At 72.6% G+C, this 57,671-nt stretch carries 43 protein-coding genes and 3 pseudogenes (1 of these 46 running past the window's edge); 21 read left to right on the plus strand and 25 right to left on the minus strand.

Translation table 11 applies throughout. The features are described from left to right. Positions 1–410 precede the first annotated feature (410 nt). Positions 411–860 (plus strand): PTS glucose transporter subunit IIA, encoded by a 450-nt coding sequence (locus ACFC09_RS37045; RefSeq protein WP_376535860.1) that lies wholly within the window; start codon positions 411–413, stop codon positions 858–860. A gap of 77 nt (positions 861–937) precedes the next feature. Next, on the plus strand, positions 938–2,611 hold the full coding sequence (gene ptsP, locus ACFC09_RS37050; protein WP_376535862.1) for a phosphoenolpyruvate--protein phosphotransferase: 1,674 nt from the start codon (positions 938–940) through the stop codon (positions 2,609–2,611). A 73-nt stretch (positions 2,612–2,684) separates the two neighbouring features. On the opposite strand, the gene ACFC09_RS37055 is transcribed toward ptsP, so the two are convergent. Then, entirely contained in the window at positions 2,685–3,578 is an 894-nt protein-coding gene (locus ACFC09_RS37055; RefSeq protein ID WP_376535864.1) for a hypothetical protein, read from the minus strand. 218 nt (positions 3,579–3,796) lie between these two features. Then, complete coding sequence (locus ACFC09_RS37060) at positions 3,797–5,764, minus strand: acetoacetate--CoA ligase (protein WP_376535866.1); 1,968 nt, start codon at positions 5,762–5,764, stop codon at positions 3,797–3,799. 214 nt (positions 5,765–5,978) lie between these two features. Between ACFC09_RS37060 and ACFC09_RS37065 the strand changes: the two genes are divergently transcribed. Further along, entirely contained in the window at positions 5,979–8,339 is a 2,361-nt protein-coding gene (locus ACFC09_RS37065) for a glycoside hydrolase family 31 protein (RefSeq protein WP_376535868.1), read from the plus strand. A 9-nt stretch (positions 8,340–8,348) separates the two neighbouring features. On the opposite strand, the gene ACFC09_RS37070 is transcribed toward ACFC09_RS37065, so the two are convergent. Then, complete coding sequence (locus tag ACFC09_RS37070) at positions 8,349–8,885, minus strand: NUDIX domain-containing protein (protein ID WP_376535870.1); 537 nt, start codon at positions 8,883–8,885, stop codon at positions 8,349–8,351. Between the two features lie 145 nt (positions 8,886–9,030). On the opposite strand from ACFC09_RS37070, the gene ACFC09_RS37075 reads away from it, so the two are divergent. The 4 genes and pseudogenes from ACFC09_RS37075 to ACFC09_RS37090 all read left to right on the plus strand — a co-directional run. Beyond that, positions 9,031–9,477 (plus strand): Zn-ribbon domain-containing OB-fold protein, encoded by a 447-nt coding sequence (locus tag ACFC09_RS37075; protein ID WP_376535872.1) that lies wholly within the window; start codon positions 9,031–9,033, stop codon positions 9,475–9,477. Beyond that, positions 9,474–10,664 (plus strand): lipid-transfer protein, encoded by a 1,191-nt coding sequence (locus ACFC09_RS37080; RefSeq protein WP_376535874.1) that lies wholly within the window; start codon positions 9,474–9,476, stop codon positions 10,662–10,664. Before ACFC09_RS37075 ends, ACFC09_RS37080 begins: the two co-directional genes overlap by 4 nt. A gap of 133 nt (positions 10,665–10,797) precedes the next feature. Then, positions 10,798–12,432, plus strand: a complete 1,635-nt coding sequence (locus tag ACFC09_RS37085; protein ID WP_376535876.1) for a GGDEF domain-containing protein — start codon at positions 10,798–10,800, stop codon at positions 12,430–12,432. A gap of 705 nt (positions 12,433–13,137) precedes the next feature. Then, positions 13,138–13,347: pseudogene (locus ACFC09_RS37090) on the plus strand (glycerol kinase); the annotation flags it as partial. A gap of 345 nt (positions 13,348–13,692) precedes the next feature. Here the strand turns inward: ACFC09_RS37090 and ACFC09_RS37095 are convergent. From ACFC09_RS37095 to ACFC09_RS37115, 5 genes are read right to left on the minus strand one after another with little or no spacing between them, the layout of a single operon-like run. After that, positions 13,693–14,298 (minus strand): ATP/GTP-binding protein, encoded by a 606-nt coding sequence (locus tag ACFC09_RS37095; protein WP_376535878.1) that lies wholly within the window; start codon positions 14,296–14,298, stop codon positions 13,693–13,695. Continuing rightward, the gene (locus ACFC09_RS37100; protein ID WP_376535881.1) at positions 14,279–17,896 is read right to left on the minus strand and encodes a hydantoinase B/oxoprolinase family protein; all 3,618 of its coding nucleotides are present in this window, start codon (positions 17,894–17,896) and stop codon (positions 14,279–14,281) included. The genes ACFC09_RS37095 and ACFC09_RS37100 overlap by 20 nt, the downstream gene beginning before the upstream one ends. A 24-nt stretch (positions 17,897–17,920) precedes the next feature. Next, entirely contained in the window at positions 17,921–18,316 is a 396-nt protein-coding gene (locus ACFC09_RS37105) for a DUF742 domain-containing protein (protein ID WP_376535884.1), read from the minus strand. Positions 18,317–18,325: 9 nt separating this feature from the next. Continuing rightward, positions 18,326–18,760 (minus strand): roadblock/LC7 domain-containing protein, encoded by a 435-nt coding sequence (locus tag ACFC09_RS37110; RefSeq protein ID WP_376535886.1) that lies wholly within the window; start codon positions 18,758–18,760, stop codon positions 18,326–18,328. Next, the gene (locus ACFC09_RS37115) at positions 18,757–21,594 is read right to left on the minus strand and encodes a nitrate- and nitrite sensing domain-containing protein (protein ID WP_376535888.1); all 2,838 of its coding nucleotides are present in this window, start codon (positions 21,592–21,594) and stop codon (positions 18,757–18,759) included. The genes ACFC09_RS37110 and ACFC09_RS37115 overlap by 4 nt, the downstream gene beginning before the upstream one ends. Positions 21,595–22,018: 424 nt before the next feature. On the opposite strand from ACFC09_RS37115, the gene ACFC09_RS37120 reads away from it, so the two are divergent. Then, on the plus strand, positions 22,019–22,543 hold the full coding sequence (locus ACFC09_RS37120; protein WP_376535890.1) for a hypothetical protein: 525 nt from the start codon (positions 22,019–22,021) through the stop codon (positions 22,541–22,543). Between the two features lie 50 nt (positions 22,544–22,593). Here ACFC09_RS37120 and ACFC09_RS37125 read toward each other — a convergent pair whose 3' ends face one another. The 4 genes from ACFC09_RS37125 to ACFC09_RS37140 all read right to left on the minus strand — a co-directional run bounded on the left by ACFC09_RS37125 (position 22,594) and on the right by ACFC09_RS37140 (position 30,851). After that, on the minus strand, positions 22,594–27,279 hold the full coding sequence (locus ACFC09_RS37125; protein WP_376535892.1) for a hypothetical protein: 4,686 nt from the start codon (positions 27,277–27,279) through the stop codon (positions 22,594–22,596). 151 nt (positions 27,280–27,430) lie between these two features. Further along, positions 27,431–28,309 (minus strand): hypothetical protein, encoded by an 879-nt coding sequence (locus ACFC09_RS37130; protein ID WP_376535894.1) that lies wholly within the window; start codon positions 28,307–28,309, stop codon positions 27,431–27,433. A gap of 52 nt (positions 28,310–28,361) precedes the next feature. Then, complete coding sequence (locus ACFC09_RS37135) at positions 28,362–29,888, minus strand: hypothetical protein (RefSeq protein ID WP_376535895.1); 1,527 nt, start codon at positions 29,886–29,888, stop codon at positions 28,362–28,364. A 255-nt stretch (positions 29,889–30,143) separates the two neighbouring features. Then, the gene (locus ACFC09_RS37140; protein ID WP_376535897.1) at positions 30,144–30,851 is read right to left on the minus strand and encodes a GntR family transcriptional regulator; all 708 of its coding nucleotides are present in this window, start codon (positions 30,849–30,851) and stop codon (positions 30,144–30,146) included. 359 nt (positions 30,852–31,210) lie between these two features. On the opposite strand from ACFC09_RS37140, the gene ACFC09_RS37145 reads away from it, so the two are divergent. The 5 genes from ACFC09_RS37145 (at position 31,211) to ACFC09_RS37165 (ending at position 35,816) form a co-directional block, all read left to right on the plus strand. Continuing rightward, entirely contained in the window at positions 31,211–32,530 is a 1,320-nt protein-coding gene (locus tag ACFC09_RS37145; protein WP_376535900.1) for an MFS transporter, read from the plus strand. After that, complete coding sequence (locus tag ACFC09_RS37150; protein ID WP_376535902.1) at positions 32,527–33,357, plus strand: putative hydro-lyase; 831 nt, start codon at positions 32,527–32,529, stop codon at positions 33,355–33,357. Before ACFC09_RS37145 ends, ACFC09_RS37150 begins: the two co-directional genes overlap by 4 nt. Before the next feature lie 193 nt (positions 33,358–33,550). Beyond that, a complete protein-coding gene (locus ACFC09_RS37155) occupies positions 33,551–34,333 on the plus strand; it encodes a LamB/YcsF family protein (RefSeq protein WP_376535904.1) in 783 nt (260 codons plus the stop codon). Then, positions 34,330–34,947, plus strand: a complete 618-nt coding sequence (locus ACFC09_RS37160) for an allophanate hydrolase subunit 1 (RefSeq protein ID WP_376535906.1) — start codon at positions 34,330–34,332, stop codon at positions 34,945–34,947. The genes ACFC09_RS37155 and ACFC09_RS37160 overlap by 4 nt, the downstream gene beginning before the upstream one ends. Next, entirely contained in the window at positions 34,944–35,816 is an 873-nt protein-coding gene (locus tag ACFC09_RS37165) for a biotin-dependent carboxyltransferase family protein (RefSeq protein ID WP_376535908.1), read from the plus strand. The genes ACFC09_RS37160 and ACFC09_RS37165 overlap by 4 nt, the downstream gene beginning before the upstream one ends. 4 nt (positions 35,817–35,820) lie before the next feature. On the opposite strand, the gene ACFC09_RS37170 is transcribed toward ACFC09_RS37165, so the two are convergent. The 5 genes from ACFC09_RS37170 to ACFC09_RS37190 form a co-directional block, all read right to left on the minus strand. After that, the gene (locus tag ACFC09_RS37170; protein ID WP_376535910.1) at positions 35,821–36,669 is read right to left on the minus strand and encodes an SGNH/GDSL hydrolase family protein; all 849 of its coding nucleotides are present in this window, start codon (positions 36,667–36,669) and stop codon (positions 35,821–35,823) included. Next, positions 36,666–38,012 carry a glycosyltransferase gene (locus tag ACFC09_RS37175; RefSeq protein ID WP_376535912.1) on the minus strand — a complete coding sequence of 449 codons (1,347 nt, stop codon included), beginning with the start codon at positions 38,010–38,012 and terminating at the stop codon, positions 36,666–36,668. Before ACFC09_RS37175 ends, ACFC09_RS37170 begins: the two co-directional genes overlap by 4 nt. Continuing rightward, positions 38,009–39,136, minus strand: a complete 1,128-nt coding sequence (locus tag ACFC09_RS37180) for a glycosyltransferase family 4 protein (RefSeq protein ID WP_376535914.1) — start codon at positions 39,134–39,136, stop codon at positions 38,009–38,011. Before ACFC09_RS37180 ends, ACFC09_RS37175 begins: the two co-directional genes overlap by 4 nt. A gap of 139 nt (positions 39,137–39,275) precedes the next feature. Then, positions 39,276–40,694: a HEAT repeat domain-containing protein gene (locus tag ACFC09_RS37185; protein ID WP_376535916.1), complete on the minus strand. Its 1,419-nt coding sequence runs from the start codon at positions 40,692–40,694 to the stop codon at positions 39,276–39,278. 302 nt (positions 40,695–40,996) lie between these two features. Continuing rightward, the gene (locus ACFC09_RS37190; protein WP_376535918.1) at positions 40,997–41,389 is read right to left on the minus strand and encodes an ankyrin repeat domain-containing protein; all 393 of its coding nucleotides are present in this window, start codon (positions 41,387–41,389) and stop codon (positions 40,997–40,999) included. Between the two features lie 334 nt (positions 41,390–41,723). Between ACFC09_RS37190 and ACFC09_RS37195 the strand changes: the two genes are divergently transcribed. Continuing rightward, on the plus strand, positions 41,724–41,918 hold the full coding sequence (locus ACFC09_RS37195) for a hypothetical protein (RefSeq protein ID WP_307619522.1): 195 nt from the start codon (positions 41,724–41,726) through the stop codon (positions 41,916–41,918). Positions 41,919–41,958: 40 nt separating this feature from the next. After that, on the plus strand, positions 41,959–43,713 hold the full coding sequence (locus ACFC09_RS37200; RefSeq protein WP_376535920.1) for a hypothetical protein: 1,755 nt from the start codon (positions 41,959–41,961) through the stop codon (positions 43,711–43,713). A gap of 355 nt (positions 43,714–44,068) precedes the next feature. Here the strand turns inward: ACFC09_RS37200 and ACFC09_RS37205 are convergent, their stop codons facing one another. Then, a complete protein-coding gene (locus tag ACFC09_RS37205; protein ID WP_376535944.1) occupies positions 44,069–45,577 on the minus strand; it encodes a PLP-dependent aminotransferase family protein in 1,509 nt (502 codons plus the stop codon). A 102-nt stretch (positions 45,578–45,679) separates the two neighbouring features. Between ACFC09_RS37205 and ACFC09_RS37210 the strand changes: the two genes are divergently transcribed. The 4 genes from ACFC09_RS37210 (at position 45,680) to ACFC09_RS37225 (ending at position 49,185) form a co-directional block, all read left to right on the plus strand. Then, the gene (locus ACFC09_RS37210) at positions 45,680–46,339 is read left to right on the plus strand and encodes a YitT family protein (RefSeq protein WP_376535922.1); all 660 of its coding nucleotides are present in this window, start codon (positions 45,680–45,682) and stop codon (positions 46,337–46,339) included. Continuing rightward, the gene (locus ACFC09_RS37215; protein WP_376535924.1) at positions 46,336–47,103 is read left to right on the plus strand and encodes a glycerophosphodiester phosphodiesterase; all 768 of its coding nucleotides are present in this window, start codon (positions 46,336–46,338) and stop codon (positions 47,101–47,103) included. The genes ACFC09_RS37210 and ACFC09_RS37215 overlap by 4 nt, the downstream gene beginning before the upstream one ends. 74 nt (positions 47,104–47,177) lie before the next feature. Beyond that, complete coding sequence (locus ACFC09_RS37220; protein WP_376535926.1) at positions 47,178–48,521, plus strand: MFS transporter; 1,344 nt, start codon at positions 47,178–47,180, stop codon at positions 48,519–48,521. A 289-nt stretch (positions 48,522–48,810) separates the two neighbouring features. Further along, a complete protein-coding gene (locus ACFC09_RS37225; RefSeq protein ID WP_010046329.1) occupies positions 48,811–49,185 on the plus strand; it encodes an RNA polymerase-binding protein RbpA in 375 nt (124 codons plus the stop codon). A 186-nt stretch (positions 49,186–49,371) separates the two neighbouring features. On the opposite strand, the gene fxsA is transcribed toward ACFC09_RS37225, so the two are convergent. The 4 genes from fxsA to ACFC09_RS37245 all read right to left on the minus strand — a co-directional run bounded on the left by fxsA (position 49,372) and on the right by ACFC09_RS37245 (position 53,750). Continuing rightward, a complete protein-coding gene (fxsA, locus tag ACFC09_RS37230) occupies positions 49,372–49,935 on the minus strand; it encodes an FxsA family membrane protein (RefSeq protein WP_376535928.1) in 564 nt (187 codons plus the stop codon). A gap of 102 nt (positions 49,936–50,037) precedes the next feature. Beyond that, positions 50,038–50,829 carry a polyprenol monophosphomannose synthase gene (locus ACFC09_RS37235; RefSeq protein WP_376535930.1) on the minus strand — a complete coding sequence of 264 codons (792 nt, stop codon included), beginning with the start codon at positions 50,827–50,829 and terminating at the stop codon, positions 50,038–50,040. Positions 50,830–51,361: 532 nt separating this feature from the next. Further along, positions 51,362–52,975, minus strand: coding sequence for an amidohydrolase (locus tag ACFC09_RS37240; protein WP_376535932.1), 1,614 nt, complete (start codon positions 52,973–52,975; stop codon positions 51,362–51,364). Between the two features lie 334 nt (positions 52,976–53,309). After that, on the minus strand, positions 53,310–53,750 hold the full coding sequence (locus ACFC09_RS37245) for an Lrp/AsnC family transcriptional regulator (protein WP_376535934.1): 441 nt from the start codon (positions 53,748–53,750) through the stop codon (positions 53,310–53,312). 268 nt (positions 53,751–54,018) lie between these two features. On the opposite strand from ACFC09_RS37245, the gene ACFC09_RS37250 reads away from it, so the two are divergent. Beyond that, positions 54,019–54,456, plus strand: a complete 438-nt coding sequence (locus ACFC09_RS37250; RefSeq protein WP_376535936.1) for a hypothetical protein — start codon at positions 54,019–54,021, stop codon at positions 54,454–54,456. A 10-nt stretch (positions 54,457–54,466) separates the two neighbouring features. Here ACFC09_RS37250 and ACFC09_RS37255 read toward each other — a convergent pair. The 3 genes and pseudogenes from ACFC09_RS37255 to ACFC09_RS37265 all read right to left on the minus strand — a co-directional run. Then, positions 54,467–55,205 (minus strand): annotated as a pseudogene (locus ACFC09_RS37255) (phosphotransferase family protein); the annotation flags it as partial. Between the two features lie 20 nt (positions 55,206–55,225). Beyond that, positions 55,226–55,845: pseudogene (locus ACFC09_RS37260) on the minus strand (hypothetical protein); the annotation flags it as partial. 257 nt (positions 55,846–56,102) lie between these two features. Continuing rightward, positions 56,103–57,329, minus strand: coding sequence for an acyl-CoA dehydrogenase family protein (locus ACFC09_RS37265; protein WP_376535938.1), 1,227 nt, complete (start codon positions 57,327–57,329; stop codon positions 56,103–56,105). 334 nt (positions 57,330–57,663) lie between these two features. Here ACFC09_RS37265 and ACFC09_RS37270 point away from each other — a divergent pair, with 334 nt between their 5' ends. Continuing rightward, positions 57,664–57,671, plus strand: the 5' end (the start) of a protein-coding gene (locus ACFC09_RS37270; protein ID WP_376535940.1) for a glycoside hydrolase family 18 protein. Its footprint extends 1,252 nt past the window's final position; only the first 8 of its 1,260 coding nucleotides appear in the window; it begins with the start codon at positions 57,664–57,666; the stop codon falls past the right edge of the window.

Below are 57,671 nucleotides of genomic sequence, written 5' to 3' on the forward strand. Positions count from 1 at the left end.
GTTGACTTTTGGCACGCTGTTGAGTTCTCAAGGAACGGACGCTTCCTTCGTACTCACCCTCTCGGGCTTTCCTCCGGGCGCTTCCCTTCGGTGTTCCAAACTCTATCAGTAGTTTTTCCTCCCCCTGACCACCCTCTTGCAGGCATGCAGAAGAGGCCCCGGGATAGGAACTGACAAGTATGGATCCTGCCGAGCCGTGGCGCTGGATCACACCACTCGGTCTCAAGCAGGGGTACGACTCTACATGGGGCTGCGAAGCGCGCGCAAATCGATTAGGCTGGTGGTCTAGACCACTAAGTGGTAGCTTCAAAGCGGAACCTGTACTTCAGATGTCATACGCTGCTGGTCAGTGAGCCGTCCGGGACAGCTATGACGGCCCATCAGCAATCCCCACCCCTGGGAGGCTTCCCATGACCACCGTGATGTCCCCTCTTGCGGGGCGCGCCATCGGTCTGGTGTCCGTGCCCGATCCGGTCTTCTCCGGGGCCATGGTCGGCCCGGGCACAGCTATCGACCCCGTGCGCGAGCCCTCCGAAGCCGTCGCACCTGTGGACGGTGTCATCGTCTCGCTGCATCCGCACGCCTTCGTGGTGGTCGACGAGCACGGGCGTGGCGTGCTCACGCACCTCGGTATCGACACCGTGCAGCTCAACGGTGAGGGGTTCGAACTGCTCGTCGACAAGGGCGACACCGTGAGTCGCGGCCAGGGGATCGTGCGCTGGAACCCCGCAGCCGTCGAAGCGGCCGGCAAGTCCCCGATCTGCCCGGTCGTTGCGCTGGACGCCGCTGCCGACTCTCTCTCCGAGCTCCGTGATGAGGGCGACGTGAAGGCCGGCGACCGCCTCTTCGTCTGGGCGTGACGTCGATGCCGTCGCATGGCGGCGAGTTGGACAACCACCGCGGCGGCGGGGTCCGCCGCACTATCGGAGACGGTGAGATGGAGACAACGCTGCGAGGCGTCGGCGTGAGCCACGGTGTGGCGATCGGCGAGGTCAGGCGCATGGGAACGGCGGTGCTGGAGCCGCCCGCCAAGCAGATTCCGGCAGCGGAGGCGGAGCGCGAGCAGGGGCGCGCTCGTCAGGCCGTGGAAGCAGTGGCGGCCGACCTGGTGGCGCGCGGCAACCTGGTGGGGGGCGAAGCCCAGGCGGTGCTTGAGGCGCAGTCCATGATGGCCCAGGACCCGGAGCTGATAGCGGACGTGGATCGCCGTATCGCCGACGGCAGTACGGCCGAGCGCGCCGTCCACGATGCGTTCGCCGCGTACCGGGAGCTGCTGGCCGGCGCCGGTGAATACCTCGCGGGTCGCGTGGCAGACCTCGACGACGTCCGGAATCGCATCGTCGCGCGGCTGCTCGGGGTGCCCATGCCGGGCGTCCCGGACAGCGACGAGCCGTACGTACTGGTTGCCCGTGATCTCGCGCCGGCCGACACGGCGCTGCTCGACCCGACGCTCGTTCTCGGTTTCGTCACCGAGGAGGGCGGGCCGACCAGTCACAGCGCGATTCTCGCGCGGGCGCTCGGGGTTCCGGCCGTGGTCGCTCTGCCGGGCGCGGGTGAGCTGGCCGAGGGAACGGTCATCGCGGTCGACGGCAGCACCGGTGACATCTTCGTGAGCCCGAGCGAGGAGAAGAAGGCACAGCTGGAGGCCGCGGCCGCGGAGCGCAGGGCTGCTCTGGCTGCGTCGTCCGGCCCGGGTGCCACGGCGGACGGCCACAAGGTGCCGCTGCTGGCCAATGTCGGCGGCCCGGCGGACGTGCCGGCGGCCGTGGAGGCAGGAGCGGAGGGCGTCGGTCTGTTCCGCACCGAGTTCCTCTTCCTCGACGACAGCAAGAGCGCGCCTTCCGAGGAGAAGCAGGTCGATGCCTACCGGCAGGTGCTGGAGGCATTTCCGGAGGGCCGGGTGGTCGTCCGGGTGCTCGATGCGGGTGCGGACAAACCACTGGACTTCCTCACCCCGTCCGACGAGCCGAACCCCGCGCTGGGTGTGCGGGGGCTGCGGTCGCTGCTTGAACACCCCGAGATCCTGCGGGCCCAGCTGAACGCGCTGGCGCGCGCCGCCGAGGGGCTGCCGTCGGTCCACCTGGAAGTGATGGCCCCGATGGTGGCCGACCGTGCCGACGCCAAGGCGTTCGCGGAGGCGTGCCGGGATGCCGGGCTGGAGGCGAAGTTCGGCGCCATGGTGGAGATCCCCTCGGCCGCGTTGCGCGCGCGTTCGATCCTGCAGGAGGTCGAGTTCCTGTCGCTGGGGACCAACGACCTCGCGCAGTACACCTTCGCCGCGGACCGTCAGGTGGGGGCGGTCTCCCGATTGCAGGATCCCTGGCAGCCGGCGCTGCTCGACCTGGTGGCGCTGTCGGCGGAGGCGGCCGGGGCCGAGGGCAAGGGCTGCGGTGTGTGCGGTGAGGCCGCGTCGGATCCGCTGCTTGCCTGTGTCCTGACGGGTCTGGGCGTCACCTCCCTTTCCATGGGTGCGGCATCGATTCCTTACGTCCGCGCGACGCTGGCGAAGTACACGCTGGCCCAGTGCGAACGGGCCGCCTCCGCTGCTCGGGCGACGGACAGTGCCGAGGAGGCCCGGGCAGCGGCTCAGGCGGTTTTGTCCGGCGAGTAGTCCGTCGCGCCGGGCCCGGCATCGGCGGTTTCCAGGGGCGCTCCGCTCACGGGCGGGGCGCCCCTGGGGGTGTTCAGTGATGGTGGCCAGGCGTCCTCTCGTCGTCTCCGAGGTCGGGGGGCACGGAGTAGTCGACTCCTGATTCGGGAGAGATCAGGTCGCCCGATTCCACGTCGGTGCAGTAGGCGTCGAAGACTTCCCCGGCGGTCAGCGGTTCCAGGCCGTTGTGCCGGACCCGCCAGCCGTAGACGCGGTCCGCGGTGCCGGGAGCGCTGGTGCGCATGACGAGTCCGCCGGGACTGGACGTGGCGATGCCCAGTGCCAGGACCGTGGTGAATTCGAGGGCCTCAGTCTCGTCCAGTTGTGTGGTCCCCTCCGTGTCCCTGTCGGCGTGGAGGACCGACACGAGGGGTTCCTCCGTGCCCGAGACGCTGCAGACGAGGTGGCGGTCGCCGGTCGGGGCCGTGTCGAGGATGCGGACGAGGAGGTCCGAGGCCCGGGTGAAGGCCGCGCGTCCGATGTCTTCTCCGCAGGTGGCGCAGGGGCCGAGGCGGGCGAGGAGATGGGTGGCGTATTCCCACGTGGCCTGCCGGACGGCCGCGTCGACGAGGGAGGGGACGAGGTCGGCGAGGTTCTGGCCCTCGTAGGGGACGGTGGCGCCCGTGGCGGCGATCTCCGCGGTGAAGCGCGCCCGGCTCGCCGGGGCGTCCGGTTCGAGGCCGGTGCCCGCGCAGAATTCGGCGTACTCGGCCGGGTCGAAGAGGGCGAGTGTGGTGTGGTTGCCATGGGCGGCGCGGATCCTGAGGAGCGCCTCCACCTGTTGGAGATAGGCGGTGTGGTCGTGGAAGGTGAAGGTGCGGTAGCGCCGCATGGCTCGGAAGTCCTGCTCGTCGGTCAGCAGCCCGAGTGTGCCGACGATCTCGCGGCGCAGAAGGCGGCGCATGATCTGGTGGTCGGTGTGCGACATGGTTCCCCCTGTGTGCAGTCGATCAATGCTCACTCACGGTAACCGGCTGCACTGACAATCGGTCTGCCGAAGATCACCAGGCCCGGTCTGCGGGCGCTCCTGTGACCGCATTGCGGGTCGCCGGGGGTTCGGGTCCGGCGCGGATAGGGGGCGAAAGGCGCCGGAAAAGGTGGCACGAGGTCCGAGTTTATCCGTTTATCCGGGTTTCTCCCCGCCGATCAGCCTCGGTCGCGTGCCAGTGCCTGGTAGAAGGTCAGCAGATCGAGGTTGTCGATGGAGCCGGGGTTGACGGCCTTGTCCAGGGGGGTGCCCTGCAAGAGACGCTTGACCGGGACCTCGATGCGTTTTCCGGTGAGCGTGTGCGGGATGCCGGGAACCTCGATGATCTCGTCGGGAACGTGCCGCGGCGAGAGTTGTTCGCGGATGGCCTGCTTGACCCGGCCACGGAGGGCGTCGTCCAGGACGGCGCCGGGCGCCAGGTGCACGAACAGGGGCATCCAGTATCCGCCGTCGGGCTGCTCGACGCCGATGACCAGGGATTCCTTGACCTCGGGTAGGCGTTCGACGACCTCGTAGATATCGGCGGAGCCCATGCGGACCCCCTGGCGGTTGAGCGTGGAGTCGGACCTGCCGTGGATGACCACCGTGCCGCGGGAGGTCACGGTGATCCAGTCGCCGTGGCGCCAGACTCCGGGGTAGGTGTCGAAGTAGCTGTCGTGGTAGCGGCTGCCGTCGGGGTCGTTCCAGAAGTGGACCGGCATCGACGGCATGGGGTTGGTGACCACCAGTTCGCCCACCTCGTCGATGAGGGGCTTGCCGCTCGGATCCCAGGACTGCAGGTCGGTGCCCAGGCCGGGGGCCTGAAGTTCGCCGGTGTAGACCGGCAGCGTCGGTACGGCTCCGGCGAAGCAGGAGCACACGTCCGTGCCACCGCTGACGGAGGCGATCCACAGGTCGTCGCGGACCTGGTCGTGCAGCCAGCGGAATCCGTCGGGCGGCAGGGGTGATCCGGTGGTGGCGACGCACCGCACCGTGGAGAGGTCGAAATCCCGGGAGGGGTGCACGCCGGCTTTGCGGCAGGCCATGACGTAGGCCGCCGACGTGCCGTAGAGGGTCGCCCCGGTGCGTTCGGCGACGCGCCACTGGGCACCGGTGTCGGGATAGCCGGGGCTGCCGTCGTACAGGACGATCGTGGTGCCGGTGAGCAGGCCGGAGACGAGGAAGTTCCACATCATCCAGCCGGTCGAGGTGTACCAGAAGAAACGGTCCTCGGGACCCAGGTCGCAGTGCAGACCGAGTTGTTTGAGGTGCTCGACGAGGATGCCGCCCTGGGACTGCACGATGGCTTTGGGCATGCCGGTGGTGCCGGAGGAGTACAGCACCCACAGCGGATGGCCGAAGGGGACCTGCTCGTAGACGGGTTCCACGTCGGCCGAGGTCAGCGCCGACCACTCCAGGGCGCCTTCCGGTGCCTCGGTGCCGAGAAGGGGGATGTGGACGACGGCGCGCAGGGTGGGCAGTTCGCGGCGCAGTTCGGCCACGGTGTCACGGCGGTCGTGCTCCTTGCCGCCGTAGCGGTAGCCGTCGACGGTGAACAGGACGACCGGTTCGACCTGCTGGAAGCGGTCGAGGACGCTGCGGGCGCCGAAGTCGGGGGCGCAGGAGGTCCAGACGGCGCCCACGGCGGCCGTGGCGAGGAGCGCGACGACGGCCTGCGGGATGTTCGGCAGGTAGCCGCTGACGCGGTCGCCGGGGCGGACACCGAGGGAGCGCAGTTCGGTGGCCAGGGAGCCGACCTGGTGGCGCAGGTCGGCCCAGGTGACCGGGCGTGGTCCGTGGGTCTCGTCCACGTACAGGAGCGCGGGTTCGTCCGCGCGGGCCGTTGCGGCGCGCAGGGCGTGCTCGGCGTAGTTCAGGGTCGCGCCGGGGAACCACTGGGCACCGGGCATCGCGCGGTCGCCCAGTACGCGCGCGTAGGGCGTCGAGAACCGTACGCCGAACCACTCGGTGACGGCTTTCCAGAAAGTGTCCAGCTGGTCCACGGACCAGCGGTGCAGTGCGGGATAGCCGCCCTCGGACGGGGCGCCGTGCCGTCGGGCGGCCCAAGCCTGGAACTCGGTGATGCGTGCCTGGGCGATCCGTTCCGGCTGTGGCTGCCAGAGCGGCAGCGGGTTCGCGGTCGACATGGGGCGGCTCCCGGACTGGACGTGTCGTGCGCGTCGCTCGCGCACGGGACGGTTTGTGCGCGTGACACGGGCTGACACGGACGATGCCATGTGATCGACTTCTACACCAGGGTGCGCCCCACATAGTCCACGTCGTGAAGATGTGGTCTCAGCACGGGTGAACGGCGATTGAACGGCACCCAAGTATGAGGCGGTCGGTGGCAGGGTGAGCAGCATGGACGGTCGTGACCTGGTGCGTTCGATGAGAGTGGGCGGTCCGGTGCGAGCAGCACGGGGGTTGCGCAGCGTGCGGGCCGCATGGCGCCGGAGGCGCGCCGACGCGGTCGGGTTGCCGCCGCGGGGCGTGGAGCGCGCGCGGGTGCCCGGTCCGGTGCAGAGCGTGGAGCCGGGGCCGGGGGGCGGTGTCATCCGGTTCGCGAGGTCGGAACTGCGGATCACCGTTGCCGGCAACGGGGCCGTCTTCTGGGGATGGGACGGGGCCGGTCCTGAGCCGTCGTACGCGCTCGCGGGGCGCTGTCCGGAGCCGGACCCGCGGGCGGTGCTGGAGCCGGACACGAACGGCGGCTGGCGGGTCGTCGCGGAGCGGGTGACGGTGTCCGTCTCCCGGCACGGGGCGATCGAGGTGTGCACCCCGGGGGGAGTCATGCTGCGGCGGGATCTGCCGCCCCGCTGGTGGGAGCCGGTCGGCGGGGGCCCGGCCCGCTGGATGCAGCGTTCGGAGGTGGCCGCCGACGCGCGCTTCTACGGCCTGGGCGGGCGCGCGTCGGGACCGCGGCTGCGCGATGGTACGTACCGGCTGTGGAACACCGATCCCGGTCGTGCCTTCGCCCCTGGCGACGACCCGTTGTACGTCACCATGCCGGTGCAGTTGGTGGTCGCCGACGCGGCGGCGCACCTGGTGTTCTACGACAGTTCGTGGGACGGGACGATGCTGCTGCGGGAGGGCGAGGAGGGCGCCGGCTCCGGCCACGACCGGAGTGGGAGGTGCGAACTCCGGATGGACGGCGGCCCGTTGCGCTGCTGGGTGATGGTGGGCACCCCCGCGCGCGTGCTGCACGTCTGGGCCTCGCTGACCGGGGCGCCCGCGCTGCCGCCGGCGTGGGCGCTCGGGCACCATCACGCCCGCTGGGGGTTCGGCAGCGAGCAGGAGGTGCGGCGGGTCGTCGCGGGATACCGGGAGCATGGGCTGCCGTTGGACGCGGTTCACCTGGACATCGATCACTACGACGAGCATCAGGTGTTCACTGTCGACCACGAGCGCTTTCCGAAACTTCCGGGACTTGCCGAGGACTTGCGGCGTACGGGAATCCGCCTGGTGTCCGTCGTGGATCCCGGGGTGAAGTCCGCCGCGGGCAACGCGGTGTACGACGGCGGGACCGCTGTGGACGCCTTCGTGCGGGCCTCTTCGGGGCAGGTGGTGCGGGGTGAGTCGTGGCCCGGTGAGTCGGTGTATCCGGATTTCACGCACGCGCGCGTGCGTAAGTGGTGGGGCGCGCTCTACGAGGAGCGGCTGGCACAGGGCTTCGCCGGCTTCTGGCACGACATGAACGAGCCCACGTCCTTCAACGCCTTCGGGGAGACGACGCTGCCCCGTTCGGCCCGGCACTGCCTGGACGGCCGCGGTGGTGACCACAGAGAGGCGCACAACGTGTATGCGCTGTGCATGGCCGACGCGGCGTACGAGGGGCTGCGCGAGCTGAGCCCGCGGGAGCGGCCGTTCCTCCTCTCCCGCTCCGGGTGGGCCGGAATGCAGCGCTACGGGGGCGCGTGGTCCGGGGACGTGGCCACTGGCTGGCCGGGGCTGCGGGCCTCCCTGTCCTTGGTGCTGGGCCTCGGGTTGTGCGGGGTGCCGTACTCGGGGCCGGACGTGGGCGGTTTCGACGGGAGTTCGTCGCCCGAGCTGTTCCTGCGCTGGTTCCAGCTCGGCGCGTACCTGCCGCTGTTCCGCACCCGTGCGAGCCTGCGGGCGGGGCGCACGGAGCCGTGGGAGTTCGGTGAGGAAGTGCTGGAGCACGCGCGCGTGGCACTCCTGGAACGTCGGCGTCTGCTGCCGTACTTCGTGACGCTGGCACACCTGGCGCGGCGTACTGGTGCGCCTTATGTGCGTCCCCTGTGGTGGAGCGCGCCGGAGGACCGGGCGCTGCGTGACTGTGAGGACGCCTTTTTGCTGGGCGACTGTCTCCTGGTGGCGCCTGTGCTGGATCCGGGCGCCGACCGGCGCGCCGTGCAGCTGCCGCGTGGCCGTTGGTACGACACGGCCACCGAGCAGGTGTACGAGGGGCCGGCGCAGGTGCTCCTGGACGCTCCGCTGTCCCGGATTCCGGTGCTCGCGCGCGCGGGTGGCGTCGTGCCGGTACGGGGTGCGGACGGCGGTCTGGAGCTGGAGGTGTGGGCGCCGGTCCGCGGCCGGACCGGCGGCGGGCTGGTCGTGCCGGATGCGGGCGACGGCTGGGACGAACCGGAGATCGAACGCTACGTCGCCCGCTGGGAGGGGCGGGGGGTGGTGGTCACACGGGACGGGGAGGCCGGCAGGGATGTGCCGTCCCGCCCGGTGCGTATACGGGGGCTCGGGTGAACCCGGAACTCAGATGTACCGGCCCTCGAACCATGCCCGTACCGCGGCGCTGTGCAGCGGGAAGCCGAGTTCCTCCGGCCTGCGCAGCAGGTGCCAGCCTTCGGTCTCGTCCGTCGCGTGGGACGCCGGGAGTGCGTCGGCCGGGCGTTCGGGGAGAAGGCCGAACAGCAGCAGGTGCCCGTCGGGCGAGCTCATCGCGTCGATGAGCCGTACGTCACGGGCGGTCGCGTCGATGCCCGTCTCCTCCTTGAGTTCTCGGACGACGGCCTGACGCCAGTCCTCCCGGTCGTCGATGTAGCCGCCCGGCAGCGCGACGGTCCCGCGGGCGGGCGCGACGGTGCGGGTGATGACGACGAGGGCGGTGCCCTTCGTGTCGTACACGGGTTGAAGGGCGATCGCCACCGGCAGCGGGTTGCGGTAGGCGATGGACCCGCAGGCCGGACAGGTGCGGGGCCAGCCGGAGACTCCCTCTCCGTAGGGCGCTCCGCAGCTCGAACAATGCGAGTCCGGCTCGGAGTTGGCGGTTGAGTGCTGAAATTCGGACACGCGCGGACTGTATCCGATCGCGGGAAGCTCGTCTTCCGGAAGCTGTCCGTAAACAGGCCGTCCATTCACCGGCGCGGCCTGCCCATTTGCGGACGCCCGTGCCACACTCCTGACTGTCCGTCAGATCCTATGCCCTGGAGGGACCATGTCGCGCACACGCACACCGGCGGTCTCGGGGTGGTTCACCGGTGAGGGAGACACGTTCGGGCTCCTGGGCACACGCTGTTCGTCCTGCGCCGCAGTCTTCTTCCCCCGTGAGGACACCCACTGCCGCAACCCCGGGTGTCCGGGGGGCGACCTCCTGGAGGCGCCCCTGTCACGACATGGTCGCATCTGGTCGTACACGAACAGCCGGTATCGGCCTCCGTCACCCTATGTGAGCGATCCGGAACTTCCGTGGGAGCCGTACACGTTGATGGCAGTGGAGCTGGAGTCCGAGCGGATCGTGGTGCTGGGACAGGCGGCTCCCGGTGTCACCGTCGCCGACCTGGCGGTGGGCATGGAGGTGGAGGTCGTCCCCGGGGTGCTCCACGAGGACGCGGAGACCACCTGGACGACCTGGAACTGGCGGCCGACGGGGGTGCAGGTATGACAGCGGATGTGGCGGTGCTCGGCGTGGGCCTGCGCCCTTGGGGGAAATGGGGACGCGGCTTCGTCGAGTACGGCGCTGTGGCGGCCCGCGCCGCGCTCGCGGACGCCGGACTGGAATGGCGCGACATCGGGTCGATCGTCGGGGCGAACACGGTGCGCGGCGGCTATCCCGGGCAGGTCGCCGGTGCGACGTTCGCGAAGGCCCTGGGCTGGCAGGGAGCCCGGGTCACCAGCGTGTACGCGGCGTGCGCGTCCGGCGCGCAGGCGATCGCCACGGCGCGGGCGCAGATCCTCGCCGGGCTCACGGACGCGGTGCTGGTGGTGGGCGCCGACGCGGCACCCAAGGGCTTCTTCCGGCCCGCGGGCGGTGAGCGCCCCGACGATCCCGACTGGTTGCGCTTCCGCCTGCTGGGTGCGACGAATCCGACGTACTTCGGCCTGTACGCACGGCGGCGAATGGCGCTGCACGGCGACACCCCGGACGACTTCGCCCTGGTGAAGGTGAAGAATGCCGCGTCAGGGGCGCTGAACCCGTACGCGCGCTACCGAAAGCGCGTCACGGCCGAGGAGGTCGCCGCCTCCGCGGTGGTCGCCGACCCGCTCCGGCTTCTCGACATCTGCGCCACCTCGGACGGCGGTGCGGCGCTGGTGCTGTCGAGTCTGGAGTTCGCGCACCGGCAGGGCGCGTCACGGCCGGTGCGGATCAGGGCGGTCTCCACCGTGACGCCGCGCTATCCCAGTACCGTGCTGGACCTGCCCGACATCGCCACGGATTCGTCGACGGCGGTCGCGCCGGCGGAGCAGACCTTCCGGGCGTCGATCGCCCGAGCCGCCTACGAGGAGGCAGGCATCGGCCCCGAGGAGTTGTCCCTGGCGGAGGTGTACGACCTCTCCACCGCCCTGGAGTTGCAGTGGTACGAGGACCTGGGGCTGTGCGGCGAGGGTGAGGGCGCCAAGTTGCTCCGGGAAGGCGCAACAGCCCCCGGAGGGCAGATACCCGTGAACGCGAGCGGCGGACTCGCCTCCTTCGGAGAGGCGGTGCCCGCCCAGGCGATCGCCCAGGTCTGCGAGCTGACCTGGCAGTTGCGGGGCACCGCGGGCGACCGGCAGATCGCCGGCGCGCGCGTGGGGATCACGGCCAACCAGGGGCTGTTCGGGCACGGCTCGTCGGTGCTCGCGCTGCGCTGACGCGCGACGGAAGGGGACCGCGTGACAGGAGGGGCACACGAGGTTGTTCTACGCTGTGTGATCACCTCCGAATGCTGCGTGAACGTCTCATGAACTACGCCTGGGCGTGCGCCGACGGCGCCATCATGCTCCCGTGCACTCCTGGACGGATACTCTCCGCTTCGCCTTCCAGCCGGTGGTCAACCTGGCCACCGGCGGCGTCACCGCACTGGAGGTACTCGCCCGCCCGGAGACCGGGGACATCCTGACCGAAGCCCGTCGAGACCCCGAACTCGACGGCAGACTTGCCGTGCTGGCCTTCCGCGCGGCGGCTCGCAGGGAGCGGCTGCTGCCCCTGCACATCAACGTGTTCGCGGCCACGCTCGCCGACCTCGGCGGCCTCACCCCCCTGCACGACGCGGTACGCGCGGCGGAACGCCTGCCGTGGGAGGTGACGCTCGACGTCGTCCCGCCCTACACGCACGTGCCGCAGCGGGCACTCCTCGACGCGCTGGCCGCGCTGCGCGACCAGGGGTTCCGGATCAGCGCCGACGGCGTCGGAGAAGGCGACGTACCCCTCAGGCTGCTCACCGACATCGCACCCGACCTGGTCAAGCTGGATGCCTCGCTGCTCACCCGGCCGGCCGCGGTACGGGCGATGCGGACGCTGTGCGAGCAGTTGGGCGCCCTACTGGCGATCGAGGGCGTGGAGACCGAACTGGAGCACGCGGACGCGCTGTCGGCCGGTGCCCAACTGGCACAGGGCGAGCTCTTCGCGCCGCCGTCCCGGATTCCCGTCGTCGATGTCTACGTACCGCCCCGCTTCCCGGACGCCCCGGCCGTGCCGCGGTCGGGGCCGACGGTGCGCGAGTTCGTGCGGCCCGCCGCGCTGCTGCCGGTGACCGCCTCGGCGGGCCAGGTCCGGGCACTGCTGACCGGGTCGCCGGACGTGTCCGGGGTGCTGCTGGTGGACCGGGCCGGAGCCCCGGTGCGCTCGGTGCACCGCTCACGCTTCCTGCTGTCGATGTCGGGCCGTTACGGGCATGCCCTGTATGCCGACCGGCCCGCGCTCAAGCTGAGCGACCCGCCGCGCACGGTGGGCGTCGACGCCACGGCCTGGGAGGTCCTGGACGTCGTGGCGGTCGGCGGCCGGGACCGCACCTCGGACGACGTGGCGGTCGTGGACCAGCACGGCCGCTGCGTGGGCGTCGTGCGCCTCGCCGACCTGGTACGGGCGCTGGCCGAGACGCGGGTCGAGGAGGCGGCTGGGCTCAATCCCCTGACCCGGCTGCCCGGTTCGGACGTGATCACCGGCGAGGTGGACCGGCGGATCGCGGGCGGGCGGGGCTTCACCCTGAGCTGGCTGGACATCGATCACTTCAAACAGGTCAACGACGGGGCCGGCTTCGCGGCGGGCGACGAACTGATCCGATCGGTGGGACGGACCCTGCAACAGGCCGTGGCGGGGCACACGCGCGTGGGTCACATCGGCGGTGACGACTTCCTGGTGCTCGCCGACGAGGAGATCCTCGGCCCGCTGGCCGCGGCCGTGCTCGGCGCCTCCTGGTCGGCGGGCGGGCGTCCCGTCACGCTGTCCCTGGCCACCGTCGTCTGCGCGCCGGGCAGCGTGGTCGACCACCGGCAGGCCGCGGCCGGTCTGGCCCCGCTGAAGAAGGCCGCGAAGGCGCTGAGCGGGGCGAGCTGGGTACTGGCGCGCGCGGGGTCACCCGGATACGAGATCCGGCACGGTTCGGGCGTGACACCCGGATCCGGCACGGTTCGGGCGTAACACCCGTGCAGGCAGGCTGAGCGACGTCCAGGAGAGGCCCGACGGCCGTTGTTCGCCCGCGGCGGCGCCGTAGCGACAAGCGGCTTCCGTGGCCTCACAGAGCGCCGCCCGAACCGAGGGGTCTCCGTTCGACATGCTTGGGCGGCGGGCGAGCCCTGCGCCCGAAGTACTGCCCGTGCGGGGCCGGTTGACCGCGCGTACGGCCGTGCGCGCCGCTGTCACCATTGCCGTCGACGGCCTTGACGCTCCCCTGACGCCGGTGGACACTTCCGCTTATCGGTCGGCATCGCCGTATATTCTCGGCGCAATCAGGCATTGTGCCGCTCGGGACCTTCCTGAGCCGGGACCCGCTCCCCCACGGGCGATTCGATCGCGTCGGCACGCTCGTCATCGACGCCGGGCGGGGCGCGGGGCTCTCCCTGCCTTCGGTCGAAGTCGCCAAGGGAACCGTCCTGCAGGGAGATCCGGGGCCGATCCCCGGAGAGTCGGCGCCTGGGAGCCGTCATGAGCAACGAAGACATCTTCGTCGACGAGGTCGGCGGCACAATCGCGATCCTGGTCCTCCTCGGTACCGGTGTCCGCGCGGTGCTCATCCGCGGGCTCCGCAGGACACGAACGCCTGGGAGGCCCGTGATCACCCTCGGTCCAGGGTTCGATGTGCCGGTCGGCGCGATGCTCGGCGCTGTCCGCGGCCCGCTGCCCGGCGGGGTGCGCGCGGATCCCGCCCATGAGGCGACGCCCGCCGTGTGGGACCGCGCGACGGGCAAGCCCGTGCACGACGGCGCCGTCCGGCAGGACACGCGGACGGCGGCCCTGTGCGGCGAGTTGGGCGGCCGGCACGGGCAGGATCGTTTCCGTGGACAGACCGAGCTGCCGCCGACGAGTTGCTTCTCCGGCCTCAGGACCGCGCGGCTGAGCCACGCGCTCACGGAGGCACCGGCGTGCCGCCCGGAGTTCGTCACCGGCCTGAGCCGTTACGCCGCCGGGGCCCCCGCGGGTGCGGTGTGGGAGGCGACCTGTCGCCAGACCCGTGAGGGTTCGCCGTTCCGGGAGTTCGCCGTGCGGATCACCCGCCTGACGGCGGACGGATGTGTGTCCGGCACGGACCTGCTCGATCAGCATCGGGTCAAGGTGCTGGGCCGTACCGGCGCCGGCGTGCTGCACGCGCGCCTGCCCGACGGTGCGCACGCGCGCGTGGAGGCGCGCACATGGACCACGGCCCGTACCCCGGTCGGCGGGGGTACGGGCCGTGCGCGAAACTCAGGTGGTGACCGTCCGCCGGTGCCCGGCGCCGTACGCCATGGCGTGTTGGACGACTCCGATGAGCACCTCCTTGACCGACCGGCGGTCGCGGGCGTCACACAGCACGAGCGGTACGTCGTCGTCCAGGTCGAGGGCCTGGCGGATGTCCTGCGCAGGATAGCGGCCGGCTCCCTCGAAGCAGTTGACTCCGACGAGGAAGGGTATGGAACGCCGCTCGAAGTAGTCGATCGCGGCGAAGCAGTCCTCCAGACGGCGGGTGTCGGCGAGGACGACGGCCCCGAGCGCGCCCTCGGACAGTTCGTCCCACATGAACCAGAACCGCTCCTGACCGGGTGTGCCGAAGAGGTACAGGACCAGGTCCTCGCGAAGGGTGATCCGGCCGAAGTCCATGGCCACAGTGGTGGTGTGCTTGCCTTCCACACCGCTGGTGTCGTCCACCGGCCGTCCCGCTTCGGTGAGCAGTTCCTCCGTGCGCAGCGGCCTGATCTCGCTGACCGCTCCGACGAGGGTCGTCTTGCCCACGCCGAATCCACCGGCCACCAGGATCTTGAGCGTGACGGGCTCGACCGGAGGCTTGTCGTGCTCAGAACGCCCGAAGCTCATCGCTCTCTACTCCTGCTTGATCGGGGTGTGGTAACGGCCGGCCGTAGCCACCGCCACCGGGGGTTTCGATGACGAGCACGTCGCCGGAGCCGACGTCCGCCGAGTCGCTTCCGCCGAGTTCGGTGACCGAGCCGTCGGCCCGCTCCACCCGATTGGCGCCGAGCGCGCCCGGCTCGCCGCCCGCCATGCCGTACGGCGGGACCCGGCGGTGCTGGGACAGTGTGGAGACGGTCATGGGCTCGTTGAACCGGATCCGGCGCACCGCGCCGTCCCCGCCTGACCACCGTCCGGACCCGCCGCTTCCCCGCCGGACCGCGAACTCGTCGAGCAGGACGGGCAGTCGCCATTCGAGGACTTCCGGATCGGTGAGCCGCGAGTTGGTCATGTGGGTCTGTACGACGCTCGCGCCGGGGAAGCCGTCACCGGCGCCGGATCCGGAGGCGACGGTCTCGTAGTACTGGTGCCGTTCGTTGCCGAAGGTGACGTTGTTCATGGTGCCGGACCCCTCGGCCTGGACGCCGAGGGCCGCGTACAGGGCGCCGGTGATGGCCTGGGAGGTCTCGACGTTGCCCGCGACCACCGCGGCCGGCGGCTCCGGTGCGAGCATCGATCCGGCAGGCACGATGATCTCCAGTGGGCGCAGACAGCCGTCGTTGAGCGGGATGTCGTCGGCGACAAGGGTGCGGAAGACGTACAGCACAGCCGCGTTGACCACCGAGAACGGTGCGTTGAAGTTGGTGGCGAGCTGCGCGGACGTCCCTGTGAAGTCGATCGTCGCGGCGCGGCCGGCGCGGTCCACCCGCACGCGTACCCGGATGACGGCACCCGAGTCGGTCTCGTAGGCGTACTCTCCGTCGTCCAGCGCGTCGATGACCCGGCGTACGGCCTCCTCGGCGTTGTCCTGGACGTGCCGCATGTATGCCTGGACGACATCGAGTCCGAAGTTCTCGATCATGCGGCCGACCTCGTCGACGCCCTTCTGGTTGGCGGCGATCTGGGCGCGCAGGTCGGCGAGATTGGTCGTCGGGTTGCGCGTGGGGTAGGGCCCGTCGGTGAGCAGGCGCAGCGTCTCCTCCTCACGGAAACGGCCGCCCTCGGCGAGCAGCCAGTTGTCGAAGAGGACGCCTTCCTCGTCGATCGTGCGGCTGTTCGCGGGCATCGAGCCGGGTGCGATGCCGCCGATCTCGGCGTGGTGGCCGCGGGAGGCCACGTAGAAGAGGATCCGATCACCCTCTGTGTCGAACACCGGGGTGATGACGGTGACGTCCGGCAGGTGGGTTCCGCCGTGGTACGGATCGTTGACGGCGTAGGTGTCACCGGGCCGCATCGAGGTACCGCGGCGACGGATGACCTCCTTGACGCTGGTCCCCATCGAGCCCAGGTGGACGGGAATGTGCGGGGCGTTGGCCACCAGGTTTCCGTCCGGGTCGAACAGGGCGCAGGAGAAGTCCAGGCGTTCTTTGATGTTGACGGACTGGGCCGTGGACTCCAGCCGGGCGCCCATCTGCTCGGCGATGGACATGAAGAGGTTGTTGAAGACCTCCAGCAGAACCGGGTCGACTTTTGTGTCGAGGTCGGAACTCTGTGTAATCGCCGTGCGTTCCAAGACCAGATGGCCGTCGTCGGTCGTCGCGGCGTTCCAGCCGTCGTCGACGACGGTCGTGGCGCCGTCCTCGGTGATGATCGCGGGGCCGGCGACGATCCGTCCGGGAGGCAGCGCCTCACGGCGGTGGAGGGGTACGTCGCGCCAGGCGCCGCCGGAGTGGAGGCGGACCGCCCCGGGCGCGGCTTCGCGGCCCTCGTAGGTGGCGAGGGCGGAGAGATCGGGGGGTCGAGTGATGCCGGTGGCTTCGACGGAGAGGGCTTCGACGACGACGGGGCGGTCGAGCGCGAAGGAGTACGTGGCGCGATGACGTTCTTCGAAGGCGTGCCGCATCGCGTCGGGCTCGCTCAGCTCGACGGTGAGGGTGGTGTCCGTGCCGTCGTAGCGGAGTTGGGCGCGACGGGTGACCGTGATGCGGTCCTCAGGGACGTCCTCGGCCAGGAGTTCGGCGCGGGCGGCGTTCTCCAGATCGTCGGCGGTCCTGCGGACGCCCGGCATGGCCCTGGCCGTCAGAGGTGCTTCGACGGACTGCTCACGCATCGCCGTGGTGTCGGCGAGGCCGATGCCGAGTGCGGAGAGCACACCGGCCATGGGGGGCACCAGAACAGTGCGGATGCCGAGCGAGTCGGCGACCATGCAGGCGTGCTGTCCGCCCGCCCCGCCGAAGGTGGTGAGGGCGTAGCGGGTGACGTCGTGGCCCTTCTGGACGGAGATCCGCTTCACGGCGTTGGCGATGTTGGCGACGGCGATCTGCAGGAAGCCCTCGGCGACCTGTTCCGGGGTTCGGTCGTCGCCGGTGCGCTCGTGGATGTCCCGCGCGAGGGTGGCGAAGCGGTCGCGGACGAGCGCGGCGTCCAGCGGCTGGTTCCCCTCGGGTCCGAACACCCTGGGAAAGTGGGCGGGCTGGATGCGGCCGAGCATGACGTTGGCGTCGGTGACGGCGAGCGGGCCGCCACCGCGGTAGCAGGCGGGTCCCGGGTCCGCGCCCGCGGAGTCCGGGCCCACACGGTATCGGGAGCCGTCGAAGTGCAGGACCGAGCCGCCGCCGGCGGCGACGGTGTGGATGTCGAGCATGGGCGCGCGCAACCGGACACCGGCGAGCTGCGTGGTGAAGACCCGTTCGTACTCGCCCGCGAAGTGCGAGACGTCGGTGGAGGTTCCGCCCATGTCGAAGCCGATGACGCGGTCGAAGCCGGCGAGCTTCGACATGCGGGCCATGCCGACGATTCCGCCGGCGGGTCCGGACAGGATGGCGTCCTTGCCGCGGAACTGCCCGGCTTCGGCGAGCCCTCCGTTGGACTGCATGAACATGAGCCGTACGCCTTGGAGCTGGTCGGCGACCTGCCGGACGTAGCGGCGCAGCACAGGCGACAGGTAGGCGTCGACGACCGCGGTGTCGCCACGCGGGACGAGCTTCATCAGGGGGCTGACCTCGCTGGACAGCGAGATCTGCGGAAAGCCGGTGCGCGCGGCCAACTCCCCGATCGCCTCTTCGTGCGCGGGGTGCAGATGACTGTGCATACAGACGACGGCGACGGCACGGATCCCGTCGTCGTATGCCTCCTGGAGCGGACCGCGCAGCGCGTCCAGGTCGGGGGGGCGCAGGACGGTGCCGTCGGCCGAGATCCGCTCGTCGACCTCGACGACGCGTTCGTAGAGCAGCTGGGGGAGGTCGATACGGCGGGCGAAGATACGGGGGCGGTTCTGGTAGGCGATGCGCAGGGCGTCGTGGAATCCGCGGGTGATGACCAGAAGGGTGCGCTCACCCTTGCGTTCCAGGAGCGCGTTGGTGGCGACCGTCGTGCCCATGCGGACGGCGTCGATGGGTTCCGGAGAGCCGTCGAGGAGTTCGCGCACACCCGCGACGGCCGCGTCGGCGTACCGCGTGGGGTTGTCGGACAGCAGTTTGTGGGTGAGCAGGCGGCCGTCCGGGTGCCGCGCGACGATGTCGGTGAAGGTACCGCCCCGGTCGACCCAGAACTGCCAGCCTGTCACGTCACTACTCCGCTTCCACGCCGGTCACAGCGCCCGGAGGCCGTTGATCACGTCGCGCAGAATACTCTCGTCCGGCAGTTCCGCCGGGGGTACGGGACGTGTCACGTGGACGAGTTCCTTCGCCACGAGGTCGCCGACGAGGACCCGCACCACCCCGATGGGCAGGTCGAGCTCCGCGGCCAGCTCGGCGACCGACTGCGGCGCGGCGCGACAGAGTCCGACGATGTCCACGTGTTCCGGGGAGAGCATCTGGTCCGCCTCCGGGTCACCCGCGTGGGATTCCGTGACGACCACCGCGATCAGGTCGAGGCGGTGCTGGGCCGCACTGGTGGTGCGGCCACGCGTCATGGCGTACGGACGGACGACCGGTCCGGCCTCGTCGTCGAACCAGTGGTTTCTTCCCTGACCGTCTCCGCTCATGTCATCCCACTACCCGCCGGCGGGCAGATCGGTACGTGGGGCGGCCCCCAGATGCGCACCGACCCGCTTGACGAGGAGTGTCATCTCGTAGGCGACCTGTCCGACGTCGGAGTCCGCGTCCGCGAGGACGGCGAGGCAGCTGCCGTCACCGGCCGCGGTGACGAAGAGGAATGCCTCGTCGAGTTCGACGACCGTCTGGCGGACGCTGCCTGCCTCGAAGTGGCGGCCCACGCCCTTGGCGAGGCTGTGGAACCCGGACGCGACGGCGGCGAGGTGCTCGCTGTCCTCCCTGGTCAGGTCATTGGACGTACCCGTGGCCAGTCCGTCACCGGAAAGCACGATGGCCTTGCGGATGCTGGCGACCCGGTCGACGAGGTCGTCGAGGAGCCAGTTGAGCGTGCCCTTGTCCGGTGCGGTGTGGCCGGTCGCCTCTGGTGCGGTCATCGACCGTCCCCCTTAGTCGTTCCTTGTGCTGTGCCGTTCCGGGCGTCGTCGCCCGCGGCGTTCTCCTCCCGGCCGCGCTGCCAACCGCGCTGGAGCGAGGCCATGCGGCTGCGCACCTCCTCGGCGTCGCGGTCCTCGGGTTCCGTCTCCCGCCCGGGGCCTCGCGCGGCCTCGTGCTTGAGCTGCCGGGCGAGGCTGGCCTGCCGCACGCGTCGGGGCAGCGCGCCCGTTCCGGATCCGGTCTGTTCCGGTGCTTCCGCGGCCTGCTGGGCAGTGCCGTCGCGGCCGTCGTCGCCGGAGCTGGTCTCCGGGCGGCGGGGCCGCCGGGGAAGTCCGGGAGCCTCGGACGGCTCTCCTGGGCCGTCGGCCTGGGACTCCGCGCGGGCGTCGGCACCGCCGTTGTCCGCGCTGTCGGAGCGCGGGGGCGCCTCACCCCGGCGGCGGGAGGGCAGCGAGGCCAGGTCGGGTTCGGCACCGGACGGGCCGTCCGGGGACGCTTCCTTGTCCGCAGCCCGGCGGGAGCGCTGTTCCCTGATCGGCCGGCCGTGCGAGCTGACCAGCTTGGGTGTCCTGCGGCGGGGCAGCGGTACGGGGGCGTCCGGGCGGTCGTCCGCCCCGGCTCGGGCCGTCGCGTCGGACGGCTGCCGATGATCCCCGCCCGCGCGGCCCAGGGCCTCGTCGTCGGCACGGGCGAGGGACCGACGGCCGCGGAAGAGCCCGCCGCGTTCGCTGTACTCGTCGCTGAGGACGCCCGGGAGGTCGTCGAGCGTGTCCAGGTCGACAGGGCCCTCCAGTTCGACCGGGCCGTCCAGGAGCGAGGCGGGCAGGCTCGGCAGGTGCACGGGCACCTGGGCCAGGGCGGTGGCGCGCCGTTCATCCCCGTCAGCGGTCTCCGTGGTCCGGTCCCGGTCGAGGCGGAACCCGATGCCGTTGGTGTCGGGCACGTCGTCGGTCAGCAGCACGTCGGGGATGAAGACCACCGCGGTGGTGCCGCCGTACGGAGACGGCTGCAGGGAGACGCGGATGTTCTGGCGCTGGGCGAGCCGGCTGACCACGAACAGGCCGAGCCGGTCGGTGTCGGAGAGTTCGAACTCCGGGGTCTCGGCGAGCCGGAGGTTGGCCTCCAGCAGCACCTCGGCCGCCATGCCGAGGCCACGATCGTGGATCTCCAGGGTGAAGCCGTTGGCGACCCGCTCGCCGATGACCTGGACCGCCGTGTGCGGTGGGGAGAACACCGTGGCGTTCTCCAGGATCTCGGCCACCAGGTGGGTGATGTCGGCGACGGCCGGGCCGGTGACGGCGACCCGCGGCAGCCGGCGGACCTCGACGCGCTCGTAGTCCTCCACCTCGGCGACGGCGGCACGGACGACGTCCATCAGCTGGACGGGTTTGCGCCACTGGCGCGAGGGAGCGGCTCCGGAGAGGATCACCAGGCCCTCGGCGTGCCGGCGCATGCGGGTGGTGAGGTGGTCGAGGCGGAACAGGTCGGCGAGTTCGTCGGTGTCCTCGGTCCTGCGTTCCATGCTGTCGAGCAGGGTGAGCTGCTTGTGCAGCAACACCTGGCTGCGCCGCGCGAGGTTGACGAAGACCTCGGAGACCCCGGCGCGCAGTTCGGCCTGCTTGACGGCCGCCTCCACGGCGGCGTGCTGGAGGGTGTTGAGTGCCTGGCCGACCTCGCCGATCTCGTTCTTGTCGTACTCCAGGCGCGGCGCCTCGCTCTCCACGTCGACTCTTTCCCCCGCGGACAGCCGGCGCATCACGCTGGGCAGCCGGACGCTGGACGCCTCGTGCGCTTCCAGCCGCAGTTGGCGCAGATCGCGGATGAGTCCGCGGCCCACGCGTACGGACAGGACGAGGGAGACGATCAGAGCGGCCAGTCCGAGCAGGCCGGCGACGGCCGCCTGGACGATCACGCTCACCGCGACGGGGCGGGTACGGTCCTGATAGCGGTCGGAGGCGTCGTCGTCGAGGGTGCGCAGGTCTTCGAGCACGGTGCCCGCGGCGGCGTCCCAGCTCTTGGCGCCGATCTCGTTCGGCGTGCCCGCCCCGGAGGCGGTGACCGCTTCCTCGGCCGCGCGCACCGGCGCGGTGGTGGCGTTCTTCCAGAACCGGTCGTAGCGGTCGCGTTCGGACGCCGGGAGTTGCGGCAGGCTGATGTCGTACAGGAGGGTGCGCTGGGCGACGAGGTCGGAGATCTCGCGGGTCTCGTCCTGGGTGAGTCGGCCGACCACCAGGGCGGAACCGAGCAGGGCGTCCTCGCGGGAGAGGAGTTCGCGGGCCCGGTCGATGTTGACGAGGGCGCGGGCCTGGGTGTCCATCTCCACGTCGTCGACGCCTTCGAGGCTCGCCAGCAGGGAGTAGCAGGGGTCGACGACCCGGTTGTACAGATCGAGTGCCTGGTGGCGGGTGACCGTGCCGTCCTCGACGCTGCGGCGCAGGGAGTCGACGCCGTCGAACGCGTCCAGGACAGCGGTGAGGCGTTCGCCGTCGCCCGGGCTCATGCTGTCGCGGACACCGGAGTCCCTGGCGTTCTTCTGGATCTTGACGATCGCCGCGTCGGCGACGGTCCGGGTGCGCCGCAGGGCACCGAGCGCGTCGGAGGCTCGTGGGTCGGCGAGGTAGACGAGGGTCTGGCGGCGTTCCTGCTGCAGTGCGCGGACGGTGTCCTCGACGGGGTATCCGACGTCCTCCACGAGATGCGACACGTCGAAGACCCGGGCGAGTTCCCGTCCCGTGAGGACGCTCGCGAAGCCCCAGATGGCGGCCAGGGACACCAGCGGCACGAGAAGCAGCGCCACGATCTTCCGGCGGATCGACTTCCCGCGAAAGCGCATGGCCTCCCCCAGCTCGGTCCCCCTCCGGACGGGGGTGCATATGTGTGGCAACAAACGGCGCGAGCCTACTACCGTCACGCGGCCAACTCGAAGGCGCGTCCGGAGGCTGAACTTCATCTTCACCGCACGGACATGGCGAGTTGTCCCGGCATTGGGGGAGATTGCGCCCCCGGTTCCAGGGGTGCAGGGGGCATCCGTCGGTTCGACGCTCCGGGCGGTCGGCCGAAATTCTCCGGTGGTCCGGGAATCTTCGTGACGCGCCGTTCGTCCTTCTCTATGGGGAATGGGGGGCCGAATCGGTCACGGGAACCGCATCCACCATCCCGGCGGCGTAAAGCAGCGCAAGCCGGGCAATCACTGGGGAGCCGGTGTCTCTGGGGCACCGTGAGCGAGGGGGCTGTCGGCGGTGGGGAGTGACACGTTGATGGGCACGGCGGAGCGACGCGAGGGGCCCGAGGACGGCGTGACGGGGGGCTCGACGACCCGGCGGGGCCTTCAGGTCCCGGAGGGCGTTGGTCCGTACCCGCGGGGTACCGGGGCCGCAGCAGGACAACAGCAGCCGGGTTATCGGCCGTTGTGGATCGAGGAGCCCGCGCGGAGACGCCGGATGCCCGATCCGGTGCGTACGGCCGCGGTCCGTGCGGTGATCATCATCGCCGTGACGCTGATGCAGGCCATGGTGGCCTTTCTGTGCACCTTGGCGGAGTCCTGGCTGGCCCTCCCGATGGTGATCAGCAGTGTGGCCAGCACGGTGGTCGCCACCTGGGGCGCGCTCGACGTCTGGGTGACGCGCCAGGTGTGGAACCAGCGCCACGGCGTGGTGTCGGTGCCGAGCAGTACGGCGCGGTCGTTGCGCCGGGAGCGGCGTGCCGCCCGGCGGCAGGCGAAGGCCGCCAAACGGGAGCGGATACGCAGGCAGGGCAGCGCCGGGCAGTTGTCGCACCCCTGAGACCGGTCCTGGTCCGCGTACGGTTGCGCTCGGCCGGCGAGCGCGACCGGTCAGGGAGCGCTGGGCGCCGGGCGCTTGAACATGCGTGTCGCCGTGATCTCGCTGTGTGCGGCTTCCTCGGCCCGGGTCGGCCGAGGCAGTCCGGGCCGGAGATGCTCCTCCACGCTGATGTACTTCAGCCCAGCCCTCAGGTCGGCATCGTTGCGCAACCGGATCACCAGGGGGAACTCCGCCAGCGCCGTCGTGTCGAACAAGCCGGTGGTGTAGAGCAACTGCACGCCGAGCGCGTCGGAGACGGCACGCTGCAGCTCCAGCAGATAGGTGGCGTTGGCACGACCGATGGGGTTGTCGAGGAACAGGGTGCCGGCGTGCCGGTGCTTGTCACGGCCCCGGTCGTTGGAGCGAAGGGCGGCCATCGTGCAGTACAGGGCGATCGCGGCGGTGAGCAGTTGGCCGCCGGAGAACACGTCGCCCATCTGCCCGACGGGGACCCGTTCGGCACGCAGGACGGCGTCCGGCTTGAGGATCTCCACGGCGACGCCCTTGGGCCGCAGGGCGGCGGCCACTCCGCGGAGCAGCAGGGACATGCCGTCGCGGCGCAGGTCGGAGTTCTTCTTCACGGCGGCACGAGTGGCCTCGTCGACCACCTCGCCGAGCCGCTCGGTCAGCATGGCCTGGTCGGGTTCCTCGAAGCGGATGCGCAGGAACTCCTGCCCGGACCACTCACCGAGTCCTTCGGGCAGCCGGGACAGCCGCTGGGCGGACCGCAGGGTGGCCAGTGCGGACTCGACCAGTCCGCGCAGCCGGTCGACGATCGAGTCGCGGTTGCGTTCCAGTTGGGCCAGCTCGTCGGTGAGGACGCGCAGGCGGGGAGCGAAGGCGTCCGCCCACTTCTGGGCGTGCTCGGGCAGCGTGGCGGCGGGCAGCTCACGGATCTGCTGCCGGGCGGGGGTGCGCACCTGTTCGTAGCGGGTGGAGTTGGCGTGCCGGACCAGTACGTCGCCGGCCTCGCGCACGGACGCCTCGGCGGCAGAGAGGTCGGCGGCGCAGCCGCGCAGCGAGCGACGGGCCTCCGCGGCGGAACGTCTGGCTTCCTCCAGGGAGCCGGGGTACGGCTCCGGTTCCTCCTGCTCCTCGTCGCCCGCATGCTCGCGCAGCAGGTCGCGGAGCATGGCCGCGACCTCGTCGAAGCCGCCGGCCGCGTCCTCGGCCGCTCGGTGGGCCGCGAGGAGTTCGCCGTGGGCCTCGCGGGCCTGGGCCAACGCCTGGGTGTGGGAGGCGAGTTCGGCCGCGGCGGTGCGCAGCAGTGCCTGAGCGTGCTCGGCGTCGCGCGGGAGCAGTCCCTCGGGCAGTTCGGTGTGTGCCTCGCCGTCCTCGGGGGCGTGCCGTTCGGCCTCGCCGCGCAGTCGTCCGAGTTGCTCGCTCGCGGTGGACATGCGGGTCTCCAGGAGCTGCACCAGCTCCTCCGCACGGGCGGCGGCGGCCTGTCGGGAGGGGCCGTCGGAGCCGTCGGGTGACCGCAGCAGTTGTTCGGCCCGGGTGCGGACCCTGTTGCTGAGCCGGTCGAGTTCGGCGCGGGCCGCGCTCTCGTCGCTCTCCGCTCGGGCCTGCTCGGCGCGCAGATCGGCGCCGACGCCCACCTTCTCGTACACCTGGGAGGCGGCTCGGTATGCCTCGCGGAGCGCGGGCAGGGATGCCTTCGGGGCATCGTCGGCGGCCTCGGGCAGGTCGTCGGGCGCACCCGCGATCTCGGCGCGTTCGCCGCGCAGCGCGCGGGCGGTGCGCCGGGCGTCGTCGGCGGCGCGCTGGGCGGCGCGGCGGTCCTCGTCGGCGGCGCGGGCGCGTTCCAGACAGACCTGGGCGCGGGCCTCCGACTCGGTGGCCTCGTCGGCGAGTTCGCGCAGCTTGGCCTGCCAGCCGGAGCGTTCGCGCAGCCGGAAGGCGAGCCCGGCGAGCGCGTCGGCGGCGCGCCGGGCCTTCTGCGCGACCTCCTGGCGTTCGTCCCTGGCCTGGGCGGCCTCGGCGGCGGCTTCCTCGGCCTCGGCGCGCGCGGTCCGGGCCTCGGCGAGTTCCGCCTCGGACTCCTCGGCGAACTCGCGCGCGTCCCGGGCGGTCCGCGCCAGCTCGACGAGCCGTCCCGCCGGGCAGCCGGTGCGCCAGGAAGCGAGCCGGGCGGCCAGTTCCCGGTCCTTGGCGAGCCGGGCGGCGAGCGCGCGGATCTCCTCGTCACGCTCAGTGGCTCGCGCGCGCAGTGCCTGTCGTTCCTCGTCGGCGGCGTGCTCGTCGTGCATGGCCGGGTTCGGCGGTACGAGGAACACGTCCGCGCCGCTCGCGTCGGCGGCCGAGGGCGGGGCGAGCAGGGCGGCCGCGGTGCCGACGGCCACGGCGGACCGTGGCAGCAGCGCCGCCTCGCCCAGGGCCTCGCGGGCACGCGCGTGGGTGTCCGGGTCGGTGATGATCACGCCGTCGACGAGTTCCGGGCGGGTGGCGAGCACCCGGGTGTGGTCGGCGGGGTCGACGGCCTGGGCGAGGTAGCGCCAGCCGGGGAGCGCGGGAATGCCGTGTTCGCCGAGGAACTCGACCGTGGCCAGCACGTCGGGGCCGGGCGGCAGCAGTCCGCCGTCGCCGAGCGCACCGAGGATCCGGGAGTCGTCGGCGGCCGCGGTGCGCAGTTCGAAGAGGTGCCGTTCGGCAGAGGAGACGGAGTCGTCGAGGAGGCCGTGCAGTTCGTCGGCGAACTGGTCCAGGTCCTCGGCGGTGAGCGGGGGTTCGTCGCCGGGGTGGGCACCGTCCGGGTCGGGAGTCCCGGCGGAGGCGCCGGCCGCGGGGTCCGGGGCTGCGGGGGCGCCGGAGCGCGGGGCGGGTACCCCGGCCCGCCTGCCGCCTGCGGTGCCCGGCAGGCTCAGCAGCTCGCCCAGCCGTTCCTCGGCCGCCAGTGCCTCGGCGATGCGGCGTTCGGCCTGGTGGGTGCGGTCGGCGGCGGTCGCCGCGTCCGCCGCGCGGGCCGCCGTCAGCTCGGCGCGGGACTCGGCGGACGCGGCTTCGCGCGCGTGCTCCGCCGCCTTGCGGGACGCGTCGCGGGCCGCGTCCCAGGCGGCGACGGCGGTCTTCTCGGCGTCGCTGGCGGCGAGGGCGGCACGGGCCGGGTCCGCGTCGGGCGCGCTGTCGTCGAGCCAGCCCGCGCGCACCGCCTCGGCTGTCTCCTGTTCGACCTCGGTCAGGCGCTGTCTGAGGTGCCCGATCTCGCTGCGGGCGCGCTGCGCCTCGGTGGCGGCGGCGGTCGAGTCCCGGTACGCCGACTCGCCGGCCTCCTGGAGGGCTGCCGAGCGTTCCTCCCCTTCGTTGGCGAGGGCCTCGGCGCTCTCGGCGGCCTCGTGCAGGGCCCGTACGAGGTCCACGGCGGCCTTGGCCCGGGCGGCGAGGGCCGGGGCGGCGTCCCGTTCCGCCTCCTGGATGGCGGCGGCCACGCGCGCGACGCGGTCGGCGGCGGCGCGGTGGCGCAGCACGGCTTCGGCGGCCTGCCAAGCGGAGTGCAGGGTGCGCGCGTCGGCCAGCTCGCGTTTCTGCGCGGTGGCCGTCTTCTCACCGGCCGCGAGGGCCAGCGAGGCGTGCCGGTAGGCGAGTTCGGCGGCGATCAGCGCGCTGTGCTCACGCGCGTCCGCGGACCGGGTGACGGTGTGCGCGGCGACCGTGACCTGCTGGGCGAGGTCGGTGGCCCGCGCCCGTTCGCGTGCGCCCCGCACGGACAGCCGCCGGGCCAGGGTGCGGGTGCGGCGTTCGGCGCCGGCGTGGATGTCACGCGCGCGTGCGCGGGCGTCGGCGGCCTCCACGATCCGTCCGAGCAGGTCGACCGATCCGGCGGTGAAGTCCCGTTCGGCGATCAGCTCGGCCCGCCGGCCGAGTTTGTTGCCGAACCCGCCGACCAGGTCGGCGAGACCGTCGGTGTCCCGGGTGTCGGTGACCGCGCGCAGCAGCAGGTCGGTGAAGTCGGAGTCCTTCTTGACCGCGAACAGGCCGGCCGCCTCGCCCTCGTCGGCGTTCATCTCGCGCTGGTAGCGGAAGAGTTCGGGGTCGAGGCCGAGGTCGCCCAGGTGCTCGGTCCAGCGCTCGTGGATCTCCTCCCAGTGCACCTCCAGATGCGGGTACACCTTGCCCGCCTCGGTCATGGCGTCCCGGAACCCCTTCATGGTGCGTCGGCGTCCGCGGGCGCCCGACTGGCCCTCGACGATGGGGCGTACGGCCGTGGACTCGGCCACGGGGAGGTTGTCGAGGCTGAGTCCGGGGCCCGGCCGGAAGGAGTACCACGCCTCGGCGAACTTGCGCGGGTCGTTGGAGACCTGCCGTCCGCGCCACTCGCTGACCTTGCCGACGACCACGCATTCGCCGGTCTGCACGTGCTGCCACTCCAGCGCCACATGGCCGCAGTCGTCGGCGAGCAGGAACTTGCGCAGGACACCGGAGCTGGCGCCGCCGAGGGTGTTGCGGTGGCCCGGCAGCATCACCGAGAAGATCAGTTTGAGCAGCACCGACTTGCCGCCGCCGTTCTCCAGGAAGAGCACGCCCGCGGGTGCGGGGCGGCGCGGCGGGCCGACGGGCTCCTCCTCGAAGAACTCCGCCTGTGTGGGAGCGGGATCGGGCACCGGCTCACCCACGTCCCGCAGGTCGAGCACGGTGTCGGCATAGCGCGCACCGGCGGGACCGATGGAGTAGAGGCGGACCCGGGACAGCTCGTACATGGCGGACTCTCGTGGCTTGGCTTCGACGGGGCGAGTGACGGGGCGAGTTCGGACGGACAGGTCTTCGGACCGGCAGGTCTTCGGGGGCAGGTCTTGCGGAGGGGCGGTTGTCGGTGGGGCAGAGCTTCGTGGCGGCGGACGGTTCGGGGTGTCAGGAGTGGAACGGCAGCCCGGCGTCAGCCACCAGCTCCAGATCGTCGGGGTCCTCGGCGGGCAGCAGGCTGGCCGTGCCGTCGGTGACCGGGACGACGCCGAGTTCGAGCAGTTCCGCCATGGCGGCGCCGCCGGCCATGTCGCGGACCTGGAGTTGGTAACGCGCGGTGGTGCGGTAGGTGCCGCCGTTGTCGTCGCCCGTTCTCTGCAGGAACCCGGAGTCGGTGAGGAAGGCGACCGCCTTGCCGACGATACCTGTGGTGGAACCGGCCAGCCGACGGGCGTCCTTGGTGGCGCCGGTGGCGCTGCGCCGCACCCAGATCCGCCAGGCGGCCTCCAGGCCGGGCGCGTCGGTGGCCGGGTCGGTGTTCTCACCCTGCTGTGCGGCCCGTTCTTCGAGGCGCCGGCATGCCTGCCGTACGAACGCGTCCACGCCGTGGACGGAGATCCGGCCGATGTAGCCGTCGTCGGCCAGGTCTTCCGGGCGGGGGAAGGCCAGGGCGGCGACGGCGAGATGGGCGAGACCGTGCAGGAACCGGTCCCCCGAGTCGGCGGCGGTGCGGCGGGCGTAGTCGCCCATGCGTACGGCGAAGACGGAGTCCTCGGCGGCGGTCACCGCCATGCCCGCGCGCGGGGACACCTCCAGCACGACCAGGCCGAGACCGGCGGCCACGGCGTCCGCGAGCCGTGCGAACGCCGGGTCCTCGCGGTGGCGGCGCAGCAGTTCCGCGTACTCCTGGTCGCGCGCGGGCTGCAGCTTGGGTTGCAGCCCGAAGGCGACGAGCCGTGCCGCGTCGGCGGCGTCGGCCGGCGTGACGGCGGCGCTCGCGGGTGCGGCGGAGGGCTCGGGCTCGCTCCGGTCGGCATGCTCGGTCACGGTCGTGGCTCCTTGGTGCGCGGGCCTGTGTGGGTGGGACGGCCGGGTCGGGTCACGCCGCCTCCGTCCGGTCGGCCGCCATGCCCGCGGCGTCCAGCAGAGCCGTGCCGACGATCAGGTCGGCTCCGCCGAACTCCGGGTCGTCCAACTCCGTCCCGTCGTCCACTGCGAACAGCAGCTTCCCCTCGCCCTGGCGGTAGGCGGTGCCGACCGGCGGGCTGGCCGCGTGCACGGCCAGCAGTGCCACCAGGTACGGCAGTTCGGGGTCCCGCCGGCGTGCTTCGGCCAGCAGCCCGGACAGCCGGCGCGGCGCGTCCGCCGGCAGGTCCAGCAGTTCAGTGGCCGAGGCCAGCTGCTCGTCGCTGAACCGGCTGTCGTCCGGTGTGGCGATCAGGTCGGGTTCGGGCATCTCGGCGCCGAGGTGTTCCCGCTCCACCGGTGGGGTCAGCAGCAGGCCGACCAGGTCGCCGACGCGCACCGACACCGGGGTGCGCGGTCCGGTGCCGCGCGCGAAGAAGGCGTCGGTGACGCGGACCGCCCGCTCCACGGGGAGCGGAAGGACGGGGGCGACGAGGTGCCCGTACAGGTCCAGGCCCGATGTGGTCATGGGGGTCGCGAACGCCTGCCGGTCCTGTTCGGCGCGGAACAGCGGTCCCGCCTCCAGCAGCCGGGACTGGAGCTGCGTGTGACGCCGGATGCAGTCCTTGACGATGTCGACCAGTTCGGCGGCGCGGCGCTTGTGCTCGGGGTCCTCGGACTCGTCGCGTGCCTTGCGGATGTTGGTGAGGATCGCGTTCTCGTGGCGGTACCGGTCGGCGACGTGGTCCAGGGCCTCGGCGATCATGTCGGGCACGGCGCTCAGCCAGTCCACCGCGCGGACGTTGCGCCGGGTGGCCTCCAGCGCCCTGCGCAGGCTCTCCGAGTACTGCACGGTGCGGTAGCGGGCCTGCTCCGCGGCGAGTTGGGCGTCGGCGAGGCGGCCGCGGTTGATCAGCACCTCCAGCTTGACCTCGGCGGCGATCTGGGCGCTGGTGACGTCGGTGTCGAGGGCGCCGACCAGGACGTTGACGGCCTCGTCCGTGGTGCGGAGGTAGACGGTGCCGCCGGGTCCCGGGACCTCCTCGATGAGCTTGAAGTCGTAGTCACGGCGGACGTAGGTGCCATCGGACGCGAACGTGCCGTACACGGCGCGGAAGCCGCGGTCGACGCTGCCGACGTTGATCAGGTTCTCCAGGACCCAGCGGGCCACGCGCTCGTGCTCGGCCACGGGGCGGCGCGGGGCCTGGGCGGAGATGCGCGGGAGGAGCCGGGCGACTATCTGCTCGTGGTCGGCGCCGGTGTCGAAGTCCATGTTGAGCGTGACCAGGTCGATGGCTGCGAGGGCCACCTCCGCCATGCCGTACACCGAGTACTCGCCCGCGAGGTTGGCCTTGCGCGCGTCGAGGTCGTGCAGCGGCGCGGTGCAGGCGAGCGCGCGCAGCCGCCGCGCCAGTCCCTCGTCGGCGGCCGGGCCCGGTGCCGGGCGCGGCCCCACGCTGAACTGGGGCGGAACGCTGTCCGTCGATGCAGGCGAAGTCACGGTGCACAGACTAGGTCCTCCGTCTGACAACGACCCAAACGACGCAGAAGCGGCGGCCGTCACCGCACCGCGAGACGCCCTCGGCGAGTGCCGACGCCCGCGCCACCCGCTCAACCGGTGGCCGCGCCCCCGCTCAGCCGGTGGCCGCGCCACCCGCTCAGCCGGTGCTGTGGCCCGCGCCACGCCCTCAGCGGGCGCTACGGCCCGCTCCGCCCGTCAGCCGGCGCCGGCCCGTCCGTCCGCCCGCCCGCCCGCTCAGTCGACGTCGTGGCCGCTCTGGCCGACCCGCCGACGGTAGACGTCCACGACCCGCTCCAACGAGTCCGCCAGATAGGTTCCGAGCAGCCGCTCGGCCTCGCCCCGGTCGCCCTTCTGGAGGACCTCCAGGATCTGGCGGTTGCGAGCGAGGTAGGGCTCGTGCAGCCGACGCGGATCGTCGACGACGTGGAAGGCGAGGCGCAGTTCGGCGAAGACGCTGCGCATCAGCTCGTCGGTGCGTTCGCTGCCGGCCAGCGCGACCAGTTCCCGGTGGAAGTGGATATTGGCCGTACCCACGCCTTTCCAGTCGTCCTCGGCGGCAGCCGCCTGTCCCTCCGTCACCGCGGACGCCAGTCCGTCCAGGGCGTACGGCGGTTCGCCCAGGCCGCGGACGACGGCGCACTCGACGAGGGCGCGGGTGCGGTAGATGTCCTCGACGTCCTCCACGGCCAGCACCCGCACGAAGACGCCGCGGTTGAGCTCGTGGACGAGCAGGCGTTCGTGGGTGAGCAGGCGGAACGCCTCGCGCAGGGTGTTGCGGGAGACGCCGAGCGCGCCGCCGATGCTGTCCTCGGACAGCCGGGTGCCGGGCGGGAAATAGCCCTCGGCGATACGGCTTCTGAGAATGTCCGAAACCCGCTCGGCGGTGCTGGTGCGCCCCAGGAGCGCGCGGTCGCCGGCCAGTCCCGTCAGCTGCTCTGCCATGCCCGGAATTCAATCGCAGATACGAGGACGAAACAACGTAGGTATTGAAGGATCGTTGAACGATCCTCTACGGTGCTTCGCACAGCACGGTTCCGCACCACACGGTCAGGCACAGCACGGCACGGTCAGGCACGGCACCACACGGTCAGGCACAGCACGGCACGGTCAGGCACAGCACGGTCCCTGCACCACCCGCCCAGGGCTCCACCCGGCTCCCGCACCACCCGGTTACGGCTCCACCCGGCTCCGGTGTCACCCAGTACGGCTCCACCCGGTTCCGGTGCCACACGTCGACGGCTCGGCACGACTCCCGTTCAGCTCAGTCCCCGCACCCTCCGTCCCTCATCTGCGAGGTGCTCATGAGCTCGACCCCTCCACCGCAGACACTGCCCTCCGGCCAACGCTCCGGCGCGCGTGAACGCGTCGGTGACGACGGCCCGTTGGGCTGGCTGCACGCTCTCGGCCCGCGTGGTCGGCGCGCGTTCGCCGGTGCTTTCGGTGGATACGCCCTGGATTCCTACGACTACTTCACGCTGCCGCTGAGCATGGTCGCGCTGGCGGCGTACTTCGGCCTGGACAGCGGCCAGACCGGCCTGGTCACCACCGTCACACTGGTGGTCTCGGCGGTCGGCGGCGCCGCGGCCGGGGTGCTGGCGGACCGGGTGGGCCGGGTCCGGGCCCTGCTGATCACGGTGATCACCTACGCCGTCTTCACCGTGGCCTGCGGCTTCGCGCCGAACTACGAAACGCTGCTGGTGTTCCGCGCCCTCCAGGGCCTCGGCTTCGGCGGCGAGTGGGCGGTCGGCGCGACCCTGGTCGCCGAGTACGCGAGCGCGAAGCACCGGGGCCGCACGCTCGGCGCGGTCCAGAGTTCCTGGGCGATCGGCTGGGCGCTGGCCGCGATCGTCTACACGCTGGTCTTCTCGTTCCTCGGCGACGACCTGGCCTGGCGGGTGATGTTCTGGACCGGCGCGCTGCCCGCGCTGCTCGTGCTGTGGGTGCGCCGCCGGGTGCACGACGCCCCGGAGGCGGCGGCGGTCCGCGAACGGAACCCGCAGCGCGGCTCGTTCGCGGCCATCTTCCGGCCGGGCACGGCCGGGGCGCCGGGTCTGCTGCGTACGACGGTCTTCGCTAGCCTGCTGTCCACCGGCGTCCAGGGCGGCTACTACACGCTGGCCACCTGGGTGCCGACCTACCTCAAGTCGGACCGCGGCCTGTCGGTCGTCGGCACCGGCGGCTACCTGACCTTCCTGATCTCCGGCGCCTTCCTCGGCTATCTGACCGGCGGTCACCTCACCGACCGGCTGGGTCGGCGCCGCAACATCTGGCTCTTCGCCCTGCTGTCCGCGGTCTGCATCCTGGCGTACGCGAACATCCCGGCCGGCGCCGACACCCTGCTCCTGGTGCTGGGCTTCCCGCTCGGCTTCTGCATGTCGGCGATCTTCAGCGGTTTCGGGTCCTACCTCAGCGAGCTGTATCCGACCGTGGTGCGCGGCACGGGGCAGGGCTTCACCTACAACACCGGGCGCGCGGTGGGCGCCGTCTTCCCGACCCTCGTGGGTTTCCTGGCCGACAGCTGGGGAGTGGGCGGCGCGCTCGTCTTCGGAGCGCTCGGATACGGCATCGCGGCGCTGGCGCTCCTCGGACTGCCGGAGACCCGCGGGAAGGAGTTGGTATGAGCGGCACACCCCGATGCGAGGACCGCCCCCTGGTCCTCGTCGACCCGCACGCGCACGCGTGGCACCCGGCGAGCGCGCGGGCCCGCTTCCGTGCGGGCCTGTCCGGTCCCACGGCCGGCGTCGCGGCGGGTCACACCCAGGCCAACCTGATCTCGGTGCCCGCCGACTGGGCCTACGACATGCTGCTGTTCTGCCAGCGCAACCCCAAGCCCTGCCCGGTGCTCGACGTCACCGACGCCGGATCCTGGCGCACGGTGCTGGCGGACGGTGCCGATCTGCGCACCGACCTGCCGCGCTACCGGGTCTGGCGGGACGGCGAGTTGGTGGACGAACCGACGGACGTACGCGCCCACTGGCGGGACGACCTGGTGTCGTTCCTGATCGGGTGCAGCTTCACCTTCGAGTGGGCGCTGGCCGAGGCCGGTGTCCCCATCCGCCACATCGAGCAGGGCCGCAACGTGCCGATGTACGTGACCACCCGGCAGTGCCGGCCGGGCGGTCGGGTGCGCGGTCCGATGGTGGTGTCCATGCGCCCGGTGCCGCCGCGGCACCTGGCCAGCGCGATCCGGGAGAGCAGTCTGCTCCCGGCGGTGCACGGCAGTCCCGTGCACTGCGGCGACCCGGCCGCGCTCGGCGTCGAGGACCTGGACCGGCCCGACTTCGGGGACCCGGTGGACCGCGCGCCGGACGACATCCCGGTGTTCTGGGCCTGCGGGGTGACCCCGCAGGCCGCGGTGATGGCCTCCAGGCCGCCGTTCGCCATCACGCACGCACCGGGCCAGATGTTCCTCACCGACGCCCGTGACGAGCAGTACCGCGTGGCCTGACACGAGCAGTACACCCGCGGCCCGGGACCAGCAGCACCGCACGGCACCGCCCGGCACCGGCAACACACCGCGGCCCGGTGCGAGCACCACCCCGCGTCCCGACGCGGACAGCACCCCGCGTCCCGGCACGAGCAGCACCACACCGCCCGGCACGAGCAGCACCCCACGTCCTGAAGGGAGCTTCGAAAGACCCATGACCTCCATCGATACCTCCATCGATACCTCCATCGATCTGAACGCCGACCTCGGTGAGGGCTTCGGCCGCTGGCGGCTGACCGACGACGAGCGGCTGCTCGCCGTGGTCACCAGCGCCAACGTCGCCTGCGGATTCCACGCCGGGGACGCGGCCACCATGCGACGGGTGTGCGAACTGGCGGCCGGGCGCGGGGTGACGATCGGCGCCCAGGTCTCCTACCGGGACCTGGCGGGGTTCGGGCGCCGCGCGATGGACGTGCCGCCCGCCGAACTGGCCGCCGAGGTGGCGTACCAGATAGGCGCCCTGGAGGTCTTCGCGCGGGCGGCGGGCGCGCGCGTGGGATACGTCAAGCCGCACGGGGCGCTCTACAACCGTGTGGTGCACGACGAGGAGCAGGCCGCGGCGGTCGTCGACGGCGTCCTGCTCACCGGTGCCGCGCTCCCCGTGCTGGGACTGCCGGGCTCCCGGCTGCTGGCACGCGCGGACGCGTGCGGGCTGCCGACCGTCACGGAGGCGTTCGCGGACCGCGCGTACACCGACGCGGGCACGCTCGTGCCGCGCGGACAGGACGGCGCCGTGCTCACCGACCCGGAGGCGGTGGTGGCCCGCTCGCTCGACCTGGCCCGCGACGGCGCCGTGCGGGCGCTCTCCGGCGCGCGCATCGCGGTGCGCGCCCGCTCGCTGTGCCTGCACGGGGACACCCCGGGAGCGGTGGAGCTGGCCCGCCGGGTGCGCGAGCACCTGACGGCGTCCGGGGTCCGGGTGGTGGCCTTCGCATGAGAACGCTGCCGGTCGGCGACCGCGCCCTGCTCGTCGAGGTCGCCTCGGCCGAGGAGGCGCAGGCGCTGCACGCGGATCTGCTGCGCCGCCGCGCCGAGGGCTCGCTGAGGGCCGAGGAGATCGTCCCGGCGGCCCGTACGGTGCTCCTGGACGGTCTGGCCGACCCGGCGGCCCTGGCCCGGGAGCTGACCGCGTCCGAGGTGCCTGCCGCCCCCGCACGCGCGCGTACGGTCGTCTCGCTCCCGGTCCGCTACGACGGCCCGGACCTCGGCGAGGTCGCCGCCCACTGGGGAGTTCCCGAGGACGAGGTGGCCCGGATCCACGCGGGCACCGAATTCACCGTCGCCTTCTGCGGGTTCGCCCCCGGCTTCGGCTACCTCACCGGTCTGCCCGCCCGCTACGGCACACCGCGCCGGGGCACGCCGCGCACCGCGGTCCCGGCCGGGGCGGTCGCGCTGGCCGGCCCGTACACCGGCGTCTACCCGCGGTCGTCACCGGGCGGCTGGCAGTTGATCGGCCGCACGGACACGCTCCTGTGGGACCACGCGCGCGTGCCGGCCGCCCTGCTGACTCCGGGCGCCCGGGTCCGCTTCGTACCGGTGGCGACCGCATGACCGACCGTGCGCTCGTGGTGGTCCGGGCGGGCGCCCTGACCACCGTGCAGGACCGGGGGCGGCCCGGCCACGCCCACCTCGGCGTAGCCCGTTCTGGGGCGCTGGACGGGCCCGCGGCGGCACTCGTCAACCGGCTGGTCGGCAATCCGCCCGGCGCCGCGGTTCTGGAGACGACACTCGACGGCTGTGCCCTGCGGGCGCGTTCGAGCGTCGTCGTCGCGGTCGGGGGCGCGCCGAGCCCGGTCCGGGTCGGCGGGCGCCCGGCCGCCTGGGGCACCGCGCTGCGGGTGCCGGCCGGGCACCTGCTGGAGGTGGGGGCCGCGACGCTGGGGGTACGCGCCTATGTGGCCGTGTCCGGCGGCATCGCCGTCGAGCCGGTGCTCGGCAGCCGGTCCACCGACCTGCTGTCCGGACTGGGTCCGGCGCCGCTCGCGGACGGTGTGGTGCTGCCCGTGGGCGACCCGCCGCCCGGTCCGCACGCGCGCGTGGACGTCGCCCCGCAGCCGGGACCGCCGGCCGAACTCGTGCTGCGCGTGACGCCGGGGCCGCGCGAGGACTGGTTCGCGCCGGGGGCCGTGCGCGACTTCACCTCGCGCGCGTACCGGGTGTCGGCGGCGGGCAACCGGATCGGGCTGCGCATGGAGGGACCGGCCCTGGCACGGGTCCGGACCGGCGAACTTCCCAGCGAGGGCATGGTCCTGGGTGCGGTCCAGGTGCCGCCGGACGGACGTCCGGTGGTCTTCCTCGCGGACCACCCGACCACCGGGGGCTACCCGGTGATCGCGGTGGTGCGCGCCGCCGACCTCCCGGCCGCCGCGCAGGCGGTGCCCGGCACCCCGGTCCGTTTCGTCGCCGTACGGCGCCGCTGAACGGTCATGCCGCGTCCGTCCGCTCCGCCACCGACAGGGCGGCGAGGGCCGCGGAGACGGCGGCCGCGGCCCGCAGGTCGAGGCGGGCACTGGTGCCCCGCGCGCGGTGCCGCATCTCGTCGGCGGCCAGCCTGAGCAACTGCGGCAGCAGGTCGGTGCAGCGCCGCGCCACCCAGGCGGTGCCGGCGGTCGCCAGCCACCACAAGCTCGCCGACTTGGTCGGCACGGGGAACTCCGGCTCGGGCGAGGGCGCGGTGCCCGTCGCGGTGCCCGCCGCCACGAGCAGGGCGTGGAACCGCAGTGCGAGCTGCCGATGGCCCCGCTCGCCCGGGTGCAGCCGGTCCGAACTCCACATGGCCCGGTCGGTGAGCCACGCGCCTTCCGCCGCGTGCAGGTGGACGGCGCCGTACCGCTCGGACAGCGCGTGGACCACCGTGTTGACGGCGCGCTGGCGCCGGGCCAGCGGGCGGGCCAGGGCGCCCGGCAGCCCCAGCATCGCGCCGGGGTCGGGCAGGCACGCGGTGAGCAGGACGGTGTGCTGCCGGGTGAACGCCGCGTAGACCTCGTCGAGCCGGGCCGCCACCGCGTGGATGTCGAAGGTGCAGCGCAGGGTGTCGTTGACGCCTATCACGACGGAGGCGACGTCCGGGCGCAGGCCGAGGGCGTCCGGGGTCTGGCGCTCCAGCACGTCGCGCGTCTGTGCCCCGCTGACCGCGAGGTTGGTGAACTCCACCGTTCCCTCGGCCATGCCGCCGGCCAGCAGCGCGGCCCAGCCGCGCCAGCCGGCGCCGACGGGATCGCCCACGCCCTCGGTCAGCGAGTCCCCGAGCGCCACGAAACGGACGGGTCTCATGCCACGCCCTCCGGCATGACACGACGGGACACCCCGGACCCGCCCGGCGCACCGGACGCCTCGGGTGCGTCGGACCGCGACCGCGCCGCCGCCTCGCCCCCGTCGGACCGGGCCGACGCCGATGCCTCGCCCGCTCCCGCCCGGCTCGGCACCGCTGCGTCCTCGGTGCGGTCCGACGGATCCGTCGGACCGTCGTCACCGGCGCGGCGGGCCGTCACCGGCGCGTCGTGCGCGGCGAGGAACGCCTCCACCGCGGCGCCCCATCCGAAGCACTCGGCACGCGCGCGTGCGGAGTCCCGCCGCTCGGCCACGGGGCGTTCCAGAAGCGTCTCCACGGCGTCGGCGAACGCCTCTCCGTGGTCGGCCGCCGTGGCCCCGGCGGACCCGATGACCTCCGGCAGCGCGGACGACGCGCTCGCCACCACGGGCGTCCCGCACGCCATGGCCTCCAGCGCGGCGAGCCCGAACGTCTCGGCCGGTCCGGGAGCCAGGGCCACGTCGGCGGAAGCCTGCAACGCGCCGAGCGCGGTCCGGTCGGAGACGTGCCCGAGGAAGGTCACGGGCAGTCCGCGTTCCCGGGCCCGCTGCTCCAGCCGTGCCCGCAGCGGTCCGTCCCCGGCCACCACGAGCACCGCCCGCCGCCCGCGCCGCAGCAGCGCCTCCAGCGCGTCCAGTGCCGTGCCCGGCCGCTTCTCCACGGACAGCCGGGAGCACATGACCAGCAGTGTCTCGTCCACGCGCGCGTGCACGGCCCGCGCCCCGGGGTTCCGCAGCGCGGGGTGCCGGTCGGTCAGGTCGACGCCCAGCGGGGCCCGTACGACGTTGCGCGCACCGATCCGGACGAACTCGCGCTCGGCGAACTCGGTGGTGCACACGATGCGCGCGTAGGTGTGCGCCGTACGGACGTTGAGGGCGTCGGCGGCCCGCCGGGAGGCGTTCTCCGACAGGCCCCAGGTGCGCAGCACTCCGTCGGCGGTCTCGTGCGAGACCATGACGGCGGGGACCCGGGCGCGCCGGGCCCAGCGGCCGGTCCAGCGCAGCGTCGTACGGTCCGACACCTCCAGCCGGTCCGGCGCCAACTCCTCCAGGAGGGCGGCGACGCGCCGCTTGTCGAGCAGGACGCGGTAGCCGCCGGTGCCCGGCAGCAGCGGGCCGGGCAGCGTGATGACCCGGCCCTGCTCGGTGTCCTGGTCCGTGTGGCGCTCGCCGGGCACGATCAGCACCGGCTCGTGGCCCGCCACCCGGAAGCCCTTGCCCAGCTCGCGCAGCGCGGTGCGCAGACCGCCGGAGGCGGGGGCGACGAAGTTGGCGAGCCTGACGATGCGCAGGGAGTCGGTGGTCATGCCGGCACCGCCGTCTTCCGTGCCGCGAGCACATTCTCGTAGTGCGTGACCAGCCGGTCGCCGATCGCGGACCAGGTGCGGCCTTCGACGGTGGCGCGCCCGGCGGTGCCGTACTCGGCGCGCAGCGCCGGGTCCGCGGCCAGGGCCCGTACGGCGTCCCGGACCGTGTCCGCGTCGCGCGGCGGGACCAGCAGGCCGGTGTGCCCGTGGGCGACGAGGTCGAGCGGGCCGCCGACGGCGGGCGCGACCACCGGCACGCCGCTGGCCATGGCCTCCTGGACGGTCTGGCAGAACGTCTCGAAGGGGCCGGTGTGCACGAAGACGTCGAGCGAGGCGAAGAACCGGGCGAGGTCTTCCCCGGTGCGCCGGCCCAGGAAGACCGCGCCCGGCAGGGCCTCGGCGAGCTGGGGCTGGCTGGGCCCGTCGCCCACCACCACGACCCGGACGCCGTCCAGGGCGCAGGCACCGGCCAGCAGTTCGACGTGCTTCTCGGGGGCGAGCCGGCCGACGTAGCCGACGATGACCTCGCCGTTCGGTGCGAGTTCCCGGCGCAGCGCCGTGTCGCGGTGGTCGGGGCGGAAGCGGACGGTGTCGACGCCGCGCGGCCACAGCTTCACCCGGGGCACCCCGTGTGTCTCCAGGTCGGTCAGGGCGGCGCTGGACGGGGCGAGGGTGAGGTCGGCGGCGGAGTGCACGGAGCGGATGCGCCGCCAGGCGGCGGCCTCGCCCGCGCCCATGTAGGTGCGGGCGTAGCCGGCCAGGTCGGTCTGGTAGACGGCCACGGTGGGGATGCCGAGCCGGGCCGCGGCGGCCATGCCGCGGACGCCGAGGACGAAGGGGCTGGCCAGGTGCACGATGTCGGGGCGGTGCTCGACGAGCGCCGCGGCGAGGCGTCGGCTGGGGAGGGCGACGCGGACCTGGGGGTAGCCCGGGAGCGGTAGGGAGGGGACGTGGACGACAGGGCACGGCGCGGAGGCGTCGGGCCTGTTTCCGGGAGCGGGGGCCGGAGCGACGACGAGGGGAGCGTGACCGCGATCGACGAGGTGCCGGGCGGTCTGGAGCGCGCAGTGGGCCACGCCGTTCACGTCGGGGGGAAATGATTCGGTCACGATGACGACACGCATACCCGTGTTCTCGCCGTGCTGGACGTGGCCGCGTCAACGTGGATCTTTCCGAACGAGGAACGTCCTATGAGCGTTGCACTGCACACCCGGGCAGGTCAGCCGCTGTCCATGCGCTCCTGTCCCCCGGGTCACCCGCTGTTCACGCGAACCGTCCGTCCGGGGCGATGCGGCTGCGGACGGCCGTCTGGACCTCCGCCTCCTCGGCCGGGTCGGCGGCGAGCCGGCGCAGGCGCTCGACGACCCGGGCGTCACCGGTCTCGGCGTGCCGGGCGGCGACCTCGCGCGTGGTCTCCTCGCAGTCCCAGAGGCATTCGACGGCGAATCCGGTGGGGAAGGAGGGGTCGGTGGCGGCCAGGGCGCGGGCGGCGCGGCCGCGGAGGTGGGAGGAGGCCGTCTCGCGGTAGACATGGCGCAGCACGGGCGCCGCGCAGGCGATGCCGAGGCGTCCGGCGCCGTCGACGAGGGTCCACAGGGTGGGTGCGTCGGGTCCCTCGCCCCGGACGGCCTCCCGGAGCGCCGCGAGCACCAGTCCGCTGTCCCGGGCCGCGCCGCGGCAGGCGAGCATGCGTCCGGCGGCGGCGCCGAGCACGTCGGGCCTGCGGGCCCAGCCGCGCGCGCGGTCGACGGCGGCGATGCTGCGCATCCGTTCGAAGGCGTCGACCGCGGCCTGGGCGACGGGCGTCGGACCGTAGGTCGCGGCGGCTTCGATCAGGGCGAGGGCGTCGGGGTCGTCGGCGTCGGCGAGGTACCGCAGGGCGGTGCACCGGGCTCCCTCGGTGCCGTCCTGGGCGGCGCGGACGATCTCCGGCCGGTCCTCGGGGCCGGCCACGGCGACCAGGCAGCGGGCGGCGGGAACGTGCAGGGCGGTGCCGCGTTCCACGCCCTGCTGGGCCCAGTCGAGGACGGCGTGCACGCTCCAGTCCGGGCGTGGTCCGCTCGGCCGCAGCTGGCGCTGCCACCGGTCGAAGCAGCCGGTCTCCTGGGCGGCACGCACGCGCGTGGCGATGGATTCGCGCGGATCATCGGCCCACAGCCGCCACGGCCGGGGCTCGAAGGCGTCACGGACGGCGGCGGCCAGCTCGGCCTCGCCCTCGGCGTCGGTGCCGAAGCGGGCGAGGACGGGCACGGCGAGGGCGCGCAGGGCCGCGTCGTCGTCCCGCAGGGCGAGTTCGTCCAGCGCCCAGGCCCAGTTGGCGCCGTGCGCGGCGTACCTGCGCAGCAGGTGCAGCGCGTCCTGCCTGCCGTACGAGGCGAGGTGCCCGAGGACGGCCAGAGCGAGGCCGGTGCGCGACTCGTCGGTTTCGCGGATGTCCTCGGGGTCGAAGAGATGCGCCTCGACCTCGTCGAGACCGCCGTTCAGGTCGAGGTAGAGGCGGGCGTAGTACAGGGAGCGGTTCTCGACCTGCCAGTCGTGCCGGGGGTCGTGCAGCACGCAGTGGTTCAGCGCCGCGAGCGCTTCGGCGCGGGGCGCGGTGAGCGCGTGCAGCGTGCCGTCGCCGCGGCCCCGCTGAAGCAGGCCGAGCAGCGTTCCGCTGGGCGCTATGACCGGATCGAACATGGGAAACAGCCTCACATCAAGCGTCGACGCAACCGGGAAACACGCACTACCTGGCCGCGTGACACAACGTCGGGGCGCCCGCCGTCTCTTGCTTGCTGTAGACCATCTTCCTCTGCCTCTCGTCGGTGGCCCATGCGGACCGCAGCACGGTCCGCGCGGTGCGGCAACACCTGCCCAGCCATCGCGTCCGTGAACCACGTCGTCATGATGACTCGCGGGTTTCTCCTGCCGCGACCGTATTTCCGGCGGCCTGTCACCGCCTCCCCCATTTTTCCCTGTTCTGCCTGGTCAGAATGGTCTGGTCAGTGGGCCCCGAACATGTCCAGGAGTTCCGTCCGGCCGAACATCCGGGCGGTGTCGACGGCCGACGGAGTGCCCGCGGCGGGGTCGGCACCGCCGTCGAGAAGGGCCCTGATGACGTCCATCTCGTCCTTGAAGACGGCGCCGGCGAGCGGGGTCTGCCCCCGGTCGTTGGCCCGGTCCGCCTCCGCGCCGCGGGCGAGCAGGGCACGCACCGCGTCGGCGTGGCCGTGGTATGCGGCGAGCATCACGAGCGAGTCGCCGCGGTCGTTGGTGAGGTTGGCCGGAACACCCGCGTCGACGTACGCCACGAGTGCCTCGGTCCGCCCCTGCCGGGCCAGATCGAAGATCTTGGTCGCCAGCTCCACGACATCGGGGTCGGGGGCTTCACTCATCGGCCGGACCACCTCTCCTTCAGGGCTTTTGCGGAACTGACAGAGCCTACGGCAGCGGGCGGGGCCCGGCCGTACGGGTGAATCGCCAGCGTACTGGCCGCCGGGGGGCACATGACCGGATGCGCCCGAGGTAAAGATCATCGCGAGTCCCCACCGGCTGCACGAGCCACGCCCGTCGGTCCGGCGAGTCCTGCTCGACCGGGCCAAGGCGGCTCGGCCACCTGGGGGAAATCAGCCAGATTTCACCCAATTGCACCTTTTGTCGTATAGATACACCCTGTGATGCTGGAAGTACTCATGGTGACTGTCCCCCCTCGACACCAGGAGACCTCAAATGATTCTCTCCATGTCAGGCGTCGTCCTGCTCGGCATCATCGTCTTCCTCTTCTTCCGCAAGGACGGACTCAAGGCGTCACACGCCGTGGTCGCGTCCCTGTTCGGCTTCTACCTCGCCAGTACGGCCATCGCCCCGAGCATCAAAGCGGGCGGCGAGAGCCTGGCGAGCCTCCTCGGCGGCATCAAGTTCTGACGCCGTTCCTCCCGCCCGCACCCACCGTCAGGAGACAGCAGTGGCCCGGCGCCCTCTCCCCCGCATTCTGAGCTACGGCAGCGCGCAGATCGCCAGGAGCCGGGAGCTGGCCAGGACGGCGGCCGACAGCGCCACCGACGTCCTGCACCCGCTGATCACCGTCTCCCGCGGACTGAACCGTCTGGCCGCGGCCGGACGGCACAAGTGGGCCGACACGCCCAAGGACAAGCGCGGGCCACTGCTGTTCCTGGTGGCCTCGGTCGTCCTGGTCGTGGCGCTCGCTCCGTACGGACCGCTGCTCGCCGCCATCACGCTGATGGCGGCGGCAGCCTGGCACGGCAGGGACCGCGCCCCGGCCGCGCCCGAGGGCCCTGACGAGTCCCAGACGCAGCGCCTGCAGTCGCTGTACGAGGCCCTGGTGCCGTATTTCTCGTCCCCCGACGACCCCGCCCCGGTCTTCATCCACGGCGGGGCCTGGGAGAACGCCTTCACCGACCACGACTTCGACGACGCGGGGCGCGTGGGGCACCTGGTGATCCGCTACCCGGCGTACTTCCCGGACGCCGAGCCCGAGGCCCGGGCCCGGATCGAGTACCTGCTCGCCGCCAAGGCCGGGCGGGGCCGCGAGTACCGCTTCGGGTGGGACGAGGAGGCCAACCAGCTCACGGTCAGCGTCCTCGCCCCCCTGCCCACCGACATCGCGGCCCAGCGTTTCGTCACCGCGCCGGGCGAGACGGTGCTCGGCTTCACCGACCCGTCCGAGGTCCAGCGCACGCTGCCGCTCGGCTTCGGCGACGAACAGCGTGACGTCCCGCCGGTCGTGTGGCGCACCGGGATCCGCTCGACCGAACCGCACCTGCTGGTCATGGGCCAGCCCGGCAGCGGCACCTCGACGCTGCTGCGCTCCGTCGCCCTCCAGGCGCTCCGGTACGGCGACGTGCTGGTCGTCGAGGGCGGCAGCACCGGCGAGTACGCCTGTCTGACCGGCCGGGACGGGGTGCTGGGCGTCGAATGCGGACTCACCGGGGCACTGGCCAGCCTGGAGTGGGCCGCGCACGAGACGGAACGGCGGCTGATCGCGGCCAACCGGGCCCGGCAGGCCGGGCATCCGCCACCGGACGACACCAAACGCCCCCTGTGGATCCTGCTGGACCGTCCGGGCTCCCTCACCCATCTGGCCGCGGCGGAAGGCCGCCCGGATCCCCAGTCCCTGCTCCAGGTCCCGCTGCGGCACGGACGCGCGGCCCATGTGACCGTGGTCGTCGCCGAGGGCTTCGACTACGCGGACGCGCTCGACGACGGCGTACGGCAGCACACACGCGCGCGCGTCGCGCTGGGACCCGCGGCCCCGGAGCACCTGGCCGCGGTCCTCGGCGCGCTGCCGCACACGACCGCGCCGGTCCACGTGCCGCCGGGCCGCGGCTACGCCCGGCTGGGCGACGGCCCCGTCCACCGGCTCCAGGTCCCCGCCACCCCGGACCCGTACGACGACGCCACGAGCGACGCCGACCGGCAGGCGGTGCTGTCCCTGCTGCCGCCGCGGACCGCTCCCGCGGACGAGGATCCGGCCCGGACGGAGGCGCTCCCGGTGCCGGTGGAGACAATCCCGCTGAAGAAGCTCCGGGCCGATTCCGGGCCGACGGAGAAAGCGCCGGCGGACACGGTGACGGTGACGGCCGACACCGTGACGGCGGACACGGCGCCGGTGGACACGGCGCCCGTGCAGACGTCGGCGAAGACGTCCCCGGCCAGGGCCGTCGCGGCGGACGCCGTGGCGGCGGAGAGCCCCACCTGATCCACCCGCCTCTGCTCCGACGTCCTCCGACCGGCTCCTGCGACCGGGGCTCCCCGGTACGGCGGAGCGGGGGCAACGCGCCGGCCGTGCAAGGGCAGTGGGGGTCGGGCCGGCGGACGCCACCGCCGCCCGCGGCCGGGAGCACTCCGGGCCACGGGCGGCGGCAGGAAGGTGAACCCACCACGCGGCGCCACCGCGGCCGAAAACCGGCCGTCCAGCCCACCGCCCCCTCAGTGGCGCGGGGAACCGCGCGACCGGCCACCCCCGGCCCGCGGCCGAAGAACACCCCGCCACCGCCGATGGCGGAGCACGTGCCCGGAGGACGGCGGCGCCGAGGACGACCCGCCGCCCGGCGCTACGCGACGAAGGTGCGCGGTGCCTCCGTCCCCGTGCTCGCCCCCGACTCCACCAGGCGGGCCGCCGCCGCCAGCCGGACCGCCGCCTCCTCGGCCAGCGCACCGCCCACGGTGAACGGCAGCCGTACATAGCCTTCGAAGGCACCGTCGACGCCGAAGCGGGGGCCGGAGGGCACCCGCACCCCGACCCGCTCCCCGATCTCCGCCAGCCGCGAACCCGACAGGCCGCCCGCCCGCACCCACAGGGTGAGCCCGCCCCGGGGCACCTCGAACTCCCAGTCCGGCAGTTGTCGCCGTACCGCCGCCACCATGGCGCTCCGGTTCTCCCGGGCCTCGCTGCGGCGCAGTGCGGCGGCCTGCTCCCAGCCCCCGGTGCCGAACAGCCAGTTCACCGCCAACTGCTCCAGCACGGGGGTGCCCAGGTCTGCGTAGGCGCGTGCGGCGACCAGGCTGCGGATGACGTCGGGGGCGGCGCGCACCCAGCCGATGCGCATCCCCGCCCAGAACGCCTTGCTGGCCGAGCCGACCGTGATCACCGTCGAGCCGGCCGGGTCGAACCCGCACACCGGCCGCGGCAGCGACGCGCGGTCGAGGTCCTCGTCCAGCCACAGCTCGCTCATCGTCTCGTCGACGACGAGCACCGTGCCCGCCGAGCGGGCCAGGTCCACCATCCGGCGCCGCTGGTCCTCGTCGGCGAGCGCACCGGTCGGGTTGTGGAAGTCGGCGACGACGTACGCCATCCGTGGGGCCGCCTCGCGCAGCACCTGCCGCCAGCGGTCCAGGTCCCAGCCCGCGAGCCCGTCGGCCATGGCGACGGGGACCAGCCGGGCGCCCGTCTCCCGCATCAACTGGAGGATGTTGGCGTAGGACGGCGACTCCACCGCGATCCGCTCGCCGCGCCCCGCGAAGAGGTGGCAGATCGCGTCGATCGCGCCCATCGCGCCGGTGGTGACCATGATCTGCTCCGGCATGGTCGGGATCCCGCGCGCGGTGTAGCGCTCGGCGATCATCGCGCGCAGCGGCGGGATTCCGGCCGGATAGTCGCCGTGGGTGCGCGCGTACGGGGGCAGTTCCTCCAGGGCGCCCTGGACGGCCCGGGTGAGCCACGGCTCGGGTGCGGGCAGGGCCGCGCAGCCGAGGTCGATCATCGAGCCCAGCGACTCGGGCGGCAGCGGTTCGAGGCCCCGCGCGGGCAGCGGGTTCCCGGCCGGTACGGCGGTCCAACTGCCCGCGCCGCGCCGGGACTCCAGGAAGCCCTCGGTGCGCAGTGCCTCGTAGGCGGCGGCGACCGTGGTGCGGCTCACGGACAGCGCCAGGGCCAGTTCTCGTTCGGCGGGCAGCCGGGCGGCCACCGGCACCCTGCCCTCCAGCACCAGCAGCCGGACGCCGTCGGCCAGCGCGCGGTAGGCGGGCGGACGGCGGGTGCCGGGGCCGGCCGGGCGGTCCTGCTGGGAAGTGAGCAGCCGCGCGAGCTGCGCGGCACCCACCGCTGAGGTCCACTGCGCCACTGACATCAGTCCACCTGCCTCGGATTGGCCCTGGATGAGGTTCCCTACCCAGCCACAGAGTGCCATGAGTCAGGCCACCATCTCCATACAGGGGGTATTCCTTTGTCCACACGCAGCCCCGGCCGTCTCGGGCGACGGTTGGTCCAGTTGTACGTCGGTCTCGCGCTGTACGGCGCGAGTTCGGCACTCCTCGTCGCGGCGGGCCTGGGCCTGGAGCCCTGGAACGTGCTGCACCAGGGCCTGGCCCGGCTCACCGGGCTGACCATCGGCGTGGTGTCGATCGCCGTGGGCGCCGCGGTGCTGCTGCTCTGGATCCCGCTGCGCCAGCGCCCCGGCCTCGGCACGGTCTCCAACGTCGTCGCCGTCGGACTCGCCATGGACGGCACCCTCGCCCTCGTCCCGGAGCCGCGCACGCTCGCCGTGCGGATCCCCCTGATGCTCGCGGGCATCGTGCTCAACGGCGCCGCGACCGGCCTCTACATAGCGGCGCGCCTCGGCCCGGGTCCGCGGGACGGCCTGATGACGGGGCTGCACCGGCGCACCGGCCGCTCGATCAGACTGATGCGCACGGCGATCGAGGTCGCGGTCGTCGTCACCGGTTTCGCCCTCGGCGGCACGGTCGGTGTCGGCACCTTCCTGTACGCGCTGTCCATAGGGCCGCTGGCACAGGTCTTCCTGCGGGTGTTCGCCGTTCCGTCGGCATCCCGCGGCAGCGCGGCCGTTGCCGCCGGGTCACCCGGACGGGCGATACTGCGTCCGTGAGCACGCCGCGACGCCACCCCTACCTCGACCATCCCGGGCCGATCCCGTTCGCCCACCGGGGCGGTGCCGCCGACGGTCTGGAGAACACCGTGGCGCAGTTCCGGCGCGCGGTCGGACTCGGCTACCGGTACATCGAGACGGACGTGCACCGCACCGCGGACGGGAAGCTCGTCGCCTTCCACGACGACACCCTCGACCGGGTCACCGACGGAGCGGGCCGGATCGCCGACCTCCCCTGGTCGGCCGTACGCGACGCGCGCGTGGCGGGCAGCGAACCGGTGCCTCTCTTCGAGGAGTTGCTGGAGACCTTCCCCGAGGTGCGCTGGAACGTCGATCTCAAGGCGGAGCCGACGCTGCGGCCGTTCCTGGACCTGGTCGAGCGCACGGACTGCTGGGACCGGATCTGTGTCGGCTCCTTCTCCGAGGGGCGGGTGGTGCGCGCCCAGCGGCGCGCCGGGCCGCGGCTCGCCACGTCGTTCGGCACCCGGGGCGTGCTGGGGCTGCGACTGCGTTCCTGGGGGCTGCCCGCCGCCGTGCGCCGTTCCGCGGTCGCCGCGCAGGTCCCGGAGTCCCAGTCGGGCATCCCCGTGGTGGACCGCCGCTTCGTCCGCGCGGCACACGCGCGGGGGCTTCAGGTGCACGTGTGGACGGTCAACGAACCGGAACGGATGCACCGGCTCCTCGACCTCGGAGTCGATGGCATCATGACCGATCACATCGACACGTTGCGCAAGGTCATGGAGGACCGGGGCGTCTGGGCCTGACCGCCCCCGTCCCGACCGGGCCCGTGCGCGGGCACCTTCAGGGCGGCACCTTCAGCGGGGAAGCGAGGGCACGGGTGAGCACGCAGACCGTGCGGGCGGGGGCGGCCGACGTCGCCGAACGGCGGCGCGAACAGCGCGGCTGGTACTTCTACGACTGGGCGTGCTCGGTCTACTCGACGAGTGTCCTGACCGTCTTCCTCGGTCCCTATCTGACCTCGGTCGCCGAAGCGGCCGCGGACTCCGACGGCTTCGTGCACCCGCTCGGGATACCCGTGCGGGCGGGTTCGTTCTTCGCCTACTCGGTGTCCCTGTCGGTGATCCTCGCGGTCGTGGTCATGCCCCTGGCGGGCGGCCTGGCCGACCGCACCGGCCGCAAGAAGCACCTGCTCGCGGCCGCCGCGTACACCGGGGCCGCGGCGACGACGGCCATGTTCTTCCTGGACGGCGACCGCTATCTGCTCGGCGGGCTGCTGCTGATCGTCGCGAACGCGGCGCAGTCCGTGGCGATGATGCTCTACAACTCCTATCTGCCGCAGATCGCCGGGCCCGAGGAGCGCGACGCGGTCTCCTCACGCGGCTGGGCCTTCGGCTACGCGGCCGGCGCCCTGGTGCTGGTCGTCGATCTGGTCCTCTACTCGGCACACGACTCCTTCGGCCTGTCCGAGACGGCCGCCGTGCGGATCTGCCTGGCCTCGGCCGGCCTGTGGTGGGGCGCCTTCACACTCGTGCCGCTGCGCCGGCTGCGCGACCGCCGCTCCACCGTCGCCGCCGTCACGGCCCCCGGGCTGCGGCAGCTCGCGGCGACCGTGCGCGACATGCGCCGGCATCCGCTGACGCTGGCCTTCCTGCTCGCCTACCTCGTCTACAACGACGGCATCCAGACGGTGATCTCACAGGCGTCGGTCTACGGTTCCGAGGAACTGGGACTCGGCCAGTCGACGCTGATCGTGGCGGTGCTGCTGGTCCAGGTGCTGGCCGTGGCGGGAGCGCTGGCGATGGGGCGGCTGGCCCGGCTCTACGGCGCGCAGCGCACGATCCTCGGCTCGCTCGTCGCGTGGACGCTCACGTTGGCGGCCGGATACTTCCTGCCCGCCGGGGCGCCGGTGTGGTTCTTCGTGCTCGCCGCCGGGATCGGGCTGGTGCTCGGCGGCAGCCAGGCGCTGTCCCGGTCCCTGTTCTCGCACCTCGTCCCGCCGGGCAAGGAGGCCGAGTACTTCGCGGCCTACGAGGTGAGCGACCGCGGGATGAGCTGGCTCGGCCCGCTGCTGTTCGGTCTCACCTACCAGCTGACCGGCAGCTACCGCTCGGCGATCGTCTCCCTGGTGGCCTTCTTCGTCATCGGGTTCGCGCTGCTCGCACGGGTTCCCGTGCGCAGGGCGATCGGCGAGGCCGGGAACCCGGTCCCGGGGAAGATTTAGCACGGATTTAGCGCTCGCCGCCAAAGGACGGTAGTGTACGCGTTTGGCCTGCCAGGCGTACCGTTACTGCGCGTCAGAGTTACCGAAACGCTGGGTGACATCTGCTAGTAGATGTGACAAACCAGGCGCCGATGGGTACTGCACTGGTTGACAAGGCTGCGGCTACGACGGCGACGCATGACCCGGAACGGGACTCGGGACGGGAATCTTTACCGCCGACCGGACGTTGACCGGATGACGACGACAGCGACACCTGTCCTGTGGGCGACAAGCCCGGGAGGCACGATTCATGAGTGAGCGAGCTCTTCGCGGTACCCGCCTCGTGGTGACCAGCTACGAGACGGACCGCGGTATCGACCTGGCCCCGCGCCAGGCCGTGGAGTACGCATGCGAGAAGGGGCACCGCTTCGAGATGCCCTTCTCGGTCGAGGCGGAGATCCCGCCGGAGTGGGAGTGCAAGGTCTGCGGTGCCCAGGCACTCCTCGTGGACGGCGACGGCCCTGAGGAGAAGAAGGCCAAGCCGGCGCGCACGCATTGGGACATGCTGATGGAGCGGCGCACCCGCGAGGAGCTCGAAGAGGTCCTTGAGGAGCGTCTGGCGGTCCTGCGCTCCGGGGCGATGAACATCGCGATTCATCCCCGGGACAGCCGAAAGTCCGCCTAGCGAGCAGCCGGACAACCACGCACGTGAACTACCGCGGGCGCCGTACGTGAGTCAGACGTACGGCGCCCGCGGTTTTGCGTCCCACCGTTCTGCGTCCCACCGTTTTGCGTCACGCGGTTCTGCGTCATCCCGCCGCCGCAGGAACGGGGGCAGCAGGAACAGGGGCGGCGCAGGGCGCGGCGGGCCTCAGCGGGTCAGGGGCGGGCGGGGCTCGCCCGTCGCGTCCCCCGGTGCGTCGGCGTCGTCCTTGACGACCTCACCCTGGACGACCTTGCTGTCGGGACGGTGAATGCGGGCCTGCTGGAAAGCGTCGCCCAGGGAGCCCGGGGCCGCTTTGCGCAGACGGCGCTCGAAGATTCGCTCCGCGTACCGGCTCACGGCCTGCTGGACCGGGGGGATCAGCAGCAGCAGACCCGCCGCGTCCGAGATCAGCCCCGGGATGATCAGCAGCAGGCCGCCCAGCATCATCAGGCCGTTGCCGCCGCCGCGCTCCGGGGAACCACCGCGCTGCATCGCCTCGTTCAGGCTCCGGAAGGCGCGGCGGCCCGCCCGCTTGATGACCACAGAACCGGCCACGACGCCGGCCACCAGCAGCAGGAACACCGTCAGACCGCCCGCCGCTCCGGCGACCCGGGTCAGCAGCCAGATCTCCAGCACGAACCAGACGGCGATGCCCAGCGGCAGATACCGGCGCAGTCGGGAGCGGCGGGGCCGGGCGGAGGGCGGAGGGGTCTGATCGCCAGTCGTCATACTCCCAGTGTGCCTGGGTCCTGCTCTGTACGGGACAAGGGGGCGGCCGACGCCCGAAGGGGCACGGGCCACCGTGACCTCAGGCCCCCCTCCGGCCGAGTGTCAGGAATTGCCCTTGCCCGTGATCTTGCCGACCCGTTCGCCCACGCCCCAGGAGGTGACCCGCCACAGGGCCTCCACGAGGATGTCGCGGCTCATCTTGGAGTCGCCCAGTTCCCGCTCGACGAAGGTGATCGGGACCTCGACGACGTGGTAGCCCGCTTTGACGGCACGGCGGGCGAGATCGACCTGGAAGCAGTAGCCCTGGGAGGAGACCTCGTCGAGACCGAGACCTTCGAGGGTCTCGCGGCGGAAGGCGCGGTAGCCGCCGGTGATGTCGCGCAGTGGCAGGTCGAGGGCGAGCCGCGAATAGAGGCTGCCGCCGCGGGAGATGAACTCCCGGCTCCTGGGCCAGTTCACCACCCGGCCGCCCGGCACCCAGCGGGAGCCCAGCACCAGGTCGGCGCCCTTGAGCGCGGTCAGCAGACGGGGCAGTTCCTCGGGCTGGTGGGAGCCGTCGGCGTCCATCTCGACCAGCACGCCGTAGCCGTGCTCCAGGCCCCAGTGGAAGCCCGCGAGATAGGCGGCGCCGAGGCCCTCCTTGCCCTTGCGGTGCAGCACCTGGACGTGGTCGTCCGCGACGGCGAGTTCGTCGGCGAGCTTGCCCGTGCCGTCCGGGCTGTTGTCGTCGGCCACCAGCACGTGCGCCTCGGGGACGGCCTTGCGTACCCGGCCGACGATCGCCTTGATGTTCTCCGCCTCGTTGTAGGTCGGGATGATCACCAAAGCCGTACCGAGCGGACCGAACTGCCTTCCCCCGGACTGAGCCGCGGGGGTCCCGTCGCCGTCGTTCACTGCTGTCCCTTCATGTCGTACGCAGGGGTCCACCATAGTGGCCGTCGCCTGCGATGACGTGCTGACTGGTTTGTGTGGCGGTGTCGATTCCGCAAGAGCGGGGTAAGAGCACGCGCCCGGCGCGGGTTCCCGCTGCGGATGGAGGCCCGGCGCCCTTCGGGCCGACCTGGGACCCGCTGGCTGCGGGTCGACCGAAAGCCGTTGTCTACTGAGCGTCCGGGCCCCACCCGGGTCGCACCTCCCCGACCGGCCGGAACGTTCCCTCGTCGGCGCGGGCGCTGAGCCTGGCTCCCAGCGACGGTGCACCGTGCGGCACACCGTCCCTGACCCAGCGGCGCTGCGACAAGTGCGCGGAAGCTCCCCGGTCGGGCGTCCGGTGGTGGACTCGGCCGAACCTACCGGCCCCCGGCCGCAGGCTGTCAACAGCCGTTTGACCTGCATGGATACCTGTCCGTCCCAGGACGTCGCGGAGGATGCGCAGGTCGCGCGACGCGACGGCGGACGACGATCGCCGCCGCGCCACCCCGGGAGATCACTCGCCCGGCCCTACGAACACCGTCCGCCCGCCCACCACGGTGCGCAGACAGACCGGCAGGTCACGGCCCGGGGTCAGGTCGGGCAGTCCCGGCGTGCCCGAACGCGGGTCCGTCGACCAGCGTGCGACGCGGTCGTCCGGTGCCTGCACGACCAGTTCGTCGGTGCGCCACACCGCGTAGTCCGCGGGCGCGCCGGGCACCAGGACGCCCGCGTCGTCCCGGCCCACGGCCCGCCAGCCGCCCCGGGTGTGCGCGGTGAACGCGGCGCGTACCGAGATGCGGTGCTCGGGCGTGCGGTGGAAGGCCGCCGCGCGGACCGTGCCCCAGGGGTCGAGGGGGGTGACGGGGCTGTCGGAGCCGAGGGCGAGGGGGACGCCCGCCCGCAGCAGGGCCGCGAACGGGTTGAGCGCACGGGCCCGCTCCGGGCCGAGCCGCCGGGCGTACATGCCCTCCGCACCGCCCCACAGCGCGTCGAAGGCGGGCTGGACGGAGGCGGTCAGGCCCAGTTCGGCGAAGGCGGCGATGGTCTCGGGCGTGAGGAGTTCCGCGTGCTCCACCCGGTGCCGGGCCGCGCGGACCCGGCCGAGACCGATCTTGTCGGCGGCGGCGCGCACGCCCTCCACCACGGCCGTCACCGCGGCGTCCCCGATGGCGTGGAAGCCCGCCTGGATCCCCGCCTCGGCGCAGGCGATCACGTGCGCGGTGACCGCGGCGGTGTCGAGATAGGCGACGCCGGTGTGGTCGGCGTCGGCGTAGGGCTGGTGCAGGCAGGCGGTGTGCGAGCCGAGGGCGCCGTCCACGAACAGGTCGCCCGCGGCGCCGAACGCTCCCAGCTGCCGGGCCTTCGCGACGCCCTCGTCGGCCTGTTCGGCCCAGTAGCCGACGACGCGCGGGCCGGGCTCCCGCGCGGCCAGCTCCAGCAGGCCGGTGAAGTCGTCCTCGGAGGAGATCCGCGGGCCGCCGCACTCGTGGAGGGTGCCGATGCCGAGGGAGGCGGCGTGCGCGAGGGCGGCCCGCTGCGCCTCGGTGCGCTGGGCGGGTGTGACGGCCGCGAACGCCGCGGCCCGCACGGTGTGGTGGTCGTCGCCGGTGAGCGGGGCGTCCTCGCGCGTGATCCGGTCCGGCAGCAGGTCCAGCAGGGCGGTGCTCACGACGGCCGAGTGGACGTCGATGCGGGAGAGGTAGAGCGGGCGCCCGCCGGTGGCCTCGTCCAGTTCCGCGCGGGTCGGGGGCCGGCCGCCGGGCCAGCGGGCGGCGTCCCAGCCGTGTCCGAGCAGCACCCGGTCCCCCGGGCGGGCGGCGGCGAACTCACGCACCAGGGCCAGTGCCGCCTCGCGGGTGGGGGCCGCCGACAGGTCGAGGCCGGTGCGGGCCAGGCCGGTGGAGGTGAGGTGCACATGGGCGTCGGTGAAGGCCGGGGTGACCAGGGCGCCGTCCAGGTCGACCACCTCGTCGACGCCCTCGGCGAAGGCGTCGGCGGCGCCCTCGGAACCGACCCAGGCGACCTGGCCGTGCTCCACGACCATCGCGGTCGCGAAGGGGTCGGCGGGACTGTGCACTTCTCCTCGACGCAGGAGAACGGTCTTCGGGTCGGAGGGTCGCTCGCTCATGCCCCACAGTCTCTCGCGGATCACCGGCCGCACGGCACTCGGGGCGCACCGCGGGGGCACTCGCCGACCGGGCGGATACGGACGGGTGCGCCCGTCCGCACCGGCGCCGCCGGGCGCACACCGACGGGGCCACCACGTCCGCCGGGTCCGCCGGGGCCGCCGAGACCGCCGTCTCCGCCGAGCCGACGGAGACGGCAGATCAGATGGAGAAGGCAGCGACGGCAGAGACCAGAGAGACAACGACCAGCGACCCGAGACCAGAGACAGAGACCTCAGAGGATCGTGCGGTGCGCCGTGCCGCCCCGCGGCTCGGTGCGCCGCGCCACCCCGCGGCTCAGATCTTCGGCGGCCGGGCCTCGTAGGGCGTGGACAGGACCACCGTGGTACGCGTGGACACGCCCGCGAGCGACCGCAGCCGGGCCAGCAGTTCCTCCAGTTCGTGCGGTGTGCCCACGCGCACCTTGAGGATGTAGTTCTCGTCGCCGGCGACGCTGTGGCACGCCTCGATCTCGGGGACACCGGCGAGGCGGTCCGCGATGTCGTCGGGCGCGCTGGGATCGAACGGTTTCACCGAGATGAAGGCGGTCATGGGCAGCCCCACGGCCTCGGGGTCGACGATCGCGGCATAGCCGCGGATGACTCCGCGCTGTTCCAGCCGGCGCACCCGCTGGTGCACGGCCGACGTGGACAGGCCGGTGGCCCTGCCCAGGTCTGTGTAGCTCATCCGCCCGTCGGTGACGAGCAGCTGCACGATCTGACGGTCCAGCTCCTCCATGGCGCCAAAACCTACAGTGCGCTCGATCTCCTCGGATACCCGAGCAACCCAGGTCATACCCGGTTTGAGACACCTCCGGGGGTCGGCGACCGCGTTACGGAGGGACAAATCCGCCGCACCGGGCGGCAACGAACGTCATGTGACGAACGCCACAGCCTTTGGACTGGCTCCGTAATGTTCTCGTGATTACCGCCGAGAGCGGACGGGAAATGCTTGCTGTGGTCGAGGCCGCAGCGCCTTCACGGCCCAGCCCGAGGGGGAGAATCCCATGCAGAGTCTTAAGCGCCCTGGTCGTACCGCGTCCAAACGGCAGCAGCCGGCGGTCGAGCCCCAGCCGGAGGGCGTCGAACCCTACGCCGACGACATCGAGGAACTCGACGCCTACGACACCTTCGAGATGTACCGGGTGATCTGCCCGGACTGCGCGCAGCCCATCGCCCTGCTGGCGGACGAGGACGTCCTGCCGGAGCACGCGCTGTGCGCCTCGCCGTGGAACCCGTTCGGCCTCACGGTGTGCTCGGGCACGGGCCGTTCGGCCGCCGAGGCCCGGTCCGCGGACGAGTCGGTCACCCCCCAGGAGCAGGACACCGCTCTCCTGCTGACGCTGCCGCAGAGTCTGAACTGGCGGACGCAGCCCTTCTCGCACGTCGGCGGCCCGAGTTCGCGCCCGATGCGCGTACCGGAAATGCGCCGCCAGGCCGCCTGAACCGGCCCGGTCAGTCCCGGTAATCGCCCTGCACCATGGCACGCAGACTGTCGTGGTGCAGGATCAGTGTGTCCGGGCCCGCCGGCCGGGCGACCTCTCCGAAGTGCAGTTGCCGGTAGGCGATGCGCAGCATCACGATCGCGTGCCGCAGGGTGGCGTACAGGATGTGGAAGTCCATGTCCCGGGGCGGGCGGCCGGTGAGCCGGGCGTAGCGCTCCTCGACGCGTTCGCGGCGCAGCAGGTCCGGCAGTCCGCGCTGTCCAGCGGCCACCGTCAGATCGTGGAAGAAGCGGTGCAGGTAGACCGTCCAGCCGAGGTCGACCTCTCGCGGGGCGAGCGCCGCCATCTCCCAGTCGAGCACGGCGACGGTCGAAGCCGTCGTAGACGACGTTCCCGATGCGTGCGTCTCCCCAGGTGAGCACGGGTTGTACGGGCTCCCGTGGCCAGAGTTCGGCGAGCCGGTCGAACGCGGCCTCGATCAGCGGTGACCTGGGCAGGCCCTCCACCACCCAGGCGTAGTAGTCGCGCTGGGCGGTGACGTGCCGCCGCAGGCAGTCGCCGTCGCCCGGCAGCGCGAGGAACCCGGCCTCGGCCGGGGGCACCTGATCATGCAGCCGCGCCAGCAGCCCCACCGTGGCGGCCTCCAGGTGCGCGCGCTCCGCCGGGCTCGCCGCGTGCAGCCAACTCCCCTCGTACGTATAGGGCATGACGTCCGGAGACACCCGCCCGGCGACCCGCTCCATGACGGGCCCGGGAGGAGGGCGGCGCAGCGGACGGGGCACCAGATCCAGTGGAAGCCCTCGGTCGGCTGCTCCTCGGCGAACCGCCCGCCCTCCTCCCCCGTGACCGGCCGCACGCCCCAGCTGCGGTCACGGGTGCCGGTCCACTCGGCGGCATCGACCCGCAGTTCCTCGTCACCGGCCCGGATCACGCCCGCCACGGTGCCGGCCTGGACGAATCGGCGCCCCTCCAGGGTCAGCCGGTCGCCGCGGCGCTGGAGGTGGTGGGGCTCCCGGCGGGGAAGGCGGCGGTCCACGTCAGGTCGTACGACAGCGCGCCCTCGCCCGTCAGCCGCAGCCGGCGCAGCGGCTCCTCGACCTCGATCCTGAGCGGGCCGACGGCGAGCCGCATCCGGTCCTCGCCGAGCACGTCCGAGGCACGCACCGCGTGCAGGGTGTCACCGAGCCGGAGAGTGGCGTAGGCGTCGATCACGCCGAGGTTGGGGTAGACCCCGAGCCCGATGATCAGCAGGGCGCGTCCGTGGTGGTCGAGGACGTGGAAGATGCAGCGGTCGTAGGCGTTCCGGTCCCCGGTGGCCAGGTGCTTCATGGACAGCGGCACCTGGTGGACGGGGTACTCGTCGAGCGGTACGGGACGGTCGTCGGCCACGGCATCCCCCAGGAGACAGTGGAGCTGACGGTACGTCAGCAAACCGGACGAAGCCAGAGGCGGAACAGGACGGACCCGGACGCCGACCCGGACTCGGACGCCGACCCGGACGTCGACCCGGACGGCCGGTCCGTCCGGCCGCCGCGGTCATCCGCCCGTGGCGGCCGGAAGCCGTACCCGCCCCGGACCGCGGCCCCCATCGGGTGCGCCCGGAGCGGAGTGCGCCCGGAGCGGGTGCGGCCCGACGCCCGTCCGGCTCAGCGCCCCTCGGGCCCCGCCAGATGACGGGCGATGACCATCCGCTGGATCTGGTTGGTGCCCTCGACGATCTGGAGGACCTTGGCCTCGCGCATGTAGCGCTCCACCGGGAAGTCGGCGGTGTAGCCGTACCCGCCGAGGATCTGCACCGCGTCGGTGGTCACCTGCATCGCGGTGTCGGTGCAGTGCAGCTTGGCCATGGCCGCCTGCTTGGCGAACGGAAGACCCGCGTCACGCAGCCGGGCGGCGGCCAGGTAGAGCGCGCGGCCCGCCTCGATCTGGGTCGCCATGTCGGCGAGCAGGAAGCGCAGGCCCTGGAAGTCGGAGATCGGCCGCCCGAACTGCCGGCGGTCGGCGGCATAGCCGACGGCCTCGTCCAGCGCCGCCTGGGCCAGCCCGATCGCACAGGCGGCTATGCCGAGCCGCCCGGAGTCGAGCGCGGCCAGGGCGATGGCGAAGCCCTGGCCCTCCTCGCCCACCCGCCGCCCGTCGGACACCCGCACGCCGTCGAGGTGGAGCTGGGCGGTGGGCGAGCCCTTCATGCCCATCTTCTTCTCCGGGGCCGCCGCGCTCAGGCCCGCGGCGTCGCCGGGCACCAGGAAGGCGGTGATCCCGCGCGCTCCCGCCGCTCCGGTACGCGCCATCACCGTGTAGAAGTCGGCGACCCCGCCGTGTGTGATCCACGCCTTGGTGCCGTCGATCACCCAGTCCCCGCCCCGCCCGGCCCCGCTCGCGCCGGCGGCGCCCCCGTCCCGGGCGGCGACCCCGTCCGCGCGCACCGCCCTGGTCCGCAGGGAGGCGGCGTCCGAGCCGGAGGACGGCTCGGAGAGGCAGTAGGCGCCGAGCAGTCCGCCGCCGAGCATGGCGGGCAGGTGTTCGGCCCGCTGTTCCTTGTTGCCGTGGGCGGCCAGCGGATAGCAGGCCAGGGTGTGCACACTGACCCCGAGGCCGACGGTGAGCCGGGCCGCGGCCAGTTCCTCCAGGACCTGGAGGTAGACCTCGTAGGGCTGGTCACCGCCGCCGTACTCGGAGTCGTAGGGCAGGCCGAGCAGTCCGGATTCCGAGAGCAGGGTGAAGATCTCGCGCGGGAAGCGCCCGGCGTCCTCTTCCTCGGCCGCTCGCGGGGCGATCTCGCGGTGGGCGATCTCGCGGACGAGCGAGATCAGGTCCCTGGCCTCGTCCGTGGGCAGCTGACGCTCCACGGACCGAGGGGCGCGGTCGGACATGACGACGGTCTCCTCCCTTGTCGGGCGCATCGGCGAACGCGCGCCTTGGGTGGGGCGGCTCCGCCTGGGTCGTTCCCACGCCGTCGCGGCGCGCGCTCCCGGGTCACGGAAGGCGCCGGCCTGCGGCTGTGTGCTGTGAGTATGCCCGATCGGCACTCTTCGGTCACCAGTTAACGAGCGCTTACTCCGGGAGGTGTTCCACCTGCCCCTGATCCTGAAACTGGTCCGAACCATTGACCCGAGTGGTCTAGTCCTCCTAACCTCTCGGATCAACGCTTGACCGCGTTCATGCCAATCGGCACGCGTTCCCTCTCCCCCACGAGGAGACACACCGATGCACGT

This window comes from Streptomyces sp. NPDC056161, from assembly GCF_042268025.1.
Lineage (GTDB): Bacteria > Actinomycetota > Actinomycetes > Streptomycetales > Streptomycetaceae > Streptomyces.

Coding starts and splice junctions, on each gene's coding strand:
- ACFC09_RS37045 (WP_376535860.1), top strand. CDS start 411: ATGACCACCGTGATGTCCCCTCTTGCGGGGCGCGCCATCGGTCTGGTG.
- ptsP (WP_376535862.1), top strand. CDS start 938: ATGGAGACAACGCTGCGAGGCGTCGGCGTGAGCCACGGTGTGGCGATC.
- ACFC09_RS37055 (WP_376535864.1), bottom strand. CDS start 3,578: ATGTCGCACACCGACCACCAGATCATGCGCCGCCTTCTGCGCCGCGAG.
- ACFC09_RS37060 (WP_376535866.1), bottom strand. CDS start 5,764: ATGTCGACCGCGAACCCGCTGCCGCTCTGGCAGCCACAGCCGGAACGG.
- ACFC09_RS37065 (WP_376535868.1), top strand. CDS start 5,979: ATGGACGGTCGTGACCTGGTGCGTTCGATGAGAGTGGGCGGTCCGGTG.
- ACFC09_RS37075 (WP_376535872.1), top strand. CDS start 9,031: ATGTCGCGCACACGCACACCGGCGGTCTCGGGGTGGTTCACCGGTGAG.
- ACFC09_RS37080 (WP_376535874.1), top strand. CDS start 9,474: ATGACAGCGGATGTGGCGGTGCTCGGCGTGGGCCTGCGCCCTTGGGGG.
- ACFC09_RS37095 (WP_376535878.1), bottom strand. CDS start 14,298: ATGAGCTTCGGGCGTTCTGAGCACGACAAGCCTCCGGTCGAGCCCGTC.
- ACFC09_RS37105 (WP_376535884.1), bottom strand. CDS start 18,316: ATGAGCGGAGACGGTCAGGGAAGAAACCACTGGTTCGACGACGAGGCC.
- ACFC09_RS37110 (WP_376535886.1), bottom strand. CDS start 18,760: ATGACCGCACCAGAGGCGACCGGCCACACCGCACCGGACAAGGGCACG.
- ACFC09_RS37115 (WP_376535888.1), bottom strand. CDS start 21,594: ATGCGCTTTCGCGGGAAGTCGATCCGCCGGAAGATCGTGGCGCTGCTT.
- ACFC09_RS37120 (WP_376535890.1), top strand. CDS start 22,019: ATGGGCACGGCGGAGCGACGCGAGGGGCCCGAGGACGGCGTGACGGGG.
- ACFC09_RS37125 (WP_376535892.1), bottom strand. CDS start 27,279: ATGTACGAGCTGTCCCGGGTCCGCCTCTACTCCATCGGTCCCGCCGGT.
- ACFC09_RS37140 (WP_376535897.1), bottom strand. CDS start 30,851: ATGGCAGAGCAGCTGACGGGACTGGCCGGCGACCGCGCGCTCCTGGGG.
- ACFC09_RS37145 (WP_376535900.1), top strand. CDS start 31,211: ATGAGCTCGACCCCTCCACCGCAGACACTGCCCTCCGGCCAACGCTCC.
- ACFC09_RS37150 (WP_376535902.1), top strand. CDS start 32,527: ATGAGCGGCACACCCCGATGCGAGGACCGCCCCCTGGTCCTCGTCGAC.
- ACFC09_RS37155 (WP_376535904.1), top strand. CDS start 33,551: ATGACCTCCATCGATACCTCCATCGATACCTCCATCGATCTGAACGCC.
- ACFC09_RS37160 (WP_376535906.1), top strand. CDS start 34,330: ATGAGAACGCTGCCGGTCGGCGACCGCGCCCTGCTCGTCGAGGTCGCC.
- ACFC09_RS37165 (WP_376535908.1), top strand. CDS start 34,944: ATGACCGACCGTGCGCTCGTGGTGGTCCGGGCGGGCGCCCTGACCACC.
- ACFC09_RS37170 (WP_376535910.1), bottom strand. CDS start 36,669: ATGAGACCCGTCCGTTTCGTGGCGCTCGGGGACTCGCTGACCGAGGGC.
- ACFC09_RS37175 (WP_376535912.1), bottom strand. CDS start 38,012: ATGACCACCGACTCCCTGCGCATCGTCAGGCTCGCCAACTTCGTCGCC.
- ACFC09_RS37180 (WP_376535914.1), bottom strand. CDS start 39,136: ATGCGTGTCGTCATCGTGACCGAATCATTTCCCCCCGACGTGAACGGC.
- ACFC09_RS37185 (WP_376535916.1), bottom strand. CDS start 40,694: ATGTTCGATCCGGTCATAGCGCCCAGCGGAACGCTGCTCGGCCTGCTT.
- ACFC09_RS37190 (WP_376535918.1), bottom strand. CDS start 41,389: ATGAGTGAAGCCCCCGACCCCGATGTCGTGGAGCTGGCGACCAAGATC.
- ACFC09_RS37195 (WP_307619522.1), top strand. CDS start 41,724: ATGATTCTCTCCATGTCAGGCGTCGTCCTGCTCGGCATCATCGTCTTC.
- ACFC09_RS37225 (WP_010046329.1), top strand. CDS start 48,811: ATGAGTGAGCGAGCTCTTCGCGGTACCCGCCTCGTGGTGACCAGCTAC.
- fxsA (WP_376535928.1), bottom strand. CDS start 49,935: ATGACGACTGGCGATCAGACCCCTCCGCCCTCCGCCCGGCCCCGCCGC.
- ACFC09_RS37240 (WP_376535932.1), bottom strand. CDS start 52,975: ATGAGCGAGCGACCCTCCGACCCGAAGACCGTTCTCCTGCGTCGAGGA.
- ACFC09_RS37245 (WP_376535934.1), bottom strand. CDS start 53,750: ATGGAGGAGCTGGACCGTCAGATCGTGCAGCTGCTCGTCACCGACGGG.
- ACFC09_RS37250 (WP_376535936.1), top strand. CDS start 54,019: ATGCAGAGTCTTAAGCGCCCTGGTCGTACCGCGTCCAAACGGCAGCAG.
- ACFC09_RS37265 (WP_376535938.1), bottom strand. CDS start 57,329: ATGTCCGACCGCGCCCCTCGGTCCGTGGAGCGTCAGCTGCCCACGGAC.